Below are 40,531 nucleotides of genomic sequence, written 5' to 3' on the forward strand. Positions count from 1 at the left end.
CCAGCCGCGGAACACCAACCGGATCTCCCTGGTCGCCTCCGACGGGGGCAACAACCAGCTGGTGTTCAATCCCTTCTCGCTGCAGGTCGTACGAGTCGTGGACACCTTCGGGCAGGAGCTGGTCCTCGACGTCATCTCACCGTCGAGCGACACGACCGCTCTCGGCCGGCGCCACCTCGATCAGGGCACACCCCTGGGCACGCTGATGAGCGACCTGAACGTCACCTCGCTGGCCGACCTCAGCCCGATGATCCCGGCCAGACCCAGGTCCCGATCCTGGCCGCTGGTCTTCCGGGATCTGTGTGAATGGGCGGCGCTGTACGACCTCGTCACGAGGCAGACGTGGGGCGGCGACACCTTGATCGTCAGGGACGGCCTCCTCCGCGCCAAGATCTTCCGGGACGACCTCTTCGTCGAGATGTACAAGAAGATCAAAGAGGCGATCGAGACGACCCGGAGAACGCGGAAGAGAGAGATCTTCCTGGTGGGCATCGCCAAGCGGTCCCGGGTGATCGAGCGCTATCGGCTCGCCATGGCCGTCCAGGACGTGTTCACGACCGGATACGCCTGCTACGTCCCCGTGCCGATCTCGCTGCAGACCAAGGTCTACGACTGGGACGAGTACGTCCGTTCGCCCGAGGACGTCGACGACGGCAAGGAGAACCCGAAGTTCAACATGGGCGCGATGCACCTGGTCAGGTTCGGCGACCGGACCGGAGACCCGGTGTGGACCGTCGACGTCCTGCACAGCGAGGCCCATCGCGCCCAGCAGGTGTTCGGATCGCTGCTCGACGACGCGCAGATGGGCTTCCCCGTCCCCTTCTACCCGCACTGCCTTCAGGAGGCCGACCGGCACGCGCAGGTGGTCGACCTGGATCTGGCGATCCTTCAGGACTCACTCGAGGAGGCCGTTCGTGAGCAGATCGCCGCTGATCGGCGGCACGTTTTCGACGCCCAGCGCCTCGCCGTCGCCGACCCGGCAGCGGTGAGGTATCAATGACCTTCTTCGAGAAGCAGAACGTGGTCGGCACCTTCCTCGGCTTCTCGGAAGGAGGGCTCGAATTCCACGCCGACCTGATCCTGCCGTACCGCAACGACTTCCAGTCGTCACCGATGCACGGGCAGTTCATCATCGTGGGATTGGAGAACGACACCGAAGCGGTCCTCGGCCGGATCACCACGATCTCCGCACAGGGCCGCCTGCTCTCGGGAACGGGAGAGGACTACGCGTTGCGGCAGCAGCGCGAAGACCGCGCCATTCCGGAGGACCTGCGGGAGCAGTACCTCAAATACCGCGTCGACATCCGCATTCTCGGCGTGCTCCGAAGCAGGGGAGCCGGAGAGCCTCCGATGTTCGTGCCCTCCCATCGGCGGCTTCCCCATGTGGGGGCGAAAGTCGCCTTCCTGTCCGATGACCTGCTCCGCCATGTGGCCGGAGCCGCCGATGAAGGTGACGAGGCGGCCGAACTCGGGTTCCTGGCCTTCGGCGAGTTCGTTTTCGCCGGAGACGACCAGCGGGTGGGCGACGTGGAATGGCTGGAGGTACGGAGCCCAAAGATCATCCCCCGCTTCAACGTCAACCAGCTGGTCAGCCGGCGGTCGTTCGTCTTCGCCCGGGCCGGGTTCGGCAAGTCGAACCTGGTGAAAATGCAGTTCGCCAACCTGTACGGCCAGACCAGGCCGCCCACCACGAGAAAGCGGGATCGCGAGGTCCCCGTCGGCACGGTGATCTTCGACCCGGACGGTGAGTACTACTGGCCGGACGACAAGGGCAGGCCAGGACTCTGCGACGTGCCGGAACTGAAGGACCGACTGGTCGTCTTCACCGACAAGGAGGGTGACAGCGCCTTCTACCGGTCTTTCATCGTGGACAAGGTGAAGCTCAACATCAAGGAGCTCCAGGCGGCCAAGGTCGTCTCGCTGGTCATCCCGGCCGAACGCCAGGACCAGCAGAACGTCGCCAAGCTCAAGCAGTTGCGCTCCGACGCGTGGGGGCGGCTGGTTGACCAGGTGTGGCGGGAGAGGGGCGGCACCGACCTGCGCCACATCTGTGAGGCCCTCCAGCTCAACGCGACTCAGGAAATGGAGGCTCTGGCCGCTCGCGCCAACATGGTGCGCATCGTCAACGCTCTCCACGATCCGTCGAGCCAGCTGCTCACGGCACTGGTCAAGGCGCTCTCCGACGGCAAGCTCTGCGTGGTCGACATCTCCCAGATGCGCGGGGCGCAAGGGCTCGCCCTGGCGGGCGTGATCCTCCAGCACCTCTTCGACCACAACCAGGCGGAGTTCACGAAGAAGGACTCACGCAGCATCCCGACGATCGCGGTCATCGAAGAGGCCCAGTCGGTGCTGAACCCGACGGCGGCGCAGGGCGAGGGCCCGTTCGTCTCGTGGGTCAAGGAAGGGCGGAAATACGATCTGGGCGCGGTTCTTATCACACAGCAGCCGTCGAGTATTCCGCCGGAAATCCTTTCCCAGGGCGACAACTGGTTCATCTTCCATCTGCTCTCCGAAGGAGACCTGCGCGCGGCCAAGAAAGCGAACGCCCATTTCTCCGACGACCTGCTGTCGTCTCTCTTGAACGAGCCCATTCCCGGGCACGGCATCTTCTGGTCCAGCGCCGGGATCACGCCCTACCCGATCCCGATCCGCGCGATGCTGTTCGAGAACATGGTCAAGCTCGCCGACCCGGGTTACAACCGTGCAGGTGAGAACTGTTACGCATCCCTACTGAGGAAACGGCTCCGGCAGGCCGTTCGCGATGCGGTCAAAGCGACCGGCGGCGTCGGAGCCACGGTCGCCGACCAGTTGGACATCACCGAGATCTTCGCTCGAGAGGCAATCCAGCAGCTTGCCGATAATGCCGATTTCCAGGAACGAGTACGAAGCGACTGGGGATATCCATGGGGCGGGATCACGCAGATTCTCGAAGATGCGCTCGCCGGTAAAGTGAGTGGAGACCGCAGGGTATGGATTCGGCAGCAGCGCCTTGACCAACGCGCGCTCTTGGAGATTCTCGGTCCCGAAGATCAGGCCTGGGTCGCTGAAAGGCGGCCGAAAGCCGGGGATCCAAGAGCGATGACCACATGGGTGAAGGCGACGAGCCTCGCCCGTCCACGCAGGGAAGGCGTGCCCCGACCACCGAGCGACGGGGAATCGGGTGATCGCCATGCTCCTCCCCCAGAGGGCGGGCTCCTCTGACTCCGGGACGGTGTGTGGTCGGGTGCGGCAGGGGAAGCAGCCTGTTCATCGGGCCTCGATAGCCTGTGCGCATGCCGTTGAACCCGGACAAACTCCTCGATCTCGCTCGGAGCATCGCGATCGAGGCGGGCGATCTGCTCCTCGCCGAACGAGCCGCGCTGGCCTCCCGCCCCGAAGTGGTGGAGACCAAGTCCAGCCCCACCGACGTCGTGACCGCCCTCGACCGCGCGGCCGAGGATCTGATCCGGGCGCGGATCACCGAGAACCGGCCCGACGACGCCATCCTCGGTGAGGAGGGCGGTGACACCCCGGGGGCGGGGGAGGCGCGCTGGGTCGTCGACCCCATCGACGGGACCGTCAACTTCCTCTACGGGCTGCCCGCCTGGTCGGTGTCGATCGGTGTCGAGGTCGACGGGCGGATCGTGGCGGGGGTCGTCAACGTGCCGCCGATGGGGGAGGTCTTCACGGCCGTGCGCGGGGGCGGGGCCTTCCTGAACGACCGGCCCATCTCGTGCTCGACCGGGGTTCCGCTCGACCGGGCGTTGGTGGCGACCGGGTTCGGGTACGCCGCGGGGCGGCGGGCCGTGCAGGCGCGGGTGCTGGCCGAGGTGCTGCCCCGGGTGCGGGACATCCGGCGGGGCGGTTCGTGCGCGGTCGACCTGTGCTCGGTGGCGGCCGGGCGGGTGGACGCCTACTACGAGCGCGGCACCAACTACTGGGACCACGCCGCGGGCGGGCTCATCGCCGAGGAGGCGGGCGCGAAGGTCGGGGGGCTGCGCGGGGCGTCGTACAACATCGAAATGGGGCTTGCCGCCGCGCCGGAGCTGTTCGAGCAGCTCCACGACCTACTGCTCGCCCAGGATCCCGAAAGGGATCTCTGAGGAGAAACGCGAGGCCCCGCCGACCTGTTGGTCGTGCGGGGCCTCGCTCTGCTCGGGAGGGTTTTCTCAGGCTGGGTCAGTCAGCGCTGAAGAGGGATGCCGTGGTCGTCGGCCAGCCTCCGAAGATCCTCGATCTCGGCGGTGAGGGTGTCGGCGAGGAAATCGTCGCCGGCGTTCGTGGCCTCCTGCAATCCCTTGTAGGCCTGGTCGAGCCGGGTTTCGATCGTGCTCGTGAACTCGCCCATCTCACCTTCTTTCCTGTGGGGTCAAACGAGCCGACGCGGAAGCGGACGCGTTGGCTCGGGGGTATGACCTCCTCTACCCACCCTGCTTAAACGCCTAAACATGGAAATTTCTCCATCTCGGGATGCGCCTTACCGTGCACTTACGGTCACTGACGCGAGAATGAAGCCACCTGATGAAGGAGGAGCCCGATGCGGGTGCTTGTGGTGGAGGACGAGCGCGTGCTCGCCGACGCGATCGCGACCGGACTTCGCCGGGAGGCGATGGCCGTGGACGTCGCCTACGACGGCGCGGCCGCCCTGGAGAAGACGGGCTACATCGACTACGACGTGATCGTGCTCGACCGCGACCTGCCGAAGGTCCACGGCGACGAGGTGGCCCGGCGCCTGGTGGCTCAGCGCACCGCCTCGCGGATCATCATGCTGACCGCCAGTGGTGACGTCGACGACAAGGTCGAGGGCCTGGAGCTGGGCGCCGACGACTATCTCGCCAAGCCGTTCGTGTTCATGGAGCTGGTGGCGCGGGTGCGGGCCCTGGGGCGCCGGTCGGCGTCGTCGCTGCCGCCGATCCTGGAACGTTCGGGCATCCGGCTCGACCCCGGCAAGCGCCTGGTCACGCGCGACGACAACGAGATCACGCTGACCAAGAAGGAGTTCGCCGTCCTGGAGGAGCTGCTGCGGGCCGAGGGGGCCGTGGTCAGCCAGGAGGACCTGCTCGACAAGGCGTGGGACGAGAACATCGATCCCTTCACCAATGTGGTCAGAGTGACGATGATGACGCTGCGGAAGAAGCTGGGTGAACCCCAGGTGATCGAGACAGTACCTGGAGTGGGGTACAAGCTGTGACCGAACGCAAGGACGAAGCGACCGCGGAGACCCTCGACGCCGGGGTCCGGATGACCTCGCCGATGGGCACGGGCCCCTATCGGCGCCAGCCTCCGCCGCCGCAGGGCCCGCCGGCCTGGGACGGACCGCCGCCGGGCGACCCGCATCCGGTCAGGCCGCCGCTCGCCGAGCAGGTCAAGGACCTGGCCGGCCGTCTCAGCATCCGCTGGCGCCTCACCATCACCTACGGCGCCATGTTCTTCGTGGCCGGGGCGCTGCTGGTCTTCGTCATGTACTCGCTGGTGGGCTGGGCGATCAAGGCGGCCTGGCCGCCCCTGACCCTGGTCGACGCCCCCGACCCGTCGTGGGCCCAGCAGTTCGACGACTTCTGGTCGGGCAAGCGCATGGAGACCATCGAGGCGGCCCAGAGCTACGTGCTCCAGCGGTCGCTGATGGCCCTGCTCGGGGTGGGCATCCTCGCGCTGATCCTCGGTTACGTCGTCGCCGACCGGGCGCTGAAGCCGGTCATGCAGATGACCGCGACCGCCCGCAGGCTCTCGGAGACCTCGCTGGCCCACGAGCGCATCGACCTCCAGGGCCCCGACGACGAGCTCAAGGAGCTGGCCGACACCTTCGACGCCATGCTCACCCGGCTCAACAGCGCCTTCGACGCCCAGCGGAGGTTCGTGGGCAACGCCTCCCACGAGCTGAGAACACCGCTGGCGATCAACCGGACCGTCCTGGAGGTCGCGCTGTCCGATCCGGAGGCCTCCGACGACCTGCGGGTGCTCGGCCGGACCCTGCTCGGCACCAACGCCCGCCACGAACGCCTCATCGAGGGCCTGCTGCTGCTCGCCCGCAGCGAACGCGAACTGTCGGTGCGGAAGTCCGTCGACGTCCAGGACGTCACCAAGACCGCCGTCGACCAGCTCGCCCCCTTCGCCACCGAGCAGAACGTCGACATCGAGTACGACCTCCACCCCGCCCAGGTCACGGGCGACCCGGTGCTGCTCGAACGCTGCGTCAGCAACCTCGTCGAGAACGCGATCAAGTACAACAACGAGTCCGGCGGAAAAGTCTGGGTGCGATCGGGAATCGTGGACGGGGGGTCCGTTGTTCAGGTCGCCAACACCGGCATTCTGGTCCCGGCCTACGAGGTCGACGCGCTCTTCGAGCCCTTCCGGCGGCTGCACGCCGACCGGATCGAGTCGGCCAAGGGGGCGGGGCTCGGACTGTCCATCGTGCGCGCCATCGTGCGTGCTCACGGGGGGACGGTCACGGCGGTTCCGCGTGACGGCGGCGGCCTCGTGGTGACGGTGCGACTGCCGGGTTCGGCGCCCGCGGCGAGTCCCTCGGCGCGGTGATCGTGCCCTGCTGCACATCCACTCGCGCAATGTGGTTGGATGTGCCGTCGAACGCGGTGGGTCATCCCGCCAATGCTGTGGTTTCGCCATATTTGGCTAACCGGAGCCGAGGTGGGGAACACCCTCGCGAGTCGGGAGGTTCAGCGTCTATTCATCCGGGGTACCGAATGCCCGGTAATGGGCGCCACCCTCCCGAAGCGTCAGAGATACAGATGAGGGGGATGGAGTACGCAAATGGCTACCGACTACGACAGCCCGCGCAAGACTGACGACGACCTGAGCGAAGACAGCCTTCAGGAACTTCAGGCGCGGCGCAGCGACAAGTCGTCGGGCAGCATCGACATCGACGAGACCGATCTGGCCGAGTCGCTCGAGCTGCCGGGGGCCGACCTGTCCAACGAGGAGCTCTCGCTCAGAGTGATTCCGAGGCAGGCCGACGAGTTCACCTGTTCACGGTGCTTCCTGGTGCATCACCGCAGCCAGCTGGCCTCCGAGAAGAACGGACAGCAGGTCTGCCGCGAGTGCGCAGCCTGATTCCGGGAAGGGTCCGTTGATGGCTTCAGAAGCGGATCAGACCAGAGATCAGAGTAGAGATCGCGATGGCGACAACGAAGTCGCCGAGATCATCGGCAAGCTCGTCAGCCAGGACGCACCGGGGGAAACTGACGGCGCCGAGCGGCGCAAGTTGCTCGGCCGCCTCAGCGGGGCGCTGGCCACGTCCGCCAGGAAGGCGGGCGCGAGCGGGGTCGGCCGCGGCCGCTGGCTGGCCGACCTGTTCATGAACGTCGCCCTGCGGCTGCCGATCCGCGACCTGGCGACACTGCAGGAGCACCACTACGGCCTGACCGGCGAGCAACTGGCCGACGATCTGGTACGAACGGCGGCGAAGGCCACGATGGCCGTCGGCGCCGTGGGCGGCGCACTGGCCGCGGCGGAGTTCGCCGCGCCCCCTCTCCTTCTCTCCGCGCCGGCCCAGCTCGTCGCCGAGACCGTCGTGGTGGCCGCCATCGAGGTCAAGCTCCTGGGCGAGCTCCACGAGGTCTACGGCGTGCAGGTGCAGGGAACCGGGCCCCACCGGGCGGCGCAGTTCGCCATCGCCTGGTCCAAGCAGCGAGGGGTCGACCCCCTGAAGCCCGCGTCGGTCACGCTCGCCCTCGGGGCGGCGGCCAAGACCTCGCTGCGCAACCGGCTGATGCGCACTCTGGGGCGCCACCTCACCACCCTGGGCCCCTTCCTCACCGGCGCGGTCGCCGGCGGGGCGCTCAACCGCCTCGCCACCAAGCGTCTGGCCACGGCGGTACGCACGGATCTCCGGCGTCAGCGCGGCCTTCCCCCTGCTCCGTCAGGCTGATACCAAACCGTTACCATCTGGTCCCAACCATTGAGTAACAGGTCGCGACCTGCGGGAGATCATTCTCACACTCCGTGTTATGAATTGTGCACGTCGATGGGGGTATGGGCGGTTCCAGAGACCTTACGTATGGTTATCCGTAAGGCGATAACTGGAGGGCTCATGCGTGGCACCAGCTCGTTCCTGATCGTCGCGAACCGGTTGCCGGTCGACCGTGTGGGCGAAAAACAATGGCGCCGCAGTCCAGGCGGCCTCGTGACCGCGATCGCTCCGGTGATGCAGCGAAGAGACGGGGCATGGCTCGGCTGGCACGGCGCGGCCGGTGAAGAACTCAAGCCGTTCGACCACGACGGGATGCATCTCATCCCCGTGCCGTTGTCGCAGCTCGAGGTCGAGTTCTATTACGAGGGTTTCTCCAACGCCACCCTGTGGCCCCTCTATCACGACGTCGTCGCGACCCCCGTCTACTCGCGGGTCCTGTGGGACGCCTACCGGGCGGTGAACGACCGGTTCGCACGGGCGGCGGCCGACGCCGCGGCCCCCGGGGCGGTGGTGTGGATCCAGGACTACCAGCTCCAGCTGGTGCCGGCGATGCTCCGCAAACTGCGGCCCGACCTGAAGATCGGGTTCTTCCTGCACATCCCCTTCCCGCCCGCCGAGCTGTTCTGGCAGCTTCCCTGGCGCAAGGAGATCCTCGAAGGACTGCTGGGCGCCGACCTCGTCGGGTTCCAGCGGCCCGGTGGGGCCTCCAACTTCGTCCGGCTCGCCCGGCGGGTGCTCAACCTCCCCGCCAGCCGCAACGAGATCCAGGTCGACGACCGGATCGTCCGCGCCGAGGCCTACCCGATCTCGGTCGACTTCGGCTCCCTCGACCAGCTCGTGCGCGAGCCGCACATCATGACGCGGGCCAAGGAGATCCGGGCCGAGCTCGGCAACCCCGACCACGTGCTGCTCGGCGTCGACCGGCTCGACTACACCAAGGGCATCGGCCAGCGCCTCAAGGCCTACGGCGAGCTGCTCGCCGAGGGCCGGATCGAGCCCGGTGAGGCGGTGTTCGTGCAGATCGCGACGCCCACCCGGGAACGGGTCGAGGAGTACATCCGGCTGCGCAACGACATCGAGCTCCAGGTCGGGCGCATGAACGGTGAATACGGCCTGTTCGGCTGGTCGCCGGTCAACTACATGCACCAGTCGTACAACAGGGAGGAGCTGGCGGCCCTCTACTGCGCGGCCGACGTCATGGTCGTGACGCCCCTGCGCGACGGCATGAACCTGGTCGCCAAGGAGTACGTCGCCTGCCGCCACGACCTGCGCGGGGCCCTCGTGCTGAGCGAGTTCGCCGGCGCCGCCGACGAGCTGAAGCACGCCTACCTGGTCAACCCCTACGACATCGACGGCATGAAGCGGGCCATGATGACCGCCATGCACGAACCGCCCCACGAACTGGGCCGCCGGATGCGCTCGCTGCGCCGCCGCGTCGCCACCCACGACGTCGACCGCTGGGCCAGCGACTTCCTCACCGACCTGGAGGCATGAGCGCGGACCCTGGTCGGCCGGAGGCCGGCCTGGGTGCGCGCCTTCGAATCTGCCCAAAGAAACAGGCGGCCCCCCGGGGAAGGCCGCCTGTCTCCCTAGTCTTTGAGCTCGTCGGTGACGTCCTGCGCCATGTCCTTCCAGTTCTTCCAGCGCTTGGCCGCGGCGCGGGTGGCGACGATGCGGGTCACCTCCATGCCCAGGCCCATCACGACCGCGTAGGCGATGGCTTCGCCGAGGCTCACGTCGGGGGAGTCGACGCTGGCCGGGGGCTTCTTGCCGGTGGCCTTCTCCCAGCCGAAGGACAGCACCTTCTTCGCGGCGAAGCCGACCGCCAGCCCCACCAGGCCGCCGACGATGCGCCACTGCATGTCCGGTTTCTCTTCCTTACCCGCCATGATCCCTCCTCGGTAACAGCCTTATTCTGGTGCGTCCGCCAGGCCTGTACGCCATAACATCTGGTGGCATGACGATTCAGCGACCGATGCCCCCCGACAAGCCCTCTCTCGACGGCTTGGAGCAGGCATGGGTAGCCCGCTGGGCCGCCGACGACCTCTACCGGTTCGACCGGTCGCGGCCGCGTGAGCAGATCTTCTCGATCGACACGCCGCCCCCCACCGTCTCCGGATCACTGCATGTCGGCCACGTCTTCTCCTATACCCACACCGACACGATCGCCCGGTTCCAGCGAATGCGGGGCAAGTCCGTCTTCTACCCCATGGGGTGGGATGACAACGGGCTGCCGACCGAGCGCCGGGTCCAGATCGTCTTCGGCGTCCGGTGCGACCCCTCGGTCCCCTACGACCCCGGGTTCCAGCCGCCCGACAAGCCCGGCAAGCAGCAGGTGCCGGTCTCAAGGCGCAACTTCATCGAGCTGTGCGAGCGGCTGACGGCCGACGACGAGAAGGCGTTCGAAGAGCTGTGGCGGCGGCTCGGGCTGTCGGTCGACTGGTCGATGACCTACCAGACGATCGACGCGAACGCGCGGGCGGCCTCCCAGCGGGCGTTCCTGCGGAACCTGGAGCGAGGGCAGGCCTACCTGTCCGAGGCCCCCACCCTGTGGGACGTCACCTTCCGCACCGCCGTCGCCCAGGCCGAGCTCGAAGACCGCGAGTGGCCGGGCGCCTTCCACCGCATCGCCTTCCACCTGTCGCCCGAGCAGCAGGCGCAGGGGTTCGCCGACCGGGTGTGGATCGAGACCACCCGCCCCGAGCTGATCCCGGCCTGCGTCGCGCTGGTCGCCCACCCCGACGACGAGCGCTACCGGCCGCTGTTCGGGTCGACCGTGCGCACCCCCGTCTTCGGCGTCGAGGTCCCGGTCCTGGCCCATCATCTGGCCGAGCCCGACAAGGGCTCGGGCATCGCGATGATCTGCACCTTCGGCGACGTCACCGACGTCATCTGGTGGCGTGAGCTCGAACTGCCCACGCGCGCCGTCGTCGGCTGGGACGGCCGGATGCTGCCGGACGCCCCGGAGGGCGTGAACGCCGAGCCGTACAAGGAACTGGCCGGGAAGACCATGCACAGCGCCCGCGAGCGCATCGTCGAGATGCTGCGCGACAGCGGCGAGCTGGAGGGGCAGCCCCGGCCGGTGAAGCGGCCGGTCAAGTTCTACGAGAAGGGCGACCGGCCCCTCGAGATCGTGACCACCCGCCAGTGGTACATCCGCAACGGCGGGCGCGACGCCAAGCTGCGCTGGGAGATGCTCGACCGGGGCCGCGAGCTGATCTGGCACCCCGCCCACATGCGGGTCCGCTACGACAACTGGGTCGAGGGGCTGGCCGGAGACTGGCTGATCTCGCGGCAGCGGTTCTTCGGCGTGCCGATCCCGGTGTGGTACCAGCTCGACGCCGAGGGCCAGATCATCCACGAGGCGCCGCTCCTGCCGCCCGAGGGCATGCTGCCGATCGACCCGGCGAGCGACGTGCCGCCCGGGTTCACCGAGGAGATGCGCGGCAAGCCCTTCGGCTTCGCCGGGGACCCCGACATCATGGACACCTGGGCGACCTCCTCGCTGACCCCGCAGATCGCGGGCGGCTGGGAGCGCGACGCCGACCTGTTCCAGCGCGTCTTCCCGATGGACCTGCGGCCCCAGGCCCACGAGATCATCCGCACCTGGCTGTTCTCCACGATGGTCCGCGCCCACCAGGAAGAGGGCGTGCTGCCGTGGAAGCACGCCGCCATCTCGGGCTGGATCCTCGACCCCGACCGCAAGAAGATGTCGAAGTCCAAGGGCAACGTGGTCACGCCCATGGGCCTGCTGGAGGAGTACGGCTCCGACGCCGTCCGCTACTGGGCGGCCAACGGCCGTCCGGGCACCGACACCACCTTCGACACCGGGATGATCAAGATCGGCCGACGGCTGGCCATCAAGATCCTCAACGCGTCGAAGTTCGTGCTCTCCTTCGACGACAACCCCGGCGAGGTCACCGCGCCGCTCGACCTGTCGATGCTGGCCGCGCTCGACGAGGTGATCCGCGACGCCACCCGCGCGTTCGAGGCGTTCGACTACACCAAGGCGCTGGAGCGGACCGAGCGGTTCTTCTGGGCGTTCTGCGACGACCACCTCGAACTGGTCAAGGCGCGCGCCTACGACGGCGACGCCTCGGCGGTCGTCGCGCTGCGGGCCGCGCTCGACACGCTGCTGCGGCTGTTCGCGCCGTTCCTGCCGTTCGTCACCGAAGAGGTCTGGTCGTGGTGGCGGGAGGGCTCCGTCCACACCGCGTCGTGGCCGACGGTGGCCGGGCGCGGCGGGGACCCCGACGTGCTGGAGGCGGTGGCCGACGTGCTGGCGCGGGTGCGCAAGGCCAAGTCGGCGGCCAAGCTGTCGATGCGGGCCGAAGTGACCCGGCTCGACGTGCGGGGCGAGAAGGCCGACCTGGTCCGCCTCGCGCAGGACGACCTGTGCTCGGCCGGGAACGTCGAGGAATTCGTCCTGGAGACGGCCGAAGGGCCGCTCGTGGTGAAGACCGTCCTCGAAGAAGCCTAATCAGGTTGCGCGTCAGGCCGGTTCCCGTGCCAGGCTTGACGCGTGATCGCAGAACGTGAGCGGGCCCATCCGGGGAAGGGCCGGCGGGGGCCGGACGTACCGCCGACACTCAACATGGTCGCGTCGTGGTCGTGGCGGGTCATCGTCATCGGCGTGGTCGTCTACATCGTCGCCATGATCGTCGCCAGGCTGAGCTTCGTCACCCTTCCGGTGGCGATCGCGTTCCTGCTGACGGCCCTGCTGTTCCCGATCACCAAGCGGCTGCGGCGGGCCGGGCTGCGCCCGATCTACGCCACGTGGCTGACCATGCTGGTGGCGCTGGCGTTCATCGGCGGGCTCGGGTTCCTGATCGGCAACCGGGCCAACGAGGAGTTCCCCGGGCTGGTCGCGCAGATCCAGCAGACCGCCCGCGACGTGCAGAACTGGCTGCTCACCGGGCCGCTCCACCTGCGCGAGGCGCAGATCGCCGACTTCGTCGACGACCTCACCCGCCAGCTCAACGAGCAGCGCAGCCAGATCACCGACACCGTGCTGACCGGCGCGACCGCCCTGCTTGAGGTGCTGGCCGGGATCGTGCTGCTGCTGTTCGTGACGTTCTTCCTGCTCAAAGACGGCGACCGGATCTGGGCCTGGTTCCTGCGTGCCTTCGGGGGAGCCTCCGACCGGGTCGACCGGGCAGGCCGGGCCGCCTGGCGCACCCTGTCCCACTACGTGCTGGGCACCGTCGCGGTCGCGGCCGTCCACGCCATGGTCATCGGCATCGTGCTGGCCGGGATGCGGGTGCCGCTGTGGGCGCCGCTCGCGGTGCTGATCTTCTTCGCCTCGTTCATCCCGATCGTCGGCATCTTCTTCGCGGGCGGCATCGCCACCCTCGTGGTCTTCGGTTCCCAGGGCTGGGTGTACGCCCTGATCTTCGTCGGCGTCCTGGTGGTCGAGCAGCAGCTGGAGAACCACGTGCTCCAGCCCCTGATCGTCGGCCGGGCGCTGGAGTTCCACCCGCTGGCGATCATCCTGGTGCTGGCGGTGGGCGGCGTGATCGGCGGCATCGCGGGGGCCGTGGTGGCCGTCCCGGTCACGGCGGTGATCTACCGGGCGCTGCCGGAACTGCGCCGTGAGCGCCCCGAGCCACCGCCCAAGCCCGTCGAACCACTCCCGCCCGAACCAGAGCCCTCACCAGGCGCGGGAGACGCGGTCCCGGGTGGCCCCAACCGGTAGGGTTGCGATCCATGAGTGTCGAGGTGCTGATCCACCGGCTCGACCCTGAGCTGCCGCTACCGGCCTACGCCCATCCGGGCGACGCGGGGGCCGATCTCTACGCGGCGGAGGACGTCGAGCTGCTCCCGGGCGAGCGGGCCATGGTCGGCACGGGCGTGGCGATCGCGCTGCCCGACGGCTACGCCGCGTTCGTCCACCCCCGGTCCGGCCTGGCGGCCAAACACGGCGTGACGCTGGTCAACGCGCCTGGAACGGTCGACGCCGGATACCGAGGCGAGATCAAGGTGACGCTGCTCAACACCGACCTCAAGGAGGCCGTCCGGCTGCGGCGCGGTGACCGCGTCGCCCAGCTGGTCATCCAGCGGGTCGAGAAGGCGGCGTTCTACGAGGTGGAGCGGCTCCCCGGCTCGGCGCGCGGCGCCGGCGGGTTCGGCTCCACCGGCAGATAGGAAAGGTGAACCAAGTGTTCCGACGCCGACGTGGCGCGGCCGAGACCCCGTCCGATGCCACTCCCGGTCAGCAGGAGGCCAAGGCACCCGGAGGCTCGGGCCGCGAGTCCGGTCCCTGGGACGCCGCCGACGGCTATCCGGAGGCCGACCGGGTCGACCTGGGCGGGCTGCACCTGCCGATCGGGCCCGACTTCGAGGTCCAGCTCCAGGTGGCCGGCGAGCAGATCGTCGGCGCGCTGGTCCTGGCCCAGGAGAGCGCCCTCCAGCTCCACGCCTTCGCCGCCCCCAAGAAGTCCGGCCTGTGGGACGACCTCCGGGTCGAGCTCACCCGCGACGTCCAGACGGCCAAGGGCACCGTCGAAGAGCGCGAGGGGCCCTTCGGCACCGAGCTCCACGCCGTGGTGCCGCAGGAGAACGGGCAGCAGGCGCCGATCCGCTACATCGGGGTCGACGGCCCGCGCTGGTTCCTGCGGGCCGTGATCACCGGCCGCGCCGCCGTCGACCCGGGGGCCGCCGCGGTCCTCGAGGGCGTGGTGCGCGAGGTCGTGGTCGTGCGCGGCGACGACCCGATGGCCCCCCGTGAGGGCATCCCCCTCCAGCTTCCCGCCGAGGCCCGGCAGGCCCTGGAGGAGCAGGCGGAGGAGAAGCCGTACAACCCCTATGAGCGGGGCCCGGAGATCACCGAGACCCGGTGAATTCCCGCTTTTGCATGGTCGATATGGGACCGTTATGCACCTGGCGGCCCATCGCCTAGGCTGAAGCATCATGAGTACACAGGAGCCCGTCAAAAAGGGCGGACTGCGCGGTTTTTTCCGTCGGCTGGCGAGCAGTCAGGCGGAGCTGGAAGCGGCCGAGCTACGTGAAGACCTCGAAACCGAGGGGGCCACTCCCATCGCGGCGTGTGGCGAACGCCAGCGCTTCTGCGTGGCCGGTACTCTCCGTACGGTGACGCTCCGCCCCCGCGGCGGCGCCCCGGCCCTGGAGGCCGAGCTCTACGACGGCTCCGACGTCATCGACCTGGTCTGGCTGGGCCGACGCAAGATCGTCGGCATCGAGCCCGGCCGGGTCGTCCGCGCCGAGGGCCTCGTGAGCCTGCAGGATGGTCGCAAGGTCATGTTCAACCCGCGTTACGAGCTTCGCCCTACCGGGTGACGAGGAACGGTGAACCACACGTGAGCACTGCCGAAGAGGCCGCGCCCCCCCAGCCGGCCAGCGCCCACGAGACGGTGGAGGCCGTGGTCCGGGCCCAGATCGCCAAGGCCTTCGGCGGCACACGGGGCACCGTCGAGGCGGCTGTGCCCACGGTCGCCTTCACCCTGGGCTGGATCTTCACCGAAGACCTGAAGCTCTCCCTCATCGTCTCCGGTGCCCTCGCGGTGCTGCTGTTGATCGCCCGCGTCGTGCAGCGGTCGACGCCCCAGTTCGTGCTCAACAGCCTGTTCGGGATCGGCATCGGCGCGTTCTTCGCGCTGCGCAGCGGCAACGCCGAAGACGCGTTCCTGCCGGGCATGCTCTACATCGCCGTGGTCGAGGTGGTGATGATCCTGTCGATCCTGGTGCGGTGGCCGTTCCTCGGCTTCCTGCTCGGCGCCACCAACCCCGACGACCCGATCGCCTGGCACCGCGACAAGGCCATCGTCGACCTGTGCGTGAAGCTGTCGTGGGTCATGGCGCTGCCGGGCCTCATCAAGCTGGCCGTGCAGATCCCGCTCTACATGGCCGGGAACGCCACCGGCCTGGGCATCGCGAAGGTGGCGCTGGGCTGGCCCGTCTACATCGCCGCGCTGGCCGTCGTCGGCTGGATGCTGGCCCGGGGACGCACCGCCCCCGAGCAGGCCACCTCGTAAAGCGTCAGTGGGGGGCGAGGAGCTGCGCCAGTTCGTCTTCGACCTCCTGGCTGGCCACGAACAGCAGTTCGTCGCCGGCCTCCAAGGGGTCGTCGGCCGACGGCACCAGCACCCGGCCCTCGCGCAGGATCGCCACCAGCGCCGAGTCGGTCGGCCACGGCACCGAACCGGCCCGCTGGCCCACCACGGGCGCGTCTTCCGGCAGGGTCAGCTCGACCAGGTTGGCCTGCCCCTGGCGGAACGTCATCAGCCGCACCAGGTCGCCGACGCTGACCGCCTCTTCGACCAGCGCGCTGATCAGACGCGGCGTGGAGACCGCGACGTCGACGCCCCACGACTCGTTGAACAGCCACTCGTTCTTCGGGTGGTTGATGCGGGCGACCACGCGCGGCACGCCGTATTCGGTCTTGGCCAGCAGTGAGACGACCAGGTTGACCTTGTCGTCGCCCGAGGCGGCGATCACGACGTGGCAGGCGTTGAGCCCGGCCTCGTCGAGCGCGGAGATCTCACAGGCGTCGGCGAGCAGCCACTCGGCCCTCGGCACGCTGTCGATCTTGATGGCCTTGGGGTCGATGTCGATCAGCAGCACCTCGTGGCCGTTCTCCAGGAGCTCGGCCGCGATCGACCGGCCGACGGCGCCCGCCCCCGCGATCGTGACGCGCATCAGTTCTCCTCGTGCTCGGCGGGGGTGCCCGACAGCAGCTTGTTGATGTGGTCCATGTGGCTTCCGGTGGCGACGACGTGGAGCACGTCGCCCTCCTGGAGCACGGTGTCCTCCCGGGCGACGACCGCCTCGCCCATGCGGTTGAGGAAGGCGACCCGGGCGCCGATGGCGGTCTCGAGGTCTTTGGTGCGGGTGCCGATCCAGGCCGGGTTGTAGGTGACCTCGGCCAGCACGACGGTGCCGGTCGGGTCGCGCCACAGCGGCTCGGCGCCCTCGGGCAGCACCCGGCGCAGGATCTGGTCGGCCGTCCACCGCACGGTCGCCACGGTCGGGATGCCCAGCCGCTGGTAGACCTCGGCGCGGCGCGGGTCGTAGATGCGGGCCACCACGTTGTCGACGCCGAACGTCTCGCGGGCCACCCGGGCGCTGATGATGTTGGAGTTGTCGCCGCTGGACACGGCCACATAAGCCTGCGCGGATTCGATGCCGGCCTCTTCGAGGACGTCGCGGTCGAAACCGATCCCGGTCACCCGGCGCCCCCGGAACCCGGCGCGCAGGCGCCGGAACGCCTGGGGATCACGATCGATGATCGCGACCGAATGGCCGTTGTCCTCAAGGATGTGGGCGAGCGTGGATCCCACGCGTCCGCACCCCATGATCACGATGTGCATGCTCCCCGCCGGTGTCGAGACGTCGATGGGGACAGTATTGCGCCTACCGGTGCCACCCGGTGCCGGTGCCCTGGCCAGGGGGGCTACGCTTCTCAGTCGTGCCAAAGGTGACGGATCTCGTCAAGCGCCTTGTCGTCGGGCGCGCCTTGCGCAGCACCGAGCTGCACGGGCAGCTCCTGCCCAAGCGTGTCGCCCTCCCGGTCTTCGCGAGCGACGCGCTCTCCTCCGTGGCCTACGCGCCGCAGGAGATCCTCGTCATCCTGTCCATCGCCGGCGTGGCGGCGTACAACTTCAGCCCGTGGGTCGCCGTCGGCGTCGTGGTGATCATGCTGACGGTGGTGGCGTCGTACCGGCAGAACGTGCACGCCTACCCGTCGGGCGGCGGCGACTACGAGGTGGCCACGGTCAACCTCGGGCCCAACGCCGGGCTCACCGTGGCCAGCGCGCTGCTGGTCGACTACGTGCTCACGGTGGCCGTGTCGGTGGCCAACGGCGTCGACTACGTCGGCGCGACCATCCCGTTCGTGGCCACCCACAAGCCGCTCGTGGCGATCGTCATCGTGGTCGTGCTGACCATGATGAACCTGCGCGGCATCCGCGAGTCGGGCATCCTGTTCGCGATCCCCACCTATCTGTTCATGGCGTCCGTGATCGGGATGATCCTGTGGGGCGTGTTCCGCCTGGGCGTCCTGGGCGACGAACTGCGCGCCCCGACGGCCGGGTTCGACGTGGTGCCCGAGGAGACCGACCTGGCGGGCTTCGCCATGGCGTTCCTGGTGCTGCGCGCCTTCGCCTCCGGGTGTGCCGCGCTGACCGGGGTCGAGGCGATCAGCAACGGTGTGCCGGCCTTCCGCAAGCCCAAGAGCCGTAACGCCGCGACCACCCTGCTGCTCATGGGCTCGGTGGCCGTCAGCATGTTCGGCGGCATCATCTTCCTGGGCCTGAAGGCGGGTGTGACGGTCGCCGAGCCCGCCCACGTCGCGGGCGGCCTGCTGCGCCCCGACGGCTCGGCGGTCGGCCCCAACTACTACCAGGAACCGATCATCTCCCAGGTCGCCTCGGCGGTCTTCGGCCCGGGAACGCTCCTGTTCATCCTGGTCTCCGCCGTGACGGCGCTGATCCTGTTCCTGGCCGCCAACACGGCGTTCAACGGCTTCCCGGTGCTGGGCTCGATCCTGGCGCAGGACCGCTATCTGCCCCGCCAGCTCCACACGCGCGGCGACCGGCTGGCCTTCAGCAACGGCATCATCATCCTGGCCGCCGGGGCGGGCCTGCTGATCTGGGCGTTCGACGCCGACGTCAGCAAGCTGCTGAACCTCTACATCGTGGGCGTGTTCGTGTCGTTCACGCTCAGCCAGACCGGCATGGTCCGCCACTGGACGCGCCTGCTGCGCACCGAGGCCGACGCCAAGGTCCGGTTCCAGATGATGCGGGCCCGGGTGATCAACGGGTTCGGCGGCGTGATGACCGGCATCGTGCTCGTCGTCGTGCTGGTCACCAAGTTCACCCACGGCGCCTACATCGTCTGCATCGCCATGCCGGTGCTGTTCCTGATGATGAAGGGCATCCGCCACCACTACGACGCGGTCGCGGCCGAGCTCGCCGCCCCCGAAGACGACGTCGACGCCTCGATGCTCCCGGCCCGCAACCACGCGATCGTGCTGGTCTCCAAGATCCACAAGCCGACTCTGCGGGCCCTCGCGTACGCCCGCGCGACCCGCCCCTCGACCCTGGAGGCCGTGTCGGTCGGCGTCGATCCGGCCGAGTCGCAGCGGCTCCAGGCCGAGTGGGACCGGCGCGGCATCCCCGTACCGCTGAAGATCCTCGACTCCCCCTACCGGGAGATCACCCGGCCGATCCTCGACTACGTCAAGTCGCTGCGCCGCCGGTCGCCGCGCGACGTGGTGACCGTCTACATCCCCGAATACGTGGTCGGCCGGTGGTGGGAGCACCTCCTGCACAACCAGAGCGCGCTGCGCCTGAAGGCCAACCTGCTGTTCAAGCCCGGGGTCATGGTCACCAGCGTGCCGTGGCAGCTCCAGTCGGCCGACCGCGTGATCGGGCGTGCCGAGGCGGCGGCTCCCGGCTCCGCGCGGCGGCCGTACGGATCGTCGTCCGGTCGGTCCGATGGTCAGCCCAGGGCATGATGGGGGGATGCTTGAACTGACGGTGGGCCAGGTGGCCAATGGCGGATGGTGCGTCGCCCGGCACGACGGGCGGGTGGTGTTCGTCAGGCACGCGCTTCCCGGAGAGCGCGTGCGGGCCCGGATCACCGAGGAGACGGCCCGCTTCCTGCGCGCCGACGCGGTGGAGATCCTTGAGGCGTCGCCCGACCGGGTGACCCCGCCGTGCCCCTTCAGCGGGCCCGGGAAGTGTGGCGGCTGCGACTGGCAGCACGCCTCCCTTGAGGCGCAGCGGCGCCTGAAGGCCGATGTGGTGGCCGAACAGTTGTCCCGCCTGGCGGGTGTCGACCGTGAGATCACGGTCGAAGAGGTGCCGGGGGCTCCCGACGGGCTGGGGTGGCGCACCCGCGTGCAATATGCGACAGGCCGCGACGGCCTGCTGGGCCTGCGCCGCCATCGTTCCCACGAGGTCGAGCCGGTGACCGACTGCCGGATCGCCGCCCCGGAGATCGAGGAGCTGCGGGTGGCGACCGAGGGCTGGCGCGGGGCCGCCTCCGTCGAGTTCATCGCCTCCACCGGGGGAGACCACGCGGTCGTGGTGACCCCGAAGCCCCACCGCGACGTGCGGATCCCCGACATCGACGCCAGCGTGATGCTCGACGAGGGCCGCCGGGGCACCCGGGTCGTCCAGGGCCAGGGCACGCTCATCGAGCGCGCCGCCGACCGCGACTTCCGCGTCTCGGCCAGCGGCTTCTGGCAGGTCCACCCCGGCGCGGCCGAGACCCTCTACAACGCGGTGCTCGACTTCGCCCAGCCCAAGCCGGGGGAGTGGGCCCTCGACCTCTACTGCGGCGCCGGGCTGTTCGCGGCCGGTCTCGCCGAGGCGGTCGGCCCGACCGGCGCCGTGCTGGGCATCGAGTCCGAGGCCCAGGCCGTGCAGGACGCGCGCTGGAACCTGCGCGGCGTCTCCCAGGTCTCCTTCGAGCGCGGCAGGGTCGAGGAGGCGCTCGACCGGCTGGAGATCGAGCAGGCCGACCTCGTGGTGACCGACCCGCCCCGCGCGGGGCTGGGGCGGCCGGTGGTGGAGCGGGTGGCGAGCCTGCGGGCGTCCAGGATCGTGTACGTCTCGTGCGACCCGGCCACGCTGTCCCGCGACATCAAGTGGTTCCAGGAACTCGGCTACGAACTGGCGGATATCCGGGCATTTGACCAATATCCGATGACGCACCACGTGGAGTGTGTGGCGCTGCTCGTCCAGGCCGCCTAGCTCGGCCTGGTACGCCAACCAATCGGGTCGGTGGCGTCGGATCGCCGGCCCCATGGGGCAACGCTTGGGGTGAGAACCCTGAGGAGCCTCATGAGGATCACCCTCTTATTGGGCCTCGCCCTGGCCTTGGCCGCCTGCGGAGTCGGCGAGCCCTCTGATACGCCGGGACGCGATCCGGCGCGCGACCCGGTCAACTCGGCCGCCTGCCTGGAGTTCGGCTTCGCCGCCGGCGACCTGCGCGAGGCCGCCCGGCGGCTGCGCACGGGTGACGCCGGTCAGGCCCTCGAACCCGCGCTGCGCCACATGGACCGGGCGGTTCAGGCCGCCAACGGCGAGGTCGAGCCCGTGATGGACGACGCGGTGCTGGCGGCCGAGGCCCTCCTGGCCGCCGTCACGGCGGAGCGGGAGGCCGACGCGGAGGCCGCGGCGCTGGCGAGCGTCCTCGGCCTGGTCGAGGGGGCCTGCCGGAGGGCGGGCACCCCGATCGAGGTGCCCTTCACTGACGGGGAGCCGTCAGGATCCGGGCCACCTCCTCCTCGGGAGTCGCCCCTCTGATCGACAGTTCGCCCAGGCTGTTCTTGGTCTGGAAGGCCACCAGCGTTCTGGCGTCGGCCACCGTCAGGTCGTCGGCGCTGGCCAGGACCGGGGTCAGGCCCAGGTGGGGCCAGGCCGGACGGTTCAGCAGGCGGGTCAGCTGCCGGTTGGTCGCATGGGCGACGTCGGCGAGGGCCCGCAGGTTGCCCCGCTCCCCGGGCGCGAACGGCACCAGCAGGTTGACCCGGCCGATCTCCGCCCCGGCGGCCCAGGTCGCCTTGAGCATCGCGCGGTCGGCGATCGACAGGCCCACCGACGTCGCGGGCAGCGTCATCGACACCAGCAGTTCCGACCCGGCCCGCCGGGCCTCCTCCTGAAGGCGCTGGATCGCGACCGCCCGCCGCGTGGTCGTCAGGGTGTCGGCCGAGTCGGTGACCTCGAAGTCGATCGACTCGGGACGGTAGGTCTTCAGCACCGACCGGTAGGCGCGCAGCAGCCGGGCGGGCCCGTCGCAGGTCGCGGCCAGCTCGGGACCCTGCGGACCGCCGAACGACAGCGAGACCGGGCGGCCGGTCTTGTGTAGCGTCGACACCAGCGGTTTCTTCGCCGAGGCGGGCAGACCGCTCCACGTCGGAACACATCCGGTGGCGTTGACATGTCCGACCAGGTAGGACGGTGCCCGTGACACCCCGCCCTCCGACCGGATGGCGTCGATGAAGGTCACGTAGGGGATGGTGCGCTCGGCCTTGGGCGCGACCGCGACGGCCGGGGCGGCGGCCACGGGCGGGACGACCGGCGCCGCCCACTCGGGCAGCGGCTCGGCCGGGAGCAGCCACAACGCGGCGGCCGTGGCACCGACGAGGGCGGTCGCGGCCGCCGTGACGAGGGCGCGCGAGGGAGTGCCCCCAGGGCGGGGCTGAGTTGCGGAATCCACTTGGGTCACCACCGAGCGTCGCGCGACGACTACTATCCGCAAGGGACCATAGCAAGCGTCGGCCGACGATAATGGCCGAATGAAGTTGAGGATCTTCACGGAGCCCCAGGAGGGCGCGACCTACGACGATCTGCTCGCGGTCGCGCAGGCCACCGAGCGGCTGGGGTTCGACGCGTTCTTCCGATCCGACCACTATCAGAGCATCGGCGGCGGCGACCCCGGGCCGGGATCCACCGACGCCTGGCTGACCCTCGCCGGGCTCGCCCGTGAGACCACGACGATCCGGCTGGGCACCCTCGTCAGCCCCGCGACCTTCCGCCTCCCCGGTCCGCTGGCGATCAGCGTCGCGCAGGCCGACCAGATGAGCGGCGGGCGGATCGAGCTGGGCCTGGGCGCCGGCTGGTTCGACGCCGAGCACACCTCCTACGGCATCCCCTTCCCCTCGGTGAAGGAGCGCTTCGACCGCCTCGAAGAGCAGCTCGCGATCATCACCGGACTGTGGGCGGCCGAGAAGCCCTTCTCCTACGACGGCACCCACTATCAGTTGAGCGACTCCCCGGCGCTGCCGAAGCCGGTGCAGAACCCGCCGCCGATCATCATCGGCGGGTTCGGCGCCACCCGTACGCCCAGGCTGGCGGCCACCTACGCGGCCGAGTACAACATCCCCTTCCGTTCGGTCGACTCGGTCGCCGAGGGGTTCGCCCGGGTGCGGGCGGCCAGCGCCGAGACCGGGCGGTCGCTGGTCTACTCGGTTGCCCAGACCGTCTGCGTCGGCGCCGACGAGGCCGAAGTGGCCCGCCGGGCCGCCGTCATCGGGCAGTCGCCAGCCCAGCTGCGGTCGGGGGGCCTCGGGGGCACGCCGGAAGAGGTCGTCGACAAGATCGGCCGGTTCGCCGAGCTGGGCGCCGAGCGCGTCTACCTCCAGGTGATGGACCTGTCCGACCTGGAGCACCTCGACCTGATCGCCCGCGAGGTCCTGCCCCACGTCTGATGAGATGGCCGGGAGAGACTAGGGAAAACCCGGTCGCTCCCGGCATTTCGCCAGGGCACACTTCTCCCTGTGCTGCTGACTATCTCGACCACGCGCGAACCCGCCACCGATCTCGGCTTCCTGCTGCACAAGCATCCGGGACGGGTGCAGGAGTTCCCACGGTCGTTCGGGACCGCGCACGTCTTCTATCCCGAGGCCACCGAGGAGCGGTGCACGGCTGCGCTGCTGCTTGAGGTCGACGCGGTCCGGCTCGCGCGCACCCGCGGCAGGTCGACCCCCGACTTCAGCCTCGGGCAGTACGTCAACGACCGCCCCTACGCCGCCTCCTCGCTGCTGTCCACCGCGATGGCCGACGTCTTCCGGACCGCCAGGTCGGGGCGGTGCAACGCCCTCCCGGAGCTGGCCGAGACCGCGATCCCGCTGGAGATCACCCTCCCGGCGCTGCCGTGCCGCGGCGGACCCGGCCTGGCCGAACGTCTCTTCACGCCCATGGGCTGGGACGTCACCGCCGACCCGATCCCGCTCGACCCGGCCTTCCCCGAGTGGGGCGACTCCCGTTACGTCACCCTCACCCTGAAAGGTGAGCTCCGGCTCGCCGACGCGCTCAACCACCTCTACGTCCTGCTGCCGGTCCTCGACGACGCCAAGCACTACTGGCTCGGCGACGACGAGGTCGACAAGCTGATCCGCGCGGGGGAGGGCTGGCTGGCCACCCACCCCGACCTCACCCTGATCACGCGCCGGTTCCTCAACCGTCGCACCCGGCTGACCAGGGCCGCCTTCGCCCGGCTGGCCGAAGTGGGCGACGACGACGAGGAGACGCTGGAGCCCCCGGCGGAGGAGGAGGTCCGCGTCCCCCTCAACACCCTGCGGCGGGACGCCGTGGTGGCGACGATCGGGGAGCTGGGCGCGCGGACCGTCATCGATCTGGGCTGCGGGTCGGGGCAGCTGATCACGGCCCTGCTCGACCAGGGCGTACACAAGATCACTGGGGTGGACGTGTCGGCCCACACGCTCATGATCGCGGCCAGGAAGCTGAGGCTCGACCGCATGGGCGGCCGGACCCGTGAGCGGGTGGACCTCTTCCAGGGCTCGGTCACCTACACCGACGCCCGGTTCGCCGGATATGACGCCGCCGTGCTGATGGAGGTCGTCGAGCACCTCGACCCGCCGCGCCTCCCGGCCATGGAGCGGGTCGTCTTCGGCACCGCCAAGCCTCTGTACGTGCTGGTCACCACCCCCAACGCGGAGTACAACCCGCGCTACGAGAACCTCGTCGGCCTGCGCCACCCCGACCACCGCTTCGAGTGGACCCGCGCCGAGTTCCGCAACTGGGCCCAGAGCGTCGCCGGCCGCTACGGCTACCAGGTCGACTACCGATCTGTCGGCGACGACGACCCCGAGGTCGGTTCGCCCACCCAGATGGCCGTGTTCACCAAGGAGAGTGCGGCATGACCGCGATCAGTGTCCCGAAGATGTCGCTGGTCGTGCTCGTCGGCGTGTCCGGCAGCGGCAAGTCGACCTTCGCCGCCAAGCACTTCAAGCCCACCCAGGTCATCTCCTCCGACTACTGCCGGGGGCTGGTCTCCGACGACGAGAACGACCAGGCCTCCACACCGGAGGCGTTCGACCTGCTGCACCACATCGTCGGCGTGCGGCTGCGGCGCGGCCTGCTGACCGTGGTCGACGCGACCAACGTCCAGTGGAAGGCCCGCGAAGCGCTCATCGCCCTGGCCAAGAGCCATGACGTGCTGTGCGACGCCATCGTCATCGACGTGCCGGAAGAGGTGGCGATCGCCCGCAACGCCTTCCGGCCCGACCGTGACTTCGGGTCACATGTCATCCGCAGGCAGCGGGGCGACCTGCGCAAGTCGCTGACGAAGATCTCCCGCGACGGGTTCCGGCGCGTCCACATCCTGCGCGGCGACGACATCGAGAATGCCGAGATCACCTACGAGCGGTCGTGGACCGACAGGACCGACCTGACCGGCCCGTTCGACGTCATCGGCGACGTCCACGGCTGCGCCTCCGAGCTGGAGACCCTGCTGGCCAAACTGGGCTACGACGACGGCGTCCACCCCGAGGGGCGGCAGGCCGTGTTCGTCGGCGACCTCGTCGACCGGGGCCCCGACAGCCCCGGGGTGCTGCGCCGGGTCATGGGCATGGTCGAGCGCGGCACCGCGCTGTGCGTCTCGGGCAACCACGAGCAGAAGCTGGTCCGCGCCCTCAACGGCCGCAAGGTGAAGGTCGCCCACGGACTGGAGACCTCGCTGGAGCAGTTCGCCCGCGAGGACGAGGGGTTCACGCAGCGGGCCAAGGCCTTCATGGACGGCCTGATCAGCCACTACGTCCTCGACGGCGGCAAGCTGGTCGTCGCGCACGCTGGCCTCAAGGAGGCCTACCACGGCCGCGCGTCGGGCCGGGTCAGGTCGTTCGCCCTCTACGGCGACACCACCGGCGAGACCGACGAGTTCGGCCTCCCCATCCGCTACCCGTGGGCCGAGCAGTACCGCGGCCGGGCCATGGTCGTGTACGGCCACACCCCCACCACCCACGCCGAGTGGGTCAACAACACCATCTGCCTCGACACCGGCGCCGTCTTCGGCGGCCGGCTCACCGCGCTGCGCTACCCGGAGAAGGAACTCGTCACCGTCCCGGCCGAGCGGGTCTGGTACGAACCGGCCCGCCCGCTCACCTCCAAGGGCCGTGAGCCCGACGTCCTGGACATCGCCGACGTCACCGGCGACCGCTACGTCGAGACCGCGACCGGCACGATCAAGATCCGGGAGGAGAACGCCACCGCCGCGCTGGAGATCATGAGCCGGTTCGCGGTCGACCCGCGCTGGCTGGTCTACCTGCCGCCGACGATGGCGCCGCCGGAGACGTCCAGGAAGGACGGGTACCTCGAACACCCCGACGAGGCGTTCGCCGAGTTCGCCGCCGCCGGGGTGACCAGGGTCGTGTGCGAGGAGAAGCACATGGGCTCCCGCGCGGTCGCCGTGCTGGCCAGGACCCCCGAAGACGCCCTGGCGAAGTTCGGGATCGAGGGCCTCGGCACGATCTTCACCCGGACCGGGCGCCCGTTCTTCGGCGACATCCAGGACGAGTTCGTGGCGGCGCTGCGCGAGGCCTTCGCCCCGCTGCTGGAGGACAGCCCGTGGGTGGTGCTCGACGGCGAGCTGCTGCCCTGGTCGGCCAAGGCCGGTGAGCTGATCCGCACGCAGTACGCCTCGGTCGGCGCCGCCGCCTCGGCCGCGCTGCCGGTGGCGGTCACGGCGCTCGAAGCGGCGGCCGGGCGCGGTCTGGATGTGGGTTCGATACTGGACCGCACCCGGCGCCGCCACACCAACGCTGCCCGGTTCCGCGACGCCTATGCCCGTTACTGCGGGCCCGTTTCCGGGGTTTCCGGCCTGAGTTTCGCCCCGTTCCAGATCCTCGCCTGCGCCGAGGGCGCCACCGCCGTGACGCGTCCGCACAACTGGCATCTGGATCACCTGGCCGCGATCACGCATCCGCTGATTACGGCCACCCGGCACACCTATGTGGATCTCGAGAACGACGACCAGCGCCGGGCGGCGACCGCTTGGTGGACGGAGCTGACCGCCGCCGGCGGCGAGGGAATGGTCGTGAAACCGGTGGAGGCGCCGGGTGGGAGGGTGCAGCCGGGGATCAAGGTACGCGGGCCGGAATACCTGCGCATCATCTACGGCCCCGACTACCTCGAATCGCTCGATGAGCTGCGCAAACGTTTCCTCGGACGGAAGCGTTCGCTGGCGCTGCGCGAGCATAGCCTGGGAGTTGAGGCGCTTGCGCGACTGGCGGCCGGTGAGCCGCTCCACCGCGTTCATGAGGCGGTCTTCTCCGTGCTCGCTCTGGAGTGTGAGCCTGTCGACCCTCGGTTGTGAGGAGGGTTTCACGGGAGCGACACCTTCGTCACCCCCAAGGTCCGCACGGAGGGCCTAGAGTCGGGGCAGGCGACAGAGCGTGAACTTGCGATCACTCATGAATATACGTGGAACGAGAAAGCCCTGGTTTCACCTGCGTCATGACTGGCAGGACACCGAGCGCATCGGCAACGTCGTGGTGCAGCACTGCACCGTGTGCCTGAAAAGCCGCGTACGCATCCGGTAAGGACCCCTTAGTGTAGTCATGGCGCTACTTGTCGTAATTATGGGCAGGTAGGGGACATGGGGGGTCCATCGGTAGCCGCGCACAAGCAGGAGCGTCTCGGCTACGTCACGTTCATCGCGGCCGCCGGTGCCATAGGCGGTTTCCTGTTCGGCTACGACAGTGCGGTGATCAACGGCGCGGTCGTGGGCATCCAGCGTTACTTCAACGTGGGCCCGTTCACCATCGGCGTCGTGGTGGCCATCGCCCTGCTCGGGTCGGCGGTCGGCGCCTGGTTCGCCGGCTCCCTCGCCGACCGGTGGGGCCGCACCAAGACCATGCGGCTGGCCGCCCTCATCTTCGCCGTCAGCTCGATCGGGCAGGCGCTGCCCTTCGCGATCTGGGACCTGGCCTTCTGGCGGGTCCTGGCCGGTGCCGCGATCGGCATGGCCTCGGTCCTCGGGCCCGCCTACATCGCCGAGGTCGCCCCGCCCGCCTACCGGGGCAGGCTCGGGTCGTTCCAGCAGCTCGCGATCGTGCTCGGCATCGCGGTCTCCCAGCTGGTGAACTTCGCCATCAACCTGTGGGCGGGCGGCGAGGTCAACAACGAGCTCGGCGGCCTGGAGGCGTGGCAGTGGATGCTCGGCGCCTGCCTGGTGCCCGCCCTGATCTTCCTCGCCTTCGCCAGCGTGATCCCCGAGTCGCCCCGCTACCTGGTGTCGGCCGGGCGCGACCAGCAGGCCCGCGACGTGCTGCGCGACATCGAGGGGGAGCACGTCGACCTCGACGCCCGGGTGGCCGAGATCAGGAGCGTGCTGCGCACCCGGCGCCGCCCCCGCTTCAGCGACCTGCGCGGACCCCGCTTCGGGCTGCTGCCCATCGTCTGGATCGGCGTCGTTCTTTCGGTGTTCCAGCAGGCCGTCGGCATCAACGTGATCTTCTACTACTCGTCGGTGCTCTGGCAGTCGGTCGGCATCAACCAGTCGGACTCGCTGCTGATCAGCTTCTCCAGCTCCATCATCAACATCGTCGGCACGTTCATCGCCATGGCCCTGGTCGACAAGGTCGGGCGGCGCCCGCTGCTGCTGGTCGGCTCGGCGGGCATGGCGATCGCGCTGGCCGTGGCGTCGTGGTCGTTCAGTTTCAGCCGCAGCGTCGACGGGATCGTGCAGCTGCCCGCGCTGCAGGGCGCCGCCGCGCTGATCGCGGCCAACGCGTTCGTGCTCTTCTTCGCGTTGTCGTGGGGAGTCATCGTGTGGGTGCTGCTGGGTGAGATGTTCCCCGGCCGGATCAGGGCGGCGGCGCTGTCGGTCGCGGCGGCGGCGCAGTGGCTGGCCAACTGGGCGGTGACCGTGACCTTCCCGCCGCTCGCGGAGTGGAACCTGGCCCTCACCTACCTGTTCTACGCCGTGTTCGCCGCGCTGTCGTACCTGTTCGTGGTGTTCATCGTGAAGGAGACGAAGGGCCGAAAACTGGAGGAGATGGGCTAGCCGTGCTCGTCCAGCGGCTCAGTTCGTCGGCCTGTTCGTAGAGGTTCTCCATGTCGGACAGGCAGGTGGCGATGACGTCCTTCTGGATGATCCGCCGTCCGCCGACGTGGGCGCCGATGTCGTCGTAGAGGACCTCGTACATCAGCTCGCGGGACAGGATCAGGATCTCCGGGAGCGGGCCGTGCCGCTCCAGGTGCCGGACCGCCGAGGCGTCGAGCACGCGGGTGCGCTCGCCCACCCCCGCCCGCGCCCTCAGGACCTGAAACTCCCACTTCAGGTAGTCGGACAGCGGCTGCTCGGCGATGCGCAGCCGCCGCAGTTCCACCGAGTCGACGACGTCGGCCGCGAAGTCTCCGGCCGACTCCTCGATGAGCTTCATGGCCCGGTCCCAGTCGCCGTCGGCCCAGGCCACCCAGCTCGGACTGTAGGGCTCATGAAAGTGCTGAGCCCTTTCGAGCTTCCACAGCACCCCCTCCATCTCCCGGTAGACGCCGTAGAACTCGGTCGTGTACGCCCGCCGGTCGAGCATGACCCCGGGGGCGCCGTGCACGATCTCCCGCACTCATCCTCCATCGGCCGGGTCGGCGATTCGTGCCTCTCGCCGGCCCGCAGTGGTGGTGGTCAGTTACCGTACGAGTTGCTGCAGATGGCTGTTTCGTTGCGCCCCAGGCGGCGAATGGTGATCTGCCGTCTGACGGGCATAGTGGGTGTTGTGTCGTTTTGCGACTGCTTCATCCCATTACCTTCCGTCCCGGTTCCCCGACACGAGGTGATCGTAAAGCTGCCCGCGCGGCCGTCAAGGCCCAAAGCAGACCGGGCAGCCCGGACGCGCGGGGTGCCGCGCGTAGACGTGATGGTCGGGCGAGAGCAGATTGATCCCGTGGACGTAGCCGGGCGCCACCTCGGGCACCCCCGTGACCAGCGAGATCACCGCCTGCGCGACCAGATGACCCGAGATCCCGGCCGAGGTTCCGGTCACGCCGGGGCCGCCGCTCAGGTCGGGGATGCCGCCCTCGGCCCGGTGGGCCTGCTCGGCCGCCGAGACACACTCGTAACAGGCGCCGTTCGGCGGATCGAACACGCCGACGGTGACCAGGGGCCCGTTGTAGCCGCCGCCGGCCCACGGCACGCCCGCCGCCGCGCACGCGCGGCCGGCCCAGACACGGATGCCCTCGCCCCTGGGCTCGTCGGCGCAGAGGGCGAGGGCGTCGTATCCGGCGACCAGCGACCGTAAATCGGCCGCGCCGGTCACGCGGTGGCGCGTGGCGGTGACCACGATGTCGCTGTTGGCCTCGCTCAGCCGCCGCTGGGCGATGTCGGCCTTCGGGCGCCCGACGTCGGCCTCGGTGTAGAGGAGCTGGCGGTTGAGGTTGGACAGCTCGACCAGGTCGGGGTCGACGCAGTGGAGCCGCCCGACGCCGACCGCGGCCAGCGCCCAGGCGGCGTGACTGCCGGTGCCGCCGAGACCGACCACGACGACCCGGGCCCGTTTCAGGGCGAGCTGGGTCTCCCACGCGCTGTGGCCGGGAACCAGGTCGACGCCCCTGAAGAAGGCCTGGTTGCGGCTGTAGCGGTCGAGTTCGCGCGCGGTCAGCCCGCGCGGCGGGCGGGCGGCGGCCTCTTCGAGGTAGCCGGAGCCGACCAGGTCGTCGACCACGCCGCGCGCGTCGCCGGGGGAGAGCCCGGGGAACATCACGACCAGGCGCGCGGCCACCTCTTCCGGGCCGCGCCGCCCGTCGAGCAGGCTCAAAGCCGCCCAGACCCAGCCCCCGGGATCGTCGATCTCGGCGGCGAGCCCGTAGATCTCACCGCCGATCCGGACGGTTCCCTCACTGGTCCGGAACGGGCGGTGCTCCGCTTTGACCCTCGGGAACCGCACAGTCGCCCTCCCCCGGGTGACGCGCTACCTGTACCTGGAACGCCTGGTGGCCGCCCCCACGACCAGGGAGATGATCCACAGGAAGAACAAGATCTTGAACACCGTGAAAACAGCCCCCGTGGCGATCATCACAATGATCGCGACGACGATCAAGGGGACGAAGGGCCCGGGTCCGTGCCCCCTGCCCCGCTTGTGAAGGTGCCCGTGGTGGTGTCCGTGGAGATGTGCTTGGAGATGTGCGTGGTGCGGGGGACGGGCCAGGTGGTATCCCCAGTTGCCCATGTCGATGCCCGGAGGAACCTGGGCCGGAGGGGCCTTGGGCGCCCCCACGCCCTGCCCGCCGGGGAGGTCGGCCAGCACGGTGGCCAGGTTGCCGGCGGTCTTGGCGGCGAGCGTGACGTCGAGGCGCTCGTCGAGCTCCTCGCGGGTGATCCGCCCCTGCGCGAACGCGTCGTGCAGGAAGGCGGTCACCTCGTCCCGCTCCTTGTCGCCGATGCGCAGCTCGGCGGTCGGAACGCGGTCAGCGGTCATGGGACGGGTCACTACTCCTCGTCGGTGTCGCCGTCGGCCAGCACCTGGTAGAGCTTGCGCCGGGTCTCGGCCAGGATCTTCTTGGCCTGGCGGACCTGGCTCTCACTCCCAGTCTGTGCGATTTGGAACAAAGCGGACGCGGCCTGACGCGACAAATCAAACAATTCGTGGACGTTGTCCCCGATGTCGGGAGTCATCTCCTCCCAGGGGGCGCGGACCTCGTCCTGGTGCTCGGCGATGTAGGCCCGGCCGGCGTCGGTCAGCGCGAACGTCTTGCGCCCGTCGTTCTCCTCCGCCCTGACCAGCCCCTCGTCGGTGAGCTGCTGGAGCGCCGGGTAGACGGCGCCGGGGCTGGGCTTCCAGCCGCCCTGGGACCGCTCGGCGATCTCCTGGATGATCTGGTAGCCGTTGCGCGGCTCCTCCGACAGCAGCGCCAGGATGGCCGCCCGGACGTCGCCGCGCTTGGCCTTCCTGCCCCGCCCGAAGCCGCGCGGCCCGAAGGGGAACCCCGGGCCGAACGGGCCGCCCGGACCGAAGCCCGGACCACCTCCCCACGGGCCGCCGCGCCCGCGGTGACGGTGCTCGTGGGGGCCGCCGCGGGGGGTCTCCCAGGTGGCGGCGAAGCCGCGCAGGTTCTCCCTGAGCGCGGCCTTGAGGTTGCGGATCTCGCGGTGGAACTCGTGCGGGTGGGCCCAGGGGCCGCCCGCGGTGTGTGCGTTGGTCATGTGATCTCCTCGACTGTTACGCGATGCCTCAAAGATATATCGCGAACGTGTCGGTAGCAATGAAACAGAGGAAGTGACTCAAGTCACGAAAAAAGATGGGATCTCCGGGAACAGGTTTCGAGACCGCTCCGTTACATTGGGCAGAGACGGGATTGTTCCGCGCTGAGAGGGCTGGGGGGTGCTCTTGGAGCGGAGCGATCCCGTCTTGTTTTTGCGGCCGTAGCCGCAGGGCATGCCGCGAGATTTTTGTCGGTGCTTTGCCGTACGCTGCCGTGTCGTGATCACGACATGATGGGGCATTCCCACGCGCTGACCGGGGCGATCGTCTGGCTGGGCATCGCGCCCGGCCTGTCCGCGCTTCCCTCGGTGTTCGACTTCCAGCCGACGCTCGCCTTCGCGACGGTGATGTCTCCGGCCGAGCTGATCGCGGGGGCGATCATCTGCGCGGGGGCGGCCATGCTGCCCGACCTCGACCACCCCAGCGCGACCATCGCGCAGACCTTCGGGCCGGCCACCTGGTTGCTCAGCAAGGGGGTCAACTTCGTCAGCGGGGGCCACCGCAAGGCGACCCACTCGCTGCTGTTCGCGATCCTCATGGGAGTGGGCGCCCACCTGCTGGCGACGAAGTTCACCGTCGGGCAGGACATCCTCGTCGTGCTGTCGATCGGGCTGGCGCTGCGGGCCATCGGGATCGGGGTGCCCGGCAACAAGATCGCGTCCGCCGTGGTCAACATCGTGCTCACCGGGGGGATCTTCGCCGCCTTCTGGGGGCTGGGGGTCAGTTATGCCTGGCTGGGGTTCGCCATCGGGATCGGGTGCCTGGTCCACGTGGCGGGCGACTGCCTGACCGAGCGCGGGTGCCCGGTGCTCTGGCCGCTCAAGCACAAGTGGCTGCTGCCCTGGGACTGGGGGCTGAAGACCGGGCAGAAGTTCGAGACCAAGATCCTGGCGCCGGCGCTCTCGGTGGCCGTGCTCGCTCTGCTCTTCCTGCGGTTAGTGCCCGCGTAAGAATGCGATATCTTGATATCAAGAGATATTCGTCCAAGGTTAGGCGAGCCTGACCGATCAACCGCTCCTGTGCGTACGGGAGACTGGCCGGGCGAGTTGTCAACAGAAACCTTTGGGGAGGCGAGACTTCGTGTCCGCGAACAGCTTCGGCGCCCGTGACACACTGCGCGTGGGTGACGCGTCGTACGAGATCTACCGGCTGGACAGGGTCGAAGGGTCGGCACGCCTCCCGTACAGCCTGAAGATCCTGCTGGAGAACCTGCTCCGCACCGAAGACGGCGCGAACATCACCGAGGCCCACATCAACGCCCTCGGCCAGTGGGACCCGTCGGCCGCGCCGAGCGTGGAGATCCAGTTCACCCCGGCCCGCGTGATCATGCAGGACTTCACCGGCGTCCCGTGCGTCGTCGACCTGGCCACCATGCGCGAGGCGGTGCGCGACCTCGGGGGCGACCCCGACCGCATCAACCCGCTGGCGCCCGCCGAGATGGTCATCGACCACTCGGTCATCGTCGACTACTTCGGCGGCCCCGACTCCTTCCGGCGCAACGTCGAGAAGGAATACGAGCGCAACCACGAGCGCTACCAGTTCCTCCGCTGGGGCCAGACCGCCTTCGACGAGTTCAAGGTCGTGCCGCCGGGCACCGGCATCGTGCACCAGGTGAACATCGAGCACCTCGCGCGCGTGGTCATGATCCGTGAGGGCAAGGCCTACCCCGACACGTGCGTCGGCACCGACTCCCACACGACGATGGAGAACGGCATCGGCGTCCTCGGCTGGGGCGTCGGCGGCATCGAGGCCGAGGCCGCGATGCTCGGCCAGCCGATCTCGATGCTCATCCCGCGCGTGGTCGGCTTCAAGCTGACCGGCAAGCTCCCGGCCGGCGCGACCGCCACCGACCTGGTGCTCGTCATCACCGAGATGCTGCGCAAGCACGGCGTGGTCGGCAAGTTCGTCGAGTTCTACGGCGAGGGCGTCTCCTCGGTGCCGCTGGCCAACCGGGCCACGATCGGCAACATGAGCCCCGAGTTCGGCTCCACCTGCGCGATCTTCCCGATCGACCAGGAGACGATCAACTACCTCACGCTGACCGGCCGGTCCGACGAGCAGATCGCCCTGGTCGAGGCCTACGCCAAGGAGCAGGGCCTCTGGCTCGACCCCTCCGCCGAGCCCGCCTTCTCTGAATACATCGAGCTCGACCTCGCCACCGTCGTGCCGTCGATCGCCGGTCCGAAGCGCCCGCAAGACCGCATCTCGCTGAGCGAGTCGAAAGACGTCTGGCGCCGTGACGTGCGCGCCTACGTCGCCGACTTCGACGGCGACGGCGTCGACGAGGCCGTGCGGGAGTCGTTCCCGGCCTCCGACTCGCCCGCCTCCAACGCCCGCGCCGGCGCGCCCCGCCCCCACAAGGCGGTGCCGGTCACGCTGGCCGACGGCACCTCGTTCGAGATCGACCACGGTGTGGTGACGATCGCCGCGATCACGTCGTGCACCAACACGTCCAACCCCTATGTCATGCTCGGCGCGGCCCTGCTCGCCCGCAACGCGGTCGAGAAGGGCCTGACCCGCAAGCCGTGGGTGAAGACCTCGCTGGCGCCGGGCTCGCAGGTCGTGACCGGCTACTTCGAGCGGTCGGGCCTCCAGCCCTACCTCGACAAGATCGGCTTCAACCTGGTCGGCTACGGCTGCACCACCTGCATCGGCAACTCGGGCCCGCTGCCCGAGGAGATCTCGGCCGCGATCCAGGCCAACGACCTCGCCGTCACGGCCGTGCTGTCGGGCAACCGCAACTTCGAGGGCCGCATCAACCCCGACGTGAAGATGAACTACCTGGCCTCGCCGCCGCTGGTGGTCGCCTACGCGCTCGCGGGCACGATGGACCTCGACCTCAACAACGAGCCGCTCGGCACGGGCGCCGACGGTGAGCCGGTGTTCCTCGCCGACATCTGGCCCGAGCCCGAAGAGGTCTCCCGCGTCGTCGCCGAGTCGATCGGCCAGGACATGTTCCTGCGCGACTACGCCGACGTCTTCAAGGGCGACGACCACTGGCAGTCGCTGCCGATCCCGACCGGCAACACCTTCGAGTGGGACCCCGCGTCGACCTACGTGCGCAAGGCGCCCTACTTCGAGGGCATGCCCGCCAAGCCCGAGCCGGTCACCGACATCGCCGGCGCCCGGGTGCTGGCGGTGCTGGGCGACTCGGTCACCACCGACCACATCTCGCCCGCGGGCTCGATCAAGGCCGGCACCCCCGCCGCCGACTACCTGCGCGAGAACGGCGTCGAGGTCAAGGACTTCAACAGCTACGGCTCGCGCCGCGGCAACCACGAGGTCATGATCCGCGGCACCTTCGCCAACATCCGGCTGAAGAACCTGCTGCTCGACGGAGTGGAGGGCGGCTACACCCGCGACTTCACCCAAGACGGCGGCCCGCAGGCCTTCATCTACCACGCCTCGGCCAACTACCAGGCCGCCGGCACCCCGCTGGTGGTCCTGGCGGGCAAGGAATACGGCTCGGGCTCCTCGCGCGACTGGGCGGCCAAGGGCACCGCCCTGCTCGGCGTGCGGGCCGTCATCGCCGAGTCCTACGAGCGCATCCACCGCTCGAACCTCATCGGCATGGGCGTGCTCCCGCTGCAGTTCCCCGAGGGCGAGAGCGCGAAGTCGCTCGGCCTGACGGGCGAGGAGACGTTCGAGATCACCGGCGTCGAGGAGCTCAACCAGGGCCACACCCCGGCGACCGTGACCGTGCTCGCGGGCGACAAGCGGTTCGAGGCCATCGTCCGGATCGACACCCCGGGTGAGGCCGACTACTACCGCCACGGCGGCATCATGCAGTACGTCCTGCGCTCGCTGCTGACCAAGTAACCATCCCGCTCCACCGAGCCGCCCGGGTCACCCGACCCGGGCGGCTTTTTGCGTCCCGGTGGGCTGACCTTGGTTTTTACCTGGGCTTGGTGGGGAGACCGGGTTCTTTGCGGGTACGTTTCTTCATTGTTACCCCAGACAACAAACGTTACCGTCCTGTGTCTTTCTCCCACGTTGTCTTGGGCTTACGTTGTCTCAAACAACATTCACCCATTAGGTGATGCACACCCCCCAGATAGTCCCCCGGCCAGAAAGGACCCACGCATCATGCGCAAGGGGATCCTCAGCATCGGCGCCGCCTTCGCGGCCCTTTCCCTCGGTCTCACCGCGTGTGGCGGGGGTGACGAGGGCACGGAAGCCGCCCCGGCTACCACCGGCGCCGCGCCTGCGACGTCCGCCGCCGCTCCCGCCCAGGGCAAGATCGGCGTCATCCTCCCGGACAGCAAGTCCTCCGCCCGCTGGGAGACCGCGGACCGCAAGTACCTCGAAGAGGCCTTCAAGGCCGCCGGGGTCGCTTACGACATCCAGAACGCCCAGGGTGACAAGACCCAGTTCCAGACCATCGCCGACCAGATGATCACCGGTGGCGTGACCGTCCTGGCGATCGTCAACCTCGACTCGGGCACCGGCAAGGCCGTCCTCGACAAGGCGAAGGCCCAGGGCATCTCCACGATCGACTACGACCGCCTCACCCTCGGCGGCAACGCCGACTACTACGTCTCCTTCGACAACACCGCCGTGGGCAAGCTCCAGGGCGAGGGCCTGTCGAAGTGCCTCACCGACGCCAAGGCCGAGAAGCCGATCATCTCCTACCTGAACGGCTCGCCGACCGACAACAACGCGACCCTCTTCAAGGAGGGCTACGACAGCGTCCTGAAGCCGAAGTTCGACTCGGGCGACTACGTCAAGGGCCCCGAGGACTCGGTTCCCGACTGGGACAACGCCCAGGCCGGCACCCTCTTCGAGCAGCAGCTCACCAAGGAGTCGAAGATCGCCGGCGTCCTCGCCGCGAACGACGGCCTCGGCAACGCCGCCATCGCGGTGCTGAAGAAGAACAACCTCAACGGCAAGGTCCCGGTCACCGGCCAGGACGCCACCGCGCAGGGCCTGCAGAACATCCTCGCCGGCGACCAGTGCATGACCGTCTACAAGGCCGTCAAGCAGGAGGCCGACGCCACCGCGCAGCTGGCCATCGCGCTGGCCAAGGGTGAGAAGCCCGCCGCCACCGGCACCGTCAAGGACACCGACACCGGCGCCGACGTCCCGGCCGTGCTGCTGACCCCGGTCGCCATCTACAAGGACAACGTGAAGGACGTCGTCGCCGACGGCTACGTCACGAAGGAAGAGCTCTGCACGGGCGACTTCGCCGCCCTGTGCACCGAGGCCGGAATCAGCTAAGAGACATTCCGTCGGGTACGGCCCACGCTTCCAGTGTGGGCCGTGCCCCTCTCTCTGGAACCAGGAGTAGCCCATCGTGTCCACGGCACCCGTCCTGGAACTGCGCGGAATCGACAAGAGCTTCGGCCCCGTGCAGGTCCTTCACGATGTCGCCTTTTCGGTGTATCCCGGAGAGGTGACCGCTCTTGTCGGCGACAACGGCGCCGGTAAGTCCACCCTCGTCAAGTGCATCGGAGGGATCCACCCCTTCGACTCCGGCGAGTACTTCTTCGAGGGCAAGCAGGTCCACGTCAGCGGCCCCCGCGACGCGGCGTCGATGGGCGTGGAGATCGTCTATCAGGACCTCGCCCTCTGCGACAACCTCGACATCGTCCAGAACATGTTCCTCGGCCGCGAGCGCAAGCGTGGGCTGGTGCTGGACGAGGACACGATGGAGGAGATGGCGGCCAAGACCCTGCTGGGCCTGTCGGTCCGCACGGTCAAGTCGCTCCGCCAGCACGTCTCCAGCCTGTCCGGCGGCCAGCGGCAGACCGTCGCGATCGCCAAGGCCGTTCTGTGGAACAGCAAGGTCGTCATCCTCGACGAACCGACCGCCGCTCTGGGCGTCGCGCAGACCGCGCAGGTCCTGGAGCTGGTCCGCCGCCTGGCCGACAAGGGTCTGGCGGTCGTCCTCATCTCCCACAACATGAACGACGTGTTCGCGGTCTCCGACCGGATCGCCGCCCTCTACCTCGGCCGGATGGCGGCCCAGGTCAAGACCTCCGACGTCACCCACTCCCAGATCGTGGAGCTCATCACGGCCGGGCGCAGCGGGGAGCTCGGCCTGCAGAACGGCAAGGAAGCGACCGCATGACCACCACAGCGACTCCGGAAGAGAAGGCCGTCGTGGCCCCCGCCGCGACGCTGAGCCGGCAGGTCCGCGACTACGTCGACCGGGTGCGCGGAGGTGAACTCGGCGCCCTTCCGGCGGTCATCGGCCTGATCGTGCTGTGCACGGTCTTCGCGATCCTGTCGCCGGTGTTCCTGTCGCCGGTCAACTTCGCGAACCTGTTCACCCAGGGCGCGGGCGTCACCATCATCGCGATGGGCCTGGTGTTCGTCCTCCTCCTGGGCGAGATCGACCTGTCCGCGGGATTCGCGTCAGGCGTGTGCGCGGCCGTGCTGGCCGTGCTGCTCACCAACGAGGGCTGGCCCTGGTACGCCGCCGTGCTGGCCGCGATGGCGGTCGGCGTGGTGATCGGCCTGATCATCGGCTGGCTCGTGGCCAAGCTCGGCATCCCGTCGTTCGTGGTGACGCTGGCGGCGTTCCTGGCCTTCCAGGGCGTCGGGCTGATCCTGCTCGACGAGGGCACCAACATCTCGATCCGCGACTCGGTCATCCTGGCCGTCGCCAACGAGAACATGTACCCGTGGCTCGGCTGGACCCTGGTGGTCGCCGGCGTGCTCATCTACGCCGGTCTCCAGCTGCTCAACAACCGCCGCAGGTCGGCCCGCGGCCTGGTCACCGACCCGCTGACGCTGATCGCCGTGCGCGTCGGCGCCCTCGCGGTCGCGTCGGGCTTCGCGGTCTGGGTGCTGAACCTGGAGCGCAGCCGCAACCCCGGCGTCATCTCCCTGACGGGCGTGCCGGTCGTGGTGCCCATCATCCTGGTGCTGCTGCTGGTCTGGACGTTCGTGCTGCACCGCACCCGGTTCGGCCGGCACATCTACGCCGTCGGCGGCAACGCCGAGGCGGCCCGCCGCGCCGGTATCAACGTCGACCGGATCAAGATCTCCGCGTTCGTCATCTGTTCCTTCATGGCCTCCGTCGGCGGCATCGTCGCGGCCTCCCGGGCCAACTCGGTCGACCCGAACACGGGCGGCAGCAACGTGCTGCTGTTCGCCGTCGGCGCCGCGGTCATCGGCGGCACCTCGCTGTTCGGCGGCAAGGGCCGGGCCCTCGACGCCATCCTCGGTGGTGCGGTCGTCGCGGTCGTCATCAACGGCATGGGCCTGATGGGTTACAGCTCCAGCGTGAAGTACGTGGTCACCGGCGCGGTTCTGCTGCTCGCGGCGGGTGTGGACGCCCTGTCCCGTAAACGGGCGTCGGCAGTCGGCCGCCGATAGGGTGGGCCCGAACGACGACCCCCCGGCACCAGAGGCAGGACGCATGCTGCGCGCAGGTCCCTCCCAGGAGGAGATCCGCAGGCACAACCTCGGCACCCTGCTGCGCCACGTCCATCTCGGCGGTCCCACCTCGCGCGCCGAGCTGACCAGCCGCATGGGGCTGAACCGCAGCACCATCATGGCGCTGACGGCCGACCTCACCGCGGCCGGTCTGGTGCGCGAGGAACTGCCCAGGGAGACCGGCCGGGCCGGCCGCCCGTCGCTGGTGGTCCGGCCCGAGTCCTCGCGGGTCTACGTGCTCGCCTTCGACGTGGGCGTCGACCGTCTGGTCGCCGCCCGCGTCGGGCTGGGCGGGGTCATCCTCGACCGCCGCTGGGCGGTGCGCCCGCGCGGCGCCTTCGACCTCAACGAGTCGGTCGCCACGCTGGCCGGGTTCGCCCGCCAGATGCACCGCAAGACCCGGGCCGACACCGTCTGCGTCGGTGCGGCGGCGGCGTTCTGCGGCGCGGTGCGCAAGAGCGACGGCGTCGTGCGGTTCAGCCCGAACCTGGAGATGGAAGACGGCCCGTTCGGCGAGGAGCTGTCCAAGCGGCTGGCGCTCGGGCTGCCGGTCACCGTCGGCAACGACGCCAACCTCGGCGCGCTCGCCGAGCACACGCGCGGCACCGGCGCCGGGTGCCGCGACATCGTCTACATGCACGGCGACGTCGGCATCGGCGGCGGCATCGTGGTCAACGGCCAGCTCCTCGGCGGCGCGGCCGGCTACGGCGGCGAGGTCGGCCACATGGTGGTCAACCCCGGCGGCCGGGCCTGCGGCTGCGGTTCCCACGGGTGCCTGGAGGCCGAGGTGGGGGAGCGGGCGCTGCTGGAGATGGCGAGCAGCTCCGGCATCCACCGGCTGGCGGCCGGGCGCGGCCGCGACGGCATCCACGCGGTCGTCGAGGCGGCCGACCGCGGCGACATAATCGCGCAGGACGCGCTCCACCGGGTGGGCGACTGGCTGGGCATCGGCGTCGCCAACCTGGTCAACGTCTTCAACCCCGAGGTCGTCATCTTCGGCGGCACGCTGCGCGAGATCTATCTCGGCTCGGCCGCGCAGGTCCGCAGCCGCCTCAACCTGGCCACCCATCCCGCGCTGCGGGAGACCCTGCGGCTGCGCACCTCGGAGCTCGGCGACGACGCGACGCTGGTCGGCGCCGCCGAGCTGGCCTTCACGAAAGTGCTCGCCGACCCGCTGGAAGTGCTCGCGCGGATGAGCGGCTAGCTGTACTCGGTCACGACGTTGGTGACAGGCGGCTGATCGGTGGATGACCGTCGAGTGCGCTGTGACGTCGTCG

The 40,531-nt window shown here is 69.3% G+C and carries 36 protein-coding genes (1 of these 36 running past the window's edge); 27 read left to right on the forward strand and 9 right to left on the reverse strand.

The window, feature by feature from the left end; translation table 11 throughout:
- The 3 genes from ACYQ78_RS25040 to ACYQ78_RS25050 all read left to right on the forward strand — a co-directional run.
- On the forward strand, positions 1-1,000 hold the 3' portion of the coding sequence (locus ACYQ78_RS25040; RefSeq protein ID WP_459803341.1) for a hypothetical protein. It extends 128 nt beyond the left edge of the window; 1,000 of the gene's 1,128 nt are visible here — the last part of the coding sequence; the start codon falls outside the window, past its left edge; the stop codon is at positions 998-1,000.
- A gap of 20 nt (positions 1,001-1,020) precedes the next feature.
- Positions 1,021-3,201 carry an ATP-binding protein gene (locus tag ACYQ78_RS25045; protein WP_459803342.1) on the forward strand — a complete coding sequence of 727 codons (2,181 nt, stop codon included), beginning with the start codon at positions 1,021-1,023 and terminating at the stop codon, positions 3,199-3,201.
- 71 nt (positions 3,202-3,272) lie between these two features.
- Positions 3,273-4,082: an inositol monophosphatase family protein gene (locus ACYQ78_RS25050; protein WP_459803343.1), complete on the forward strand. Its 810-nt coding sequence runs from the start codon at positions 3,273-3,275 to the stop codon at positions 4,080-4,082.
- 80 nt (positions 4,083-4,162) lie between these two features.
- On the opposite strand, the gene ACYQ78_RS25055 is transcribed toward ACYQ78_RS25050, so the two are convergent.
- Entirely contained in the window at positions 4,163-4,327 is a 165-nt protein-coding gene (locus ACYQ78_RS25055) for a hypothetical protein (protein ID WP_169807267.1), read from the reverse strand.
- A 189-nt stretch (positions 4,328-4,516) separates the two neighbouring features.
- Between ACYQ78_RS25055 and ACYQ78_RS25060 the strand changes: the two genes are divergently transcribed.
- The 5 genes from ACYQ78_RS25060 to ACYQ78_RS25080 all read left to right on the forward strand — a co-directional run bounded on the left by ACYQ78_RS25060 (position 4,517) and on the right by ACYQ78_RS25080 (position 9,400).
- Positions 4,517-5,170 (forward strand): response regulator transcription factor, encoded by a 654-nt coding sequence (locus ACYQ78_RS25060; protein WP_459803344.1) that lies wholly within the window; start codon positions 4,517-4,519, stop codon positions 5,168-5,170.
- Positions 5,167-6,513 (forward strand): sensor histidine kinase, encoded by a 1,347-nt coding sequence (locus ACYQ78_RS25065; RefSeq protein WP_459803345.1) that lies wholly within the window; start codon positions 5,167-5,169, stop codon positions 6,511-6,513. Before ACYQ78_RS25060 ends, ACYQ78_RS25065 begins: the two co-directional genes overlap by 4 nt.
- Before the next feature lie 234 nt (positions 6,514-6,747).
- Entirely contained in the window at positions 6,748-7,047 is a 300-nt protein-coding gene (locus tag ACYQ78_RS25070) for a DUF4193 domain-containing protein (RefSeq protein ID WP_030454398.1), read from the forward strand.
- Positions 7,048-7,066: 19 nt separating this feature from the next.
- Positions 7,067-7,864 carry a hypothetical protein gene (locus ACYQ78_RS25075; protein WP_459803346.1) on the forward strand — a complete coding sequence of 266 codons (798 nt, stop codon included), beginning with the start codon at positions 7,067-7,069 and terminating at the stop codon, positions 7,862-7,864.
- A 162-nt stretch (positions 7,865-8,026) separates the two neighbouring features.
- Positions 8,027-9,400: an alpha,alpha-trehalose-phosphate synthase (UDP-forming) gene (locus tag ACYQ78_RS25080; protein WP_459803347.1), complete on the forward strand. Its 1,374-nt coding sequence runs from the start codon at positions 8,027-8,029 to the stop codon at positions 9,398-9,400.
- Positions 9,401-9,495: 95 nt separating this feature from the next.
- On the opposite strand, the gene ACYQ78_RS25085 is transcribed toward ACYQ78_RS25080, so the two are convergent.
- Complete coding sequence (locus ACYQ78_RS25085) at positions 9,496-9,795, reverse strand: DUF4235 domain-containing protein (protein WP_459803348.1); 300 nt, start codon at positions 9,793-9,795, stop codon at positions 9,496-9,498.
- Between the two features lie 68 nt (positions 9,796-9,863).
- On the opposite strand from ACYQ78_RS25085, the gene valS reads away from it, so the two are divergent.
- From valS to ACYQ78_RS25115, 6 genes are all read left to right on the forward strand, one after another.
- Positions 9,864-12,386 carry a valine--tRNA ligase gene (valS, locus tag ACYQ78_RS25090; RefSeq protein ID WP_459803349.1) on the forward strand — a complete coding sequence of 841 codons (2,523 nt, stop codon included), beginning with the start codon at positions 9,864-9,866 and terminating at the stop codon, positions 12,384-12,386.
- Between the two features lie 42 nt (positions 12,387-12,428).
- A complete protein-coding gene (locus ACYQ78_RS25095) occupies positions 12,429-13,601 on the forward strand; it encodes an AI-2E family transporter (RefSeq protein WP_459803350.1) in 1,173 nt (390 codons plus the stop codon).
- A gap of 11 nt (positions 13,602-13,612) precedes the next feature.
- The gene (gene dut / locus ACYQ78_RS25100; RefSeq protein WP_030454392.1) at positions 13,613-14,050 is read left to right on the forward strand and encodes a dUTP diphosphatase; all 438 of its coding nucleotides are present in this window, start codon (positions 13,613-13,615) and stop codon (positions 14,048-14,050) included.
- 14 nt (positions 14,051-14,064) lie between these two features.
- Positions 14,065-14,745, forward strand: a complete 681-nt coding sequence (locus ACYQ78_RS25105) for a DUF3710 domain-containing protein (protein WP_459803351.1) — start codon at positions 14,065-14,067, stop codon at positions 14,743-14,745.
- A gap of 70 nt (positions 14,746-14,815) precedes the next feature.
- Positions 14,816-15,202 carry an OB-fold nucleic acid binding domain-containing protein gene (locus tag ACYQ78_RS25110; protein WP_459803352.1) on the forward strand — a complete coding sequence of 129 codons (387 nt, stop codon included), beginning with the start codon at positions 14,816-14,818 and terminating at the stop codon, positions 15,200-15,202.
- Between the two features lie 20 nt (positions 15,203-15,222).
- Entirely contained in the window at positions 15,223-15,897 is a 675-nt protein-coding gene (locus ACYQ78_RS25115; RefSeq protein ID WP_459803353.1) for a DUF3159 domain-containing protein, read from the forward strand.
- Between the two features lie 4 nt (positions 15,898-15,901).
- Here the strand turns inward: ACYQ78_RS25115 and ACYQ78_RS25120 are convergent, their stop codons facing one another.
- Positions 15,902-16,561 carry a potassium channel family protein gene (locus ACYQ78_RS25120; protein ID WP_459803354.1) on the reverse strand — a complete coding sequence of 220 codons (660 nt, stop codon included), beginning with the start codon at positions 16,559-16,561 and terminating at the stop codon, positions 15,902-15,904.
- Entirely contained in the window at positions 16,561-17,232 is a 672-nt protein-coding gene (locus tag ACYQ78_RS25125) for a potassium channel family protein (RefSeq protein ID WP_459803355.1), read from the reverse strand. The genes ACYQ78_RS25120 and ACYQ78_RS25125 overlap by 1 nt, the downstream gene beginning before the upstream one ends.
- Positions 17,233-17,330: 98 nt before the next feature.
- Here ACYQ78_RS25125 and ACYQ78_RS25130 point away from each other — a divergent pair, with 98 nt between their 5' ends.
- The 3 genes from ACYQ78_RS25130 to ACYQ78_RS25140 all read left to right on the forward strand — a co-directional run bounded on the left by ACYQ78_RS25130 (position 17,331) and on the right by ACYQ78_RS25140 (position 21,177).
- Positions 17,331-19,379, forward strand: a complete 2,049-nt coding sequence (locus ACYQ78_RS25130) for an APC family permease (protein WP_459803356.1) — start codon at positions 17,331-17,333, stop codon at positions 19,377-19,379.
- A 7-nt stretch (positions 19,380-19,386) separates the two neighbouring features.
- On the forward strand, positions 19,387-20,622 hold the full coding sequence (locus ACYQ78_RS25135; protein ID WP_459803357.1) for a class I SAM-dependent RNA methyltransferase: 1,236 nt from the start codon (positions 19,387-19,389) through the stop codon (positions 20,620-20,622).
- Between the two features lie 90 nt (positions 20,623-20,712).
- Entirely contained in the window at positions 20,713-21,177 is a 465-nt protein-coding gene (locus ACYQ78_RS25140) for a hypothetical protein (RefSeq protein WP_459803358.1), read from the forward strand.
- Here the strand turns inward: ACYQ78_RS25140 and ACYQ78_RS25145 are convergent.
- Positions 21,119-22,090: a glycoside hydrolase family 18 protein gene (locus tag ACYQ78_RS25145; RefSeq protein ID WP_459803359.1), complete on the reverse strand. Its 972-nt coding sequence runs from the start codon at positions 22,088-22,090 to the stop codon at positions 21,119-21,121. The two genes, ACYQ78_RS25140 and ACYQ78_RS25145, sit on opposite strands and share 59 nt — an antisense overlap.
- 79 nt (positions 22,091-22,169) lie before the next feature.
- Between ACYQ78_RS25145 and ACYQ78_RS25150 the strand changes: the two genes are divergently transcribed.
- The 4 genes from ACYQ78_RS25150 to ACYQ78_RS25165 all read left to right on the forward strand — a co-directional run bounded on the left by ACYQ78_RS25150 (position 22,170) and on the right by ACYQ78_RS25165 (position 28,678).
- The gene (locus ACYQ78_RS25150) at positions 22,170-23,081 is read left to right on the forward strand and encodes an LLM class F420-dependent oxidoreductase (protein WP_459803360.1); all 912 of its coding nucleotides are present in this window, start codon (positions 22,170-22,172) and stop codon (positions 23,079-23,081) included.
- Between the two features lie 69 nt (positions 23,082-23,150).
- Positions 23,151-24,536, forward strand: coding sequence for a 3' terminal RNA ribose 2'-O-methyltransferase Hen1 (locus ACYQ78_RS25155; protein WP_459803361.1), 1,386 nt, complete (start codon positions 23,151-23,153; stop codon positions 24,534-24,536).
- Positions 24,533-26,986 (forward strand): polynucleotide kinase-phosphatase, encoded by a 2,454-nt coding sequence (locus ACYQ78_RS25160; RefSeq protein ID WP_459803362.1) that lies wholly within the window; start codon positions 24,533-24,535, stop codon positions 26,984-26,986. The genes ACYQ78_RS25155 and ACYQ78_RS25160 overlap by 4 nt, the downstream gene beginning before the upstream one ends.
- Before the next feature lie 282 nt (positions 26,987-27,268).
- Entirely contained in the window at positions 27,269-28,678 is a 1,410-nt protein-coding gene (locus tag ACYQ78_RS25165; RefSeq protein ID WP_459803363.1) for a sugar porter family MFS transporter, read from the forward strand.
- Here ACYQ78_RS25165 and ACYQ78_RS25170 read toward each other — a convergent pair.
- The 4 genes from ACYQ78_RS25170 to ACYQ78_RS25185 form a co-directional block, all read right to left on the reverse strand.
- Positions 28,632-29,240, reverse strand: a complete 609-nt coding sequence (locus ACYQ78_RS25170) for a DUF6879 family protein (protein WP_459803364.1) — start codon at positions 29,238-29,240, stop codon at positions 28,632-28,634. The two genes, ACYQ78_RS25165 and ACYQ78_RS25170, sit on opposite strands and share 47 nt — an antisense overlap.
- Before the next feature lie 234 nt (positions 29,241-29,474).
- Positions 29,475-30,557 carry a HesA/MoeB/ThiF family protein gene (locus ACYQ78_RS25175; RefSeq protein WP_459803365.1) on the reverse strand — a complete coding sequence of 361 codons (1,083 nt, stop codon included), beginning with the start codon at positions 30,555-30,557 and terminating at the stop codon, positions 29,475-29,477.
- A 24-nt stretch (positions 30,558-30,581) separates the two neighbouring features.
- A complete protein-coding gene (locus ACYQ78_RS25180; protein WP_459803366.1) occupies positions 30,582-31,088 on the reverse strand; it encodes a DUF1707 SHOCT-like domain-containing protein in 507 nt (168 codons plus the stop codon).
- A gap of 11 nt (positions 31,089-31,099) precedes the next feature.
- Complete coding sequence (locus ACYQ78_RS25185; protein ID WP_459803367.1) at positions 31,100-31,813, reverse strand: PadR family transcriptional regulator; 714 nt, start codon at positions 31,811-31,813, stop codon at positions 31,100-31,102.
- 288 nt (positions 31,814-32,101) lie between these two features.
- Between ACYQ78_RS25185 and ACYQ78_RS25190 the strand changes: the two genes are divergently transcribed.
- From ACYQ78_RS25190 to ACYQ78_RS25215, 6 genes are all read left to right on the forward strand, one after another.
- Positions 32,102-32,821, forward strand: a complete 720-nt coding sequence (locus ACYQ78_RS25190; protein WP_459803368.1) for a metal-dependent hydrolase — start codon at positions 32,102-32,104, stop codon at positions 32,819-32,821.
- Between the two features lie 130 nt (positions 32,822-32,951).
- Positions 32,952-35,690 (forward strand): aconitate hydratase AcnA, encoded by a 2,739-nt coding sequence (gene acnA, locus ACYQ78_RS25195; RefSeq protein WP_459803369.1) that lies wholly within the window; start codon positions 32,952-32,954, stop codon positions 35,688-35,690.
- A gap of 267 nt (positions 35,691-35,957) precedes the next feature.
- Positions 35,958-37,088 (forward strand): sugar ABC transporter substrate-binding protein, encoded by a 1,131-nt coding sequence (locus tag ACYQ78_RS25200; RefSeq protein ID WP_459803370.1) that lies wholly within the window; start codon positions 35,958-35,960, stop codon positions 37,086-37,088.
- Between the two features lie 76 nt (positions 37,089-37,164).
- Positions 37,165-37,941 (forward strand): ATP-binding cassette domain-containing protein, encoded by a 777-nt coding sequence (locus ACYQ78_RS25205; RefSeq protein WP_459803371.1) that lies wholly within the window; start codon positions 37,165-37,167, stop codon positions 37,939-37,941.
- Positions 37,938-39,194: a sugar ABC transporter permease gene (locus ACYQ78_RS25210; protein ID WP_459803372.1), complete on the forward strand. Its 1,257-nt coding sequence runs from the start codon at positions 37,938-37,940 to the stop codon at positions 39,192-39,194. The genes ACYQ78_RS25205 and ACYQ78_RS25210 overlap by 4 nt, the downstream gene beginning before the upstream one ends.
- A gap of 43 nt (positions 39,195-39,237) precedes the next feature.
- Positions 39,238-40,458: an ROK family transcriptional regulator gene (locus ACYQ78_RS25215; protein ID WP_459803373.1), complete on the forward strand. Its 1,221-nt coding sequence runs from the start codon at positions 39,238-39,240 to the stop codon at positions 40,456-40,458.
- Positions 40,459-40,531: the final 73 nt, after the last annotated feature.

This window comes from Herbidospora sp. RD11066, from assembly GCF_054661255.1.

Bases quoted from the DNA above. Each gene is read 5' to 3' on its own strand.
- ACYQ78_RS25200 (WP_459803370.1), top strand. From the start codon at position 35,958: ATGCGCAAGGGGATCCTCAGCATCGGCGCCGCCTTCGCGGCCCTTTCC.
- ACYQ78_RS25190 (WP_459803368.1), top strand. From the start codon at position 32,102: ATGATGGGGCATTCCCACGCGCTGACCGGGGCGATCGTCTGGCTGGGC.
- ACYQ78_RS25215 (WP_459803373.1), top strand. From the start codon at position 39,238: ATGCTGCGCGCAGGTCCCTCCCAGGAGGAGATCCGCAGGCACAACCTC.
- valS (WP_459803349.1), top strand. From the start codon at position 9,864: ATGACGATTCAGCGACCGATGCCCCCCGACAAGCCCTCTCTCGACGGC.
- ACYQ78_RS25050 (WP_459803343.1), top strand. From the start codon at position 3,273: ATGCCGTTGAACCCGGACAAACTCCTCGATCTCGCTCGGAGCATCGCG.
- ACYQ78_RS25165 (WP_459803363.1), top strand. From the start codon at position 27,269: ATGGGGGGTCCATCGGTAGCCGCGCACAAGCAGGAGCGTCTCGGCTAC.
- ACYQ78_RS25140 (WP_459803358.1), top strand. From the start codon at position 20,713: ATGAGGATCACCCTCTTATTGGGCCTCGCCCTGGCCTTGGCCGCCTGC.
- ACYQ78_RS25125 (WP_459803355.1), bottom strand. From the start codon at position 17,232: ATGCACATCGTGATCATGGGGTGCGGACGCGTGGGATCCACGCTCGCC.
- ACYQ78_RS25135 (WP_459803357.1), top strand. From the start codon at position 19,387: ATGCTTGAACTGACGGTGGGCCAGGTGGCCAATGGCGGATGGTGCGTC.
- ACYQ78_RS25080 (WP_459803347.1), top strand. From the start codon at position 8,027: ATGCGTGGCACCAGCTCGTTCCTGATCGTCGCGAACCGGTTGCCGGTC.
- dut (WP_030454392.1), top strand. From the start codon at position 13,613: ATGAGTGTCGAGGTGCTGATCCACCGGCTCGACCCTGAGCTGCCGCTA.
- ACYQ78_RS25110 (WP_459803352.1), top strand. From the start codon at position 14,816: ATGAGTACACAGGAGCCCGTCAAAAAGGGCGGACTGCGCGGTTTTTTC.
- ACYQ78_RS25160 (WP_459803362.1), top strand. From the start codon at position 24,533: ATGACCGCGATCAGTGTCCCGAAGATGTCGCTGGTCGTGCTCGTCGGC.
- ACYQ78_RS25185 (WP_459803367.1), bottom strand. From the start codon at position 31,813: ATGACCAACGCACACACCGCGGGCGGCCCCTGGGCCCACCCGCACGAG.
- ACYQ78_RS25070 (WP_030454398.1), top strand. From the start codon at position 6,748: ATGGCTACCGACTACGACAGCCCGCGCAAGACTGACGACGACCTGAGC.
- ACYQ78_RS25150 (WP_459803360.1), top strand. From the start codon at position 22,170: ATGAAGTTGAGGATCTTCACGGAGCCCCAGGAGGGCGCGACCTACGAC.
- ACYQ78_RS25055 (WP_169807267.1), bottom strand. From the start codon at position 4,327: ATGGGCGAGTTCACGAGCACGATCGAAACCCGGCTCGACCAGGCCTAC.
- ACYQ78_RS25060 (WP_459803344.1), top strand. From the start codon at position 4,517: ATGCGGGTGCTTGTGGTGGAGGACGAGCGCGTGCTCGCCGACGCGATC.
- ACYQ78_RS25085 (WP_459803348.1), bottom strand. From the start codon at position 9,795: ATGGCGGGTAAGGAAGAGAAACCGGACATGCAGTGGCGCATCGTCGGC.
- ACYQ78_RS25210 (WP_459803372.1), top strand. From the start codon at position 37,938: ATGACCACCACAGCGACTCCGGAAGAGAAGGCCGTCGTGGCCCCCGCC.
- ACYQ78_RS25120 (WP_459803354.1), bottom strand. From the start codon at position 16,561: ATGCGCGTCACGATCGCGGGGGCGGGCGCCGTCGGCCGGTCGATCGCG.
- ACYQ78_RS25180 (WP_459803366.1), bottom strand. From the start codon at position 31,088: ATGACCGCTGACCGCGTTCCGACCGCCGAGCTGCGCATCGGCGACAAG.
- ACYQ78_RS25075 (WP_459803346.1), top strand. From the start codon at position 7,067: ATGGCTTCAGAAGCGGATCAGACCAGAGATCAGAGTAGAGATCGCGAT.